The following is a 43,791-nucleotide window of genomic DNA, read 5'->3' on the forward strand; positions in this document are numbered from 1 at the left end:
CCGGGCCCCTGCCCGTGCCGTCCTGCGGCACCCTCAGTGCGCCCCCACTGCCCGGGCGTGCCGGGCCGCGGCCTCGGCACCCTGCGTCCAGCGGTCCCCGTGGCCGGGGAGCACCGTGCGCGCCCCGGTGGCCGCCACGGCGTCGAGGGACGCGAGGGCCACGGCCGAGTCGTTGGTGGCCGCGGCGGCGACGATCTGCGGGCCGCGCCGGCCGGTGTACGGGTCGAGCGTCACGAGCGCGTCCCCGCTGAGCACCGTCCCCCGGTCGGGGAGGTCCAGGACGCAGTGCCCGTCCGTGTGGCCGGGGGTGTGCACCACCACGGGCCGGCCCGGGACCGGCAGCGCGGCACCGGCCTCGAACGGGCGGACGTCCCGGACCCCCTTGACCGCGAGGGCTCCGGCCACCGCCATGCGGCCGAGCAGCGGCAGGGACCGCGGGTGCGTGAAGGGGTAGAGGAACCGGTTGCGCTCGGGCCGGTAGCGGTACGGGTGGGCCGCCAGCCGCGCGTCGTCCGGGTGGCCGAGCACGGGCAGCCCCCACTCCTCCTGAGCGCGGCGGGCGAAGCCCACGTGGTCGAAGTGCGCGTGCGTGAGCACGAGCGCCCGCACCTCGTCCGGGCGCCGCCCCCGCTCCTCCAGGGCCGCCAGCAGCATGGGCCACATGCTCGGCAGGCCGGCGTCCACGAGCGTGACGCCGTCGTCGTCCTCGACCAGGTAGCAGTTGACGTGGGCGTGGGTGATGCGGTGGATGCCGTCGGCCACTTCGGGGGTGAACATGGGTCTCCTCACTCGATCAGTGTGCTGATCATACCCGCCGGCCCGCGACACCGGCGGGGAGCCGCCCGCCGGGACGTCGTCCCGGTATCATGGGCCGCACCCCGACCCGCGGACCCCCCGGTCCGTCCGGCACCGGCCTCCGCTCCCCCGCGCCGGCCCTCGCCGCTCCCCCCGCACCCGTCCCCCCGAGAGGTCCCGCTGTGATCGACCAGCGTCCTGACGTCCTGCCCTCCGTCGAGATCGTCGCCGTGCCCTTCCACCGGCTCCGCCGGAACAAGTGGGCCCTGACCTTCGTCCCGGCGGACGGCGGCCGCCCCGTGCACCGGACGTTCCCGGTCTTCCGGGAGGCCGTGGCCGCCGCTCGCGCCCTGGCCCTGCAGCAGCGGGCGGCCGTCCGCGCCTGAGCCGGCCCGGCCCCGCCCGGCGGCGCCGGACCGGTGCGGCGGCGCCACGTGGTGCGCGGTCAGCCCCGCGCACGGGGTTCACTCGGCGAGCGCCTGCACCAGGACGTCGGCGACGGCCTGGCTCGACCGGGGGTTCTGTCCGGTGATGAGGTTGGCGTCGCGGACGACGTGGCTGGACCACGCGGGTCCGGTCTCCACGACGGCCCCCTTCTCCCGCAGGACGGTCTCCAGGAACCAGGGGGTGTTCGCCCCGGTCCCGCCGCCGAGCTCCTCCTCGTTGGTGAACGCGGTCAGCCTCCGGCCCGCGAACAGGAACGTGCCGTCGTCCTGGGCGCTGAGCAGGGCGGCCGGGCCGTGGCAGAACGGGGCGATGAACCGTCCGGCCCGGTCCGAGGACGCCAGGATCCGGCCGAGCGAGCGATCGTGGACGAGATCCGCCATCGGGCCGTGGCCGCCGGGCAGGACGACGGCGTCGTAGTCGTCGTGGTCGATCTCGGCGAGGGTGCGGGGCGCGGAGAGCTCGGCGGTGATCTCCTCCAGGTACCGGCGGAGCTCGTCGGCCCGTTCGCTGCCCCCGGCCGCGTCCGGGGCGAGGCTGGCCGGGTCGACGGTGGGCGGGCGCCCGCCCGGGGTGGCGACGTCGACCGTGTGCCCGGCCCGGCGCAGGGTCCGGTGGGCGACGACGAGCTCCTCCGCCCAGAAGCCGGTGGGGTGGTCGGTGCCGTCCCGCATGGTGAGGGAGTCGGCGGCCGAGACGATCAGCAGGACACGGGCCATGGCGGTTGCTCCTCGACGGTGGTGTCGTTCCGGGTGGTGTCGGTCCGGGCGGTGGCCCGGAGATGGTCTGGAGGTGGTCCGTCTTGCGTGCCGCAACGAGTCCGTGCGCGTGCTTATTCCGTCCCCGGCGCAGGGCGGGTCGACGGGCGGCACCGATAGGCTGACCGGGATTCCGGCACATCCGAGGAGGTCTTCGTGGAACAGCACATCGACGGGCACGACGAGCAGCACGACGAGCAGGGGCCCGGCCGGCGCACGGTGGTGATCACCGGCGCCAGCGACGGCATCGGCGCGGCGGCCGCCCGCGAGCTGTCGGCACGGGGCCACGAGGTGGTCGTCGTCGGCCGCTCGGCCGGCAAGACCGAGGCCGTGGCCGGGCCCCTCGGGGCGCGGCACTTCACCGCGGACTTCGCACGCCTCGACGACGTGCGCCGGCTCGCCGCGGACCTGCGGGGGGCCGTCCCGCGGATCGACGTCCTGGTCAACAACGCGGGCGGGATCTTCGACCGCCGCGAGGTGACGACCGACGGGCACGAGCAGACGTGGCAGGTCAACCACCTGGCGCCCTTCCTGCTCACCCACCTGCTGCTCGAGGGGCCGCTGGCGGGCGGGTCCGCGGTGCTCAACACCTCCAGCGTCGCGGCCCGCATCGGCCGGCTCTCCCAGCAGAGGCTCGTCGACGACCGGCGCTGGTCCCCGCAGCGGGCCTACGGGGACACGAAGCTCGCCAACATCCTCTTCACCCGCGGTCTCGCCCGCCGGTACGGGGAGGACGGTCTGGCCGCGGCGGCCTTCCACCCGGGTGGTGTCGCGACCAACTTCGCCTCGGGCACCAGCACTCCCCTGCGGTTCCTCTACGACACGCGCCTGGGCCGCCGGATCATGAGGACCCCGGAGCAGGGGGCGGAGACCCTCGTGTGGCTGGCCGACGGCACGGCCGGGCGGGACTGGCGCTCCGGGGGCTACTACGAGAAGCAAAAGCCGGCCCGCACCAACCCCCGCGCGGCCGACGACGCGCTCGCTGACGCCCTGTGGGAGCGCAGCGCCGAGCTCGTCGGGCTCGGCCCGGCGGCGGCCCGCTAGCCGGGGCCGCTGCTCGGGGGCTGATGCGTCGACCACCTCACCCGGCAACGGGCCTTCCGCATCGACGTCCCCATCGGCGGCACGGTGGCCGGAGCCCACGACGCGGCGCGCCGCGGGAACCCGCCCGGCGACCGCCCCACCCCGCGCGGTCCGAGCGCTCCCTCGGGCACGGCCCGGACTGACCGAAAGACCATGTGCGAACGAGAACTCCGCGGGTAGGTTGGGAACCGGACCGGCACCCCCGCCCGGCCCGGACACTCACCCCCCTCGGAAGGCACTGCCATGATCAATCTGGTCGGCGAGTTCGACGCGTTCTTCAACCCCAACTTCACCGCCATCCTCGGGATGTTCCTCGACCTGTTCCGCGCGGTCCTGCTCGGCGGCTGAGGCGGGATCCGGCCCGCCCCGATCGACCCCGTCCCCTCGGCGCCGCCGGTCTCCTCCGGCGGCGCCGAGGGCGTCTCCGGCCGCGGGCCCCCGGCCGTGCTCGCCGGGGCACGGGACCGACCGGCGGTGCCGCTAGCCTGGAGCCCATGGGCTGGCACATCGGCACCTCCGGGTGGAGCTACGACCACTGGGAGCACGTCCTGTATCCCCCCGGCACGCCCCCGGCGAGGCGGCTGGAGCTCTACACCCGCGTCTTCTCCACCGTGGAGCTCAACGCCAGCTTCTACCGCTGGCCGAAGGGCTCCACCTTCGCCGGCTGGAACCGGCGCCTGCCCGAGGGCTTCCGGATGACCGTGAAGGCGCCCCGCGGGCTGACGCACGCGAAGAAGCTCTACGCCCCCGAGACCTGGAGCCGACGGATGGCCGAGTCCTGGCACGAGCTGCGGGACCGGCGGGGCGTCCTCCTCGTCCAGCTGCCCCCGGCCCTGGCCCGCGACGACGCGCGTCTCGACTGGTTCCTGGCCGGCCTGCCCGACTGGCTGCCGGTCGCGGTGGAGTTCCGGCACGACAGCTGGACGCACCCGGAGGTCTTCGAGCTGCTCCGGCGCCACGGCGCCGCCTACTGCGTGCTGAGCGGGGCCGGGCTGCCCTGCGTCCTCGAGGCGACGGCGCCCTTCGTCTACGTCCGGTTCCACGGCCCCGACGACCACCACCTCTACGCGGGCTCCTATCCGGACGCCGACATGGCCTGGTGGGCGGACCGGATCCGGGAGTGGCACCACGACGGCCGCGAGGTCTGGGCGTACTTCAACAACGACGGCGAGGGCCACGCCGTGCGCAACGCCCTCACCCTGCGGCGGTTCCTCGAGGGCGGCTGAGAAGACGGCACGGGCCCCGGCTGCTCCGCCCGGGTGGGCGCAGCGGCCGGGGCCCGTGCGGGGTCGTGCCCGGGGGCGGTCAGCGCCGGACGCCGGGCCTGCCCCAGGAGAACGGCCCGAGGTGCTCGCCGGTCGCGCCCAGGTCCTCGACCTCGCCGGCGGACAGCACGGCCCCCGGGCTGTGCCCGTCGGCCTCGCACCGCACCACCACGACCATGTCGAGGTGGGCGGGCTCGTACGGAACGCCCAGGACGGTCTCCCCGGCACGCAGGTCCAGTCCCGGCCGGTCGACCAGCATCCGGTAGCGGGACACCCGGGGCGCGGCCGCCTCGGACGTGGTGGGCGCGGGCGTCAGGCTGTGTGCTGTCATGGTGGAACCTCCTGGTGATGGAGCGCACCGGAGGCTCGAGGGACTCCGGTGCCGGATGGGGGTGCTCGACATCGTTGTCCGTCTTCAGGATAGCGGCACGCGCACCGGGCCGGTGCCGGATCGGCCGGTGATTCGAGTCGCACCGGCGACGCCCCGGCAGGCTCCGACGTGGCCCGACGGAGCCCGGGGGCGTGCTGCGGGGCTCGACGGGGCCTCCACCGCCGCACCCGCTCCGGACCGCCCGGACCTGCCGGGCGGGCGATCCCCGGGCATAGGCTGGGCCCACGATCCCCGAGAAGGACAGGAGCCGGGAATGGACCGCTACGAGGAGCCCGCCGACCGCGACGAGGCCTACGCCGCGACGAGCCAGGACGATCTGGGCGTCCGTGACGAGAACTGGCTGACCGCCTCCACGGACGAGGACAACCGGCGCGAGGACGACCGGCCGGAGAGCACCGCGGACCGCACCGTGCCACCGGAGATCACGGACACCGGGCGCACCGGCGGGGACGGGCAGGACGGCTGACCCGGGGCACGTCCCCGCTGTCCTGCGACCCGAACGGTGCCGGAGAGGACGACCGTGCTGACCGACCCCCGCCAGGTGGCCGACGGTTTCGCCGAGGCCTGGAACGACGCCGACGCCGACGCCCTGGCCTCCCTGTTCGTCCCCGACGCCGACTTCGTCAACGTGGTCGGCCTGTGGTGGACCACCCGTGACCAGATCCGTGCCCACCACGCCTACGGGTTCCGGCACATGTTCGGCGACTCCGTCCTGATCCTCCGGCGGGTCACCGTCCGGCGCCTCGGCGACGACGCCGCGGTCGTGCACGCCGCCTGGCGCATGACCGGCCAGGTGAACCCGGACGGCGGAGGGGCCGGGGAGCGGACCGGGGTGCTCACCTGCACCGTGGCCCGGCAACCCGACGGCGGCTGGCTCGCGGTCAGCGCCCAGAACACCGACGCGGTCCCCGGCGCCCAGACGCACGTGGCGACCGGGGACCGGCTGGTTCCGGAGAACTACTCCCGGCGACGCACGGGACGGCGCTGAGGGCACGGGCCGCGAGGCGGGCCCGGACCGGCCGCCGGCGCCGCCCGGCCGGCGTCGGGCACGCCGGCCCCCGCACCTCGCGCCACGTCGTCGCGGTGCTCACGCCACCGGGACCGCCCGGACGGTGTCAGGCCACGGCCTTCCGCACGAGCTCGCTGATGGCCGCCTCGCCGGCCGCCCCCAGCCCGGTGAGGGCGTAGGACGTCGGCCACATGCCACCGTCGTCGTCGAGATGCGCCTCGGGACCGAAGCCGAACGACGAGTAGCGCTCCTTGTCCTTCTGCCCGCTGCGGAAGAAGCAGACCACCTTCCCGGCCCGGGCGTAGGCCGGTTGGCCGTACCACAGCTTCGGTGCCAGCTCCGGAGCGGCGGCGGTGACGACGGCGTGCACGCGCTCGGCCAGCTCCCGGTCCGGGGACGCCATCTCGGCGATCGTCGACAGCACTGCCGCCTCGTCGGCGGCGGCCTTCCTGCCGCCACGGCCTCCGCGCGCCTCTGCCCTCAGCTCCGCGGCCCGCGCCCTCCTGGCCCCCCGCTCATGCTCGGCGAACCCCTGCGCCGCGGCGTCGTCCGGTGCCTTCTCGCCGGCCCTCGAGGTGTCGCTCATCGTGTGCCTCTCCGCGTCGATCGGTGGTTCCAGTATTCCTCCACGCCAGCCGCCACGGCACGATCGGCGTGCTGTGTTTCCCGGTTCCGTCGACGGCCCGACCGCCCCGCGACGCCCCGGCGCAGCCGGGCGCCGGCTTCCGCACGGAGTCGCGCCCCAGCAGGACCGTGCGTGATGTCGTGCCCGGAGTGTCAACATGTGTTGACGCGCGCTCGACCGTCATCGTAGGTTGACGGCCAGGAGGTGTGCCGGCGATGGAAGAGGGCACGATGAGCGCACTGGCGGCGCAGGCGGAGGACGACGACCCGTTGCGGGCGCTGGCCGCCACGGCGCAGCTGCACCGGCAGGTGTCCCAGCGGGAGGCCGTGGCCGTGCGCCGGGCCCGCGCGCGAGGGGCGTCGTGGTCGCAGATCGCCGCGGCCCTTGGAGTGAGCCGGCAGGCCGTGCACCGCAAGTACGGGGGATCGGGATGCGAGCGTGACTGAGACGACGGCCGACGACGCACCGGCACCCCGGGGGCAGCTGCGGGACCTGACGGGCTATCTCACGGAGCACCGCGGCGTGCTGGGCGTGGTGCTGGTCCTGTCCGTGCTGGGGGCAGGCCTGAGCCTGGCACAGCCGCTGGTCGTCAACCGCGTGATCCGGTCCATCGGCACGGACCAGGCGCCGGCACCGGTGGTGACCGTGCTCGTGCTGCTGGTGCTCGGCGCCGGCCTGGTGGGCGCGGTGCAGCAGTACCTGCTCGAACGCACGGCCGAGGGCGTGGTGCTCACCGCGCGGCGGCGGCTGGTGGGGCAGCTGCTGCACCTGCCGGTGCGCGAGCTCGATGCCCGCCGGGCCGGGGACCTGGTCTCCCGGGTCGGCTCGGACACCACCATGGTGCGGGCCGCCCTGACCGGGGGGCTGGTGGACGCCCTCGGCGGGTCGCTGGTGTTCGCCGGCGCGCTGGTCGGCATGGCGGTGCTGGACCCGCTCCTGCTCGGCATCACGCTGGGCGTCGTCGTGCTGGCCGTGCTGGCCGTGCTGGCCGCCTCGGCGCGGATCCAGACCCTCACCCGGGCCGCGCAGGACGCCGTGGGCCGGCTCGCCGCCGGCGTGGAGCGCGCCGTGTCGGCGGTGCGCACCATCCGGGCCGGCGGAGCCACCGAGCGGGAGGTGGCCCGGCTCGAGACCGAGGCCGTGTCGGCCTGGGAGTACGGGGTGCGCGTGGCCGGCGTCGGCGCGGTGCTCTGGCCGATCAGCGGGCTCGCCGTCCAGGGGTCGTTCCTCGTCGTCCTCGGCGTGGGCGGCTCCCGGGTGGCGGCCGGCACGCTGGCGGTCGCCGACCTGGTGACCTTCATCCTCTTCCTGTTCATGATGGTGATGCCGCTGGGTCAGTTCTTCTCCGCCATCACCACGGTCCGCACCGCCCTGGGCGCCCTGGGCCGCATCCAGGAGATCCTGGACCTGCCCCGCGAGGACGCGGGCGACCAGGTGCCGAGCGGGGCCGGCCCCGGAGCCGTGCCGACCGGAGCCGTGGAGCGAGGACGTCCCGCCACGCTGACCTTCGACCACGTCACGTTCTCGTACCGGCCGGGCCGCCCCGTGCTCGACGCCGTCAGCCTCACGGTCCCGGCCGGGTCGACCACCGCGATCGTCGGGCCGTCGGGCGGCGGGAAGTCGACGCTGCTCGCCCTGGTCGAGCGCTTCCACGACCCCGAGCGCGGGGCGATCCGCCTCGACGGCACAGATCTGCGGGCCCTGTCCCGCTCGGACCTGCGGTCCCGGATCGGCTTCGTCGAGCAGAACGCCCCGGTGCTGGCCGGAACCGTCCGGGAGAACCTCCTGCTCGCCGCTCCCGAGGCCGACGAGGCCTCCTGCCGGGCGGTGCTGGCCTCCGTCAACCTGCTGGAGCGTCTCCAGGAGCACCCCGAGGGCCTGGACGCCACGGTCGGGGACGACGGCGCCGGCCTCTCCGGTGGCGAACGCCAGCGCCTGGCGATCGCCCGCGCCCTGCTCGCGGACACCCCGCTGCTGCTGCTCGACGAACCCACGGCCAGCCTGGACTCCCGCAACGAGCAGGCCCTGCACGCCGCCATCCGCTCCGCCGCGGCCGGGCGGACGGTGCTCATCGTGGCCCACCGCCTGTCCACCGTCGTCCGCGCCGATCAGATCGTGGTGCTCGACCGCGGACGCCTGACCGCGGCCGGGACGCACGAGGAGCTCCTGGACACGTCGGAGCTCTACCGCGAGCTGGCCCGCCACCAGCTGCTCGTCCGGCCGGCGGTCAGTCCTCCGGGATCCACTGCGTGCCGTCGGCCCGGGCGTTGAGCTCGTAGGCGGTCCGCCCGTCGAGGGACTCGCGGAGGATGTCCGCGTGCCCGGCGTGCCGGGCGTTCTCCTCGACCATGTGCAGCGCCACCCACCGGGCGGGCCACGTTCCCAGGTCACGCGGGAACCACGGGGCGTCCGGGACGGGGATGCGTGCCTCCGGGTCGGCGGTGCGCAGTCCGGCCTCGACGCGGTCGGCCAGCGCCAGCAGGGCCGCGCGCAGGGACTCGGCGGTGTCCTCCGGGCGCACGGCCTCCGGCAGGATCGCCCCGGCCGCGTGGCCCTCCTCGTCCGGCAGGTCGGCCGGCGGATCGTCCGAGGCCCGGCCGGGGGCGGTGAGCACGGCGAACGGACCGTGCTCACCGATGTACAGGACGTGCCGGGCCAGCGCGCCCAGGCTCATGGCGCTCGCGGAGGCGGTCGTGCGCAGCTGCTCGGGGTCGAGTCCCTGCAGCGTGCAGGCGACCTGGCGGATCTGCTGGCTCGCGAAGGCGGCCAGGCCGTCGCGCTCGTCGGTGACGGTCCGGGTGAGGAAGGGCATGGTGGGCTCCTGCGGTGTCGTGCGGATGGGTGTCGTGCGGTTCGGCAACGGGCTGATCGGGGACGTGGCCGGGTCCGGCGGGACGGGGCCGGTCGGGCCGGTCGGCGGCGCCGGTGCCGACGTCGAGGACGGCCATCGCGGTTCCTTCCGGTCCGGGGTGCTCCGGGCTGGCTCCCGGGGGGACGAGGCCAGTGTCCGCCCAGGAGCGGACAGATGCTGTCCGCCGGTCCGAGGAGACTGGTCCCATGACCGATCCCACGCGCCGGGTGCTGCGTATGCTCTCCCTGCTGCAGTCCCGCCCGGTGTGGAGCGGACCCGAGCTGGCCGCCGAGCTGGGCGTCACGGTGCGCTCCGTGCGCCGGGACGTCGACCGGCTGCGGGAGCTGGGCTACCCGGTGCCGGCCGGCCGGGGACCCGGCGGCGGCTACCGCCTGGGGCAGGGGCGGCGGCTCCCGCCCCTGCTGCTGCAGCCGGAGGAGGCGGTGGCCGCGGCCGTGGGGCTGCGGCTGGCGGCGGCGTCGGGGATCGACGGGCTGGGAGAGGCCGCGCTGCGGACGCTGACGACCCTGGACCAGGTGATGCCGCCGGGTCTGCGCGAGGAGGTCGCCGCCGTGGCGGGAGCCGTCGACGTCGTGGTCCCGGCCGGGCCGGGTGTGGACGCGGACGTCCTGGTCCTGCTGGCACGGGCCGTCCGGTCCCGGGTGCTGGTGCGCCTGGACTACGAGACGCGGGACGGGCGGCGGGCCGAACGCCGGATCGAGCCGTACCGGGTGCTGTCGCTGGGACGGCGGTGGTACCTGTTCTGCTGGGACCTGGACCGGGAGGACTGGCGCACGTTCCGGCTGGACCGGATCCACGGCGGGCGCGCCACCACCTTCCGGTTCGCCCCGCGCCCGGTGCCCGACGTCGAGGAGCACGTGCGCCGGTCGGTCACCGCGTGGGCCTTCGCGCACACCGTGCGTGTGCGTCTGCTGGCGCCGCTGGCGCAGGCCGCGGACGCCGTCCCGGCGCAGGCCGTGCGGCTCACCGCCGACGGCCCCGCCGCGTGCCTGCTGGAGGCGGGAGGGGAGGACCTGGGCGAGATCGCCCTCCACCTGGTGCGGACCGGCTTCGAGTTCGAGGTCCTCGAACCGCCGGAGCTGGCGGCGGTGCTGCGGGACATGGGGCAGCGGATGCTCAGGGCAGGCACGGCAACCGGGGAGTCCCCGCGCGGTCCCGGTGGCCGGGCCTCGGATCCGCCGGTGCCGAGCGCATAGGATCCACAGAGGCGCTCTCCCGGGCACTCCCCTGCGCCCGGCCCCTGCGGTCTCCGCACGCACCGACGACAGGACACCTCCCATGCGCAGCCCCGCCACCGCCCTGCTCGCTCTCTCCGTCCTGGTCCTGACCGGCTGCGGGCCGACCGCCGACGACATCGCCGCGATGGCGGACGGCGAGACCACCTACGACGACGCCCTGGCCCTGCGCCAGGACGTCGTCGACGCCGGCGTCGAGTGCCCGAGCGTCGAGCAGATGTCCTCCCCGGCCGCCGCGGGGACGACCTTCCTGCAGTGCGACGGCACCATGGCCATGGCAGTGGCCGACTCCGAGGAGCGCCTGGCCGAGCTGCTGGCCGGCATCGGCGGCGAGGAGCACGCACCGTTCCTGCACGAGGCCAACTGGATCGTGATCGCCAGGAGCGAGGCCCCGCTGGAGGTGCTGCAGGCCGAGATCGGGGGGCGGATCACCGCGAGTCCCTGAGCCGTCACGGGTGCCGGCCCCCGTCCGCCCCCGTGGGAGGAGGGGCGGGTCGCGACCGGCGTCGTCCTGCCGGGGACCGGCCATGACCGCCGACGAGCACGAGCGCCGGTCCGACCCCACAGAGAAGGGCGGACCGACGCTCGTCACGTCCTGTCGCCCCTGGCCGGGCGACACCTCCATCGTGACACCGTCCGGGCGACCACCGCACACCGGCCTCCCGGATGACGTCCGGAGGACCGCCGGGATCCGACCGCGGGCCGGGTCGCCCGCCGCGACGACGGCGTCGTTCCGCGGTCGGGAGCCTCACCGGCGTCGCCGGGGACGGAGCGGCGGCGGCGCTCCACCCGACCTGTGCCGGGCACGGCCGGCAGGGGGCGACGCCGATCGTCCCCGGTGCCGGGGACACCGGCCCCCTGCGGCACCGCCCACGGCCCGCGGGGCCGGGAACGGCAGGGCTACTGGATCTGCTGCCGGGTGCGGGAGATGGTCTCCTGCAGACCGGGCGTGCTCCCGCCGTCGTCGACGAAACTGAGAGCCGCCCCGCACCCCATGGCACCGAGACCCAGCGCCAGCAGCGCCGTCAGCGGCCCGGCGAGCTCGCCGCCCTGGGCGACCGCACCGAGACCCGCCGTCATCGCGATGAGGGCCACCGCGGCACCGCACCCCATGAGCACGGCCGTCACCTTTGATTGCTTCTGCAAATGCTCCACGCCCCCCACACTAGACCTTTGTCCACTTTTCATCCACCGACGACAGAAGGTGACGCCCGGACCGACCCGGGAAGGAGCTCGCGGACGGCCCGGCCGATATGCAGAGGACGTGGGACCGGGGCACGCACGACGACTCGCGACGATCGCTGCCGGGCCAGCAGATGCGCGGGCCCCCGGGTCACGCCGGCGCCGCAGCCTCTGCCTCCTGCTCGGGGCCCCCGTCGGCCACCGCCGGCGGCCCGTGCACGGACGCCGCGGACAGGACGAACGCACGGCAACGACGACAGCCCCGTCGACGACAGGCTTCCTGCTCCTGTCGACGACGGGGCTGTCGTCTCCGGCCCGACCGGGCCGCTTCCTGTGCGCGAGGGGGGACTTGAACCCCCACCCTCTAATACGAGGACTAGCACCTCAAGCTAGCGCGTCTGCCTATTCCGCCACCCGCGCGAGTGGATCCAGGTCGATCGGACGGCCGTCTCCGGCTGCCCTCCCTGAACGCAACAGGAAACAAGCTACCACATGCGCGCTCGCCGTTCACGTCGGGGCGCTGCCGACGGCGGCCGCCCCGGCCGCCGGACGACGCCCGGGCCCCACGGGGCTCAGAGCACGGAGCGGTAGACCTCCACGGTGCGCTCGGCGATGGACTCCCACGCGAAGTGCTCCTCCGCACGGCGTCGGCCGGCGGCGCCCATCTCCCGGGCCCGCGCGGGGTCCGAGACCACGTCGGTCAGCGCCGCCGCGAAGTCCGCCACGAACTTCTCGGGATCCACCGGCGTGCCGGTCCCGTCCTGGGCCTGCTCGAGGTCGACCAGGCGGCCGGTCTGTCCGTCGACGACGACCTCGGGGATGCCGCCGGTGGCGGAGGCGACCACGGCGGTGCCGCAGGCCATCGCCTCGAGGTTGACGATCCCGAGGGGCTCGTACACGGACGGGCAGGCGAAGGCCGTGGCGCCGGAGAGGATCTGGACGACCTCGCGGCGCGGCAGCATCTTCTCGATGAGCACCACCCCGGACCGGGTGGCCCTGAGGTCGTCGATGAGCGCGTTGACCTCGGCCCCGAGCTCCGGGGTGTCGGCGGCCCCGGCGCACAGCACCAGTTGGACGTCCTCCGGCAGCCGGGCCGCTGCGCGCAGCAGGAAGGGCACGCCCTTCTGCCGGGTGACGCGGCCGACGAACGCCACGGAGGGCCTGGCCGGGTCGATGCCGTAGGACTCGAGCACGTCGGTGTCCTCGTCGGGCACCCACTGGCTGACGTCGATGCCGTTGTGCACCGTCCGGACCCGGTCGGGGTCCACCTCCGGATAGGACCTCAGGATGTCCTGGCGCATGCCGTCGGACACGGCGATGATCGCGGCGGCCGCCTCGTAGGCGGTCTTCTCGACGAAGGACGAGACCGCGTACCCGCCGCCGAGCTGCTCGGCCTTCCAGGGGCGCAGGGGCTCCAGGGAGTGGGCGGAGAGCACGTGCGGGACGCCGTACATCAGCGACGCGAGGTGTCCGCCCATGTTGGCGTACCAGGTGTGGGAGTGCACCAGGTCGGCGCCGGCGATGTCCCCGATCATGGCCAGGTCCACCCCCAGCGTCTGGATCGCGGCGTTGGCGCCGGCCAGGTCCGACGGCACCGGATAGGCCTGCACCTCCGCGCCGGCGACCCTCGGTTCGCGCGGAGCACCGAAGCACCGCACCCTCAGGTCGACGAGCGGGGCCAGGACCCGCGACAGCTCGGACACGTGGACCCCGGCGCCGCCGTACACCTCGGGCGGGAACTCCTTGGACAAGATATCTACTCGCACGGTTCCGAGCGTACTGCAGGATCGCGGCCCTGCCACGAGAATTCCGGCGGCGGGCGTGCGGCACCGCGCCCACGGTGACACATCATGACTCCTGTGCGGCCCGTCACGCCGGGTCGCGACTGTTAAGACACAATGAAGGCGCCTGTCGAGTGGTTCCGCACCGCGAGGCGGAGATGTTGCGCCCGATCGCCGAAGAAGTCAGAGAGGTTCCCATGGCCCACCGTAAGAAGGTACTCGCGATCGTCCTGGCCGGAGGCGAGGGCAAGCGCCTGATGCCGCTGACCGAGGACCGAGCCAAGCCAGCGGTGCCCTTCGCGGGCGGCTACCGGCTGATCGACTTCGCGCTGTCCAACATCGTGAACTCCGGCTACCTCCAGGTCGTGGTGCTCACCCAGTACAAGTCGCACTCCCTGGACCAGCACGTCACCCAGACCTGGCGCCTGTCCAACCAGCTGGGCAACTACGTGGTGACCGTCCCGGCGCAGCAGCGGCGGGGCAAGGAGTGGTTCCTGGGCTCCGCCAACGCCATCTTCCAGTCGATGAACCTCATCGACGACGAGAAGCCGGACATCGTCGTGGTGGTCGGCGCGGACCACGTGTACCGGATGGACTTCTCGGCCATGGTGGACTTCCACATCGCCTCGGGCGCCCGCGCCACCGTCGCGGGGGTCCGCCAGCCCATGGAGATGGTGACGTCCTTCGGCGTGATCGAGACGGACCCCGAGGACGTCACGAAGATCACCCGGTTCGTGGAGAAGCCCGAGAGCACGGCTCCCCTGCCGGACGACCCCAACGCCTTCTTCGCCTCCATGGGCAACTACGTCTTCGACACCGACGCGCTCGTCGAGGCCCTGCGGGCGGACGAGACGAAGGACGGCACCAGTCACGACATGGGCGGGGACATCATGCCGTGGTTCGCGGACCGCGGCGAGGCCGCCGTCTACGACTTCACGGACAACGACGTCCCGGGCTCCACGGACCGTGACCGGCAGTACTGGCGCGACGTCGGCACCCTGGACTCGTACTACGACTCGCACATGGACCTGATCCGCCCGCTGCCCGTGTTCAACCTGTACAACTACGCGTGGCCCCTCTACACCCACGAGATGCAGGCCCCGCCGGCCAAGCTCGTGCGCGGCCCCCACGGCGAGGGCGGCATCGCCACGGACTCGATCCTCTCGCGCGGGGTCCTGGTCACGGGCGGGCGCGTGACCGAGTCGGTGCTCTCCCCCAAGGTGCTGGTCCACAACGACGCCACCGTCAACCAGTCCATCCTGCTGCCCAACGTGCAGGTCGGCGCGGGTGCCGTGGTGGAGAAGTGCATCCTCGACAAGAACGTCGTGGTGCCGCCGGGCGTGCAGGTCGGCGTGGACCGGGCGCAGGACGAGGCCCGCGGCCTGACGGTGACCGCGTCCGGGATCACCGTCGCCCCGAAGAACTACCGCTTCGAGAAGTAGGGACGGAGCACCCGCCACGGCGGGGCCGTGCACCCGCCGGGGTGCGCGGCCCCGCCGCCGTCACGCCGTCTGCGTGACCTCGACCTTGACCTCCAGGCCCGAGGTCCCGCCCCCGCCCGTGACCATGCCCTTGAGCGGGGTCACGTCGGTGTAGTCGCGGCCCCGGGCCACGGTGACGTGGAAGTCGGTGAGCTGCGTGTGGTTGGTGGGGTCGTAGGCGTACCAGCGGTCGTTCCACCACTCCACCCACGCGTGGGACTCCCCCGGCACGGTCGTGCCGATGCCCGCCTCGTAGTCGGGGTGCAGGTACCCGGAGACGTAGCGGGCGGGGACCCCGATGTGGTGCATCATGCCGATGGCCACGTGCGCGAGGTCCTGGCACACGCCCTTGGCCTCCCGCCAGGCGGCCTCGGCGTCCGTGTGCACGCCGGTGACCCCCGGCACGTACTGCATGTGCGAGGCGATGCCCCGGAAGATCGAGGCGGCCGCCGCGGCCGGGTCCGCCGACTCCTTGCGGATCTCCTCGGCGACCTTCTCCAGCTCGGGTCCGATCCGGGTGAGCGGGGTCTGCGGGACGAAGTCGGAGACCGCGTCCAGGACCTCGGCCGTTGCCAGCTCCTCCCAGCTCAGCCCGTCGGAGGCCTCGTCGCCGGGCCGCCGGTGCACCTCGACGGTGGCGGAGGAGCGGATCTCGAGGTGCCGGTGCCGGCCCTGGATGTCGAAGGCCGCGACCCGCGTCCCCCAGTAGTCCCGGTAGTTGCTGACCGTGGCGGTCCCGGGACTCAGGGTCAGCTCCGCCTCGAGGACGATCTGCTCGTCGTCGGAGACGGGGGTCATCCGGGCCTCGTTGTAGGACTTCGAGACGGTGTCGTTGTAGTCGTAGCGGGTGGTGTGGTCGATCTTGAGCCGGGTCACAGCATGCCTCCGAACCAGGACGCCTCGACGGCGTGCGAGAAGTACTTGGCGCCCACGGACTCGGACGCCTTCGCGCACGCGGCCTGGACGTTGTTGAGGTGCTCGGGCAGCACCGCGATCAGGTCCTCCGCGTGGTGGAACTCCAGGGCGGTCCGGGCCTCGCCGATGATCCGGCGGGCGTCGTCCTTGAAGCCGACCCGCTGGATGCCGGGCTCCAGGTCGACCATGATGCCCTCCGCCGTGGTGAGCGCGTGCAGGATCGAGCGCGGGAAGAGCCGGTCGAGGAGCAGGAACTCGGTCGCGGACTCGTCGCTGAAGGTCCCGTACCGGGTGCGCAGGAACGCCTCGTAGGCACCGGCGCAGTGCAGGATCGACACCCACGACATGCCCGACGTGGACGTGGACCGCGTCCACAGCAGCCGGGACGTCATGTCCGCCCGCTCGATCGCGGCGCCCAGGGACAGGAACATCCAGGACTCGTCGTGGGACATGGTCATCTGCACCTGCCCGCGCACGGTCGCCATCCGCTCGATGGTCCAGTGGCACACCCGGAAGGTGCCGACGACGTCGCGGCGGTGCTGCCCGAGGCCGTAGTAGGTGGAGTTCAGGGACTCCCACATGGCCGAGGACACGGTCTCCCGGGCGCGGCGGGCGTTCTCGCGGGCGGCGTGCAGGGACCCGGAGATCGAGGTCAGGCAGTTCTTGTTCCAGGCGAGCTCGTGGATCATCGACCGGACGCTGTAGTCGCCGTCGGCCGGCGCCACGCCCATGACGTCCATGATCCGGCGCACCTCCCCCTCCTGCTCGCTCACGGGCAGCTGCGTGATGCGCTCGAGGTGGACGTCCAGGATCCGCGCGACGCCGTCGGCGCGCTCGACGTAGCGGCCGATCCAGAACAGGGACTCGGCGATGCGGCTCAGCATGAGGGCCCCTCTCCTGTGCGGGTCGACGCAGTGCGGGATGCAGTGCGGGTGGCGGCGCCGGAGGCAGTGGTGGGCGCCGTGCGGGTCTCCGGACCCGGGTGCGACGACGCCTGTTGCTGCTGCTGCTGCTGGCCGCCGCCGCCCTCGTCCTGCCAGGAGGCGGAGACCGGCCACGTGTGCACCGAGGAGTCGACGTCCTTGGGCGGGGCCTGGCCGGGGTCGAGGTCCTGGGTCTGCGGCTGGCCGAGCACCCAGGTGTCCTTCGAGCCGCCGCCCTGCGAGGAGTTCACGATCAGCGAGCCTTTCTGCATGGCCACGCGGGTCAGCCCGCCGGGCAGCACGTAGACCTCGTCGCCGCTGTTCACCGCGAAGGGCCGCAGGTCCACGTGCCGGGGGCTGAACTCCCCCTCCGCGAACGTCGGCACCGTGGACAGCTGCAGCACCGGCTGCGCGATCCACCCGCGCGGGTCGGCGAGCACCTTCGCCCGCAGCTCCTCCAGCTCGGCCTCGGTGGCCTGCGGCCCGATCACCAGGCCCTTGCCGCCGGAGCCGTCCACGGGCTTGACCACCAGCTCGTCCAGGTGCTCCAGCACGTAGGCGCGGGACTCGTCCTCCTCCAGCCGGTAGGTGTCCACGTTGGGCAGCACCGGCTCCTCGTCGAGGTAGTACCGGATGAGGTCGGGGACGTAGGAGTAGGTGAGCTTGTCGTCGGCCACGCCGTTGCCGATCGCGTTGGCGATGGTGACGTTGCCGGCCCGGGCGGCGTTGACCAGTCCCGAGCAGCCGAGCACGGAGTCGGAGCGGAAGTGCAGCGGGTCGACGAACTCGTCGTCGATCCGCTTGTAGATCACGTCCACGCGCTGCTCGCCGTCGGTGGTCCGCATGTACACCTTGTCGCCGCGGACCACGAGGTCGCGGCCCTCCACGAGCTCCACCCCCATGAGCCCCGCCAGCAGGGTGTGCTCGAAGTAGGCGGAGTTGAACACGCCCGGGGTGAGGACGACCACCGTGGGATCCTCGGCCGCCTCCGGGGCCGTGGCCCGCAGGGCCTTGTACAGGTGACGGGGATAGGCCTCGACGGCGCGGATCGGCTGGGACATGAAGGCCTCGGGGAGGCCCTTGGTCATGGCCCGCCGGTTCTCGATGACGTAGGAGACGCCGGAGGGCACGCGCACGTTGTCCTCGAGGACCCGGAACACGCCCTGCTGGTCCCGGACCACGTCGATGCCCGCCACGTGGATCCGGACGCCGCCCGCGGGCCGGAAGCCCCACACCGCCCGGTGGAAGTGGGCGGAGGACGTGATCAGCGCCTTCGGCACGATCCCGTCCGCCACGACCCGCTGCTCGCCGTAGACGTCGTCGAGGAAGCACTCCAGGGCCCGGACCCGCTGCTTGACCCCGCGCTCGATCACGTCCCACTCCCCGGCGGTGATCACCCGGGGCACGATGTCGAGCGGGAAGGGGCGCTCCTCCCCCGCGAAGTCGAAGGTCACGCCCCGGTCCAGGAACGACCGGGCCATGGAGTCGGCGCGGGTGTTGACGTCGCTGAGGGTGAGGTCGTCGAGGACCCCGCCGATGCGGTCGTAGCCGGGGCGGACCTGCTGGTCGGCCGTGTACATCTCGTCGTAGGCCGCCGCCACGGCCATGTCGGTGGCGTAGTTCTCGAACAGGTCGGACATGTCGGGCGATCACATGCCTTTCGGGGTCGGGGCGGTCGGCACGGGGAGGCCGTACGGGAAGTATGGACCGGCCGTATTTCGCAGCGGTAACCGTCGTCCGGAGCGTTTCCCCGATTGTGCCACGCGCCACGCCAAGGGATGCCGGAGACCGTGCCCCTACGATGGGAGGGCGTGTCCGCCGGGAGGCGGGCACGCCGCCGCGCCCGCTGCCGGGGTGCGGCGGCCACGACGGAAGGACGCGATGCACGCCCCGGACCCCCCGCTCCGTGTCACGGTGGTCGTGGCCACCCGCAACCGCCGCGACGAGCTCGTCGCGCACCTGGGCCGGCACGAGGGCCCGGTCGTCGTCGTCGACAACGCGTCCACGGACGGCTCCGTGGACGCGGTGCGCGCCGCGCACCCCCACGTGCGGGTCGTGGAGCTGCCCCGTAACCTGGGCGCCGTGGCCCGAACGGTCGGCGTCCGGCTCGCCCGCACGCCCTACGTGGCCTTCGCCGACGACGACTCGTGGTGGGCCCCCGGCGCGCTGGCCCGCGCGGCGGCCGTCTTCGACGCCCACCCCCGGCTCGGCCTGCTCGCCGGGTCCATCGCCGTGGGACCCGAGGAGCGCCCCGATCCGCTCAACGCCGTGCTGGCCGCGTCCCCGCTGGGCATCCCGACGGGGTGTCCCGGCCCCGCGCTGCTCGGCTTCGTGGGCTGCGGGGCCGTCGTGCGCCGGTCCGCGTTCCTGGCGGCCGGCGGCTTCGACGACGTCGTGCGCTTCCCCGGAGAGGAGGAGCGCCTCGCCCTGGACCTGTTCGACGCCGGGTGGCGGCTGTCCTACGTGCCGGAGGTCCGCGCCCACCACCATCCCTCGCCGCGGCGGGAGACGGACGGCCGCCGGCAGGCCGAGCTCGTGCGCAGCCGACTGCTCACCGCGCTCATGCGCCGGCCCTGGCGGGTCGTCGCGCGCGAGCTGCGGGGGGCCCTGCGCGGCGGCGCCGCGGGACGCCGGGGCGTGCGCGGTGCCCTCCCCCGGGTGCCCGCCGCCCTGCGCGCCCGCCACCGGGTGTCCCCGACCACGGAGGCCGCGCTCGCGCTGCTGCAGGCCCCGACCCCCACCGACCCCACCGCACCGGAGGAGAACCCGTGACCGAGACCGCCCCCCGCCCCGAGGACTCCTCCGGCACCGGACCCGACGGGCGCGTCGCGGTCGTGATGATCACGCACAATCGCCGGGACGAGGCCCTGCTCGCGCTCGACCGGCTGGGCGAGCTGCCCGAGCGGCCGCACGTGGTGGTGGTCGACAACGGCTCCGCGGACGGCACGGCGGACGCGATCCGCGGGCGGCACCCCTGGGCGGAGCTCGTCGCGAGCCCCGTCAACCTCGGCGCGGTGGGCCGCAACATCGGGATCGACCGCGTCGGCACGCCGTACGTGGCGTTCTGCGACGACGACACGTGGTGGGAGCCGGGCTCGCTCCGGCGCGCGGCCGACGCGCTCGACGCCCACCCCCGCCTCGGCGTGGTCACGGGCCGGATCCTCGTGGAGCCCGGGTCCCGGGAGGACGCCATCAACGCGGAGCTGCTGCACTCGCCGGTCGAGGGGCCCGCGTGGATGCCCGGTCCCGCGCTGGGCAGCTTCCTCGCGGGGGCGTCCGTGGTCCGCCGGTCCGCGTTCCGCGCGGTGGGCGGGTTCAGCGAGCGGCTGTGGCTGGGCGGCGAGGAGGAGCTGCTCGCGGCGGACCTCGCCACGGCGGGCTGGGAGCTGGTGCACCTGCCCGGCGTGGTGGTCCACCACCAGGCCTCGACGGTCCGGGACCCGCACCTGCGGCGGCGGCACGGCCTGCGCAACACCCTGTGGTTCATCTGGCTGCGCCGGCCGCTGCGCGCGGCCCTGCGCCGCACCCGGGACGTGGTCGGCTCCGCCCCGCGGGACCGGGTCACGGCCCTGGCCCTGCTCGACGCCGTGCGCGGGGCGCCGTGGGTGCTGCGCGAGCGGCGCCCCCTGCCCGAGCACGTCGAGCGCCGGTTCGTGGCGCTTGAGGAGTCCCAGCGCAGCAGCCCCGCCCGGCGCTACGTCAGCTGAGGGACCCGCCGCCACCCCGGCGGAGCGGGCCGCTGCGCCGGCCGGACCGCCGGGCCGGGGCCGTCAGCGGGACCGCGCCGCGTCGCCCGTCCGGGGCAGGCCGGCGCCCTCCCGGAACCACGCGACCGTGCGCTCCAGCCCGTCCGCCCACGGGACCTCCGGGGCCCAGCCGAGGACCTCGGTGGCCAGCGTGGTGTCGGGCCGGCGCACCATGGGGTCGTCGACGGGCCGGTCGACGAACACGAGCTCCGAGGACGAGCCCGTCGCGGCGACGACGTCGCGGGCGATCTGCAGCACGGACAGCTCGTGCGGGTTGCCGATGTTCATGGGTCCACTGTGCCCGCTGCCGGCCAGGGCCAGGATGCCGCGCACGAGGTCGGAGACGTAGCACACGGAGCGGGTCTGGCCGCCGTCGCCGGCCACGGTGAGCGGCTCCCCCGCCAGGGCCTGGCGGATGAACGTGGGGATCGCACGGCCGTCGAAGGGCCGCATCCTCGGTCCGAAGGTGTTGAAGATCCGCACGATCGCCGTGTCCACCCCGTGCTCGGCGCGGTAGGCCACCGTCAGGGCCTCCGCGAAGCGCTTGGCCTCGTCGTAGACCCCGCGCGGGCCCACCGGGTTCACGTGGCCCCAGTAGCTCTCCGGCTGCGGGTGGACCTGCGGATCGCCGTAGACCTCCGAGGTCGAGGCGAGCACGAAGCGGGCGCCCTTGTCCTTGGCCAGGCCCAGGGCGTGGTGGGTCCCGATCGAGCCCACCTTCAGCGTGTGGATGGGCAGCTTCAGGTAGTCGATCGGGGAGGCCGGGGAGGCGAAGTGCAGGACCAGGTCCACGTCGCCGGGCACGTGCACGTAGTCGGTGACGTCGCACTGGACGAGCCGGAAGCCGGGGTCGCCCACGAGGTGCTCGATGTTGGCGGCCGAACCGGTGAGGAAGTTGTCCAGGCACACGACCTCCACCTCGCGGCGGCGCAGCTCGGTGCACAGGTGGCTGCCCAGGAAGCCGGTCCCGCCGGTCACGACGGCCCGGCGGATCGGTCGGGCGGCGCCCGCTGTGCTGGTCGCGTTCGTCGTGGCGTTCACGGTGCTCCTCTGGATCGGATCCGGTGCGGATCCGGATCGACGGTCGGGGTGGTGGTCGGGGTGGTGGTCGAGGTGCGGGACGGGCGGGAGGGCCGGGCCGGCGGGGTCAGGTGCGGTGCGCGCCCAGCTGGGCCCGGGCCGCGGCGAGCACCTCGGCGGGCGTGACCGCCGCGAGCCGCTCGTCCAGCCGGTCCGCGTGGGGGTCGCCCCATGCCTGCGCGGCCGGGTCGCCGTGCCACAGCACGGTGTGCAGGTCGGCGTCCACGGCGGGGCCCCACCAGGCGGGTGGGGTCGGGCCGAAGAGCACCACGGAGCGCACGGCCAGCGCGGTGGCCACGTGGGCCACGCCGGTGTCGGCGCTGAGCACCACGGCGGCGGCGCCGACGGTGTCGGCCAGTCCGTCCAGGTCGGAGCGGCCGCACCGGTTCTCCGCGGCGTCGACCCCGGCCACGACCGCGGCGGCGAGCTCCTCCTCGGCCGGGGAGCCGGTCACCACGATGCGGTGCCCGTCCGCCGCCAGGGCGGCGGCGACCTCGTGCCACCGCTCGGCCGGCCAGCGGCGGGACGCGGAGGCCGCGCCCGGGTGGATCAGCACGGGGGCGCCGGCGGGCGGAGGCCGGTGGGTGCGCAGGCGCAGGTCCTCGGGCCCGCACGGGCCGCCGGCCGCGCCCACCAGCCGGCACCACCGCTGCACCTCGTGCTCGTCCGCGCGCCAGTCCGGGCCGTCGTGGCCGGTCCCGGGTGCTGCGAAGGCGACGAGCCGCCCGGGCCGGGAGCCGAGGAGCAGCTCGTGGCTGAGCGGTCCGCGCCCGTGCAGGTTCACGGCGACGTGTCCCCCGGCCACGGGCGGCAGGGGCACGAGCCCCGGGAGGGGCAGCACGCCGTCGACGACGCCGAGCTCGGCGAGCCACGTGCCCACTCCCTCGGGGGCCGCGAGCACGAGCCGGTGCCCGGGCAGCATCCGGCGCACGCCGCGCAGGGGGGCCACGGCCGTCAGGGTGTCCCCGAGCCCGAGGGCGCGCAGCACGAGGACGTCCCCGGGGCCGATCGTCGCGGGTTCCACCGTCCACCGTCCGGGACCGGCGGTCCCGGAGCCGGCGGCGGCAGCGGTGGCGGTGCCGGACTCAGCGGTCACGGCCGGCCTTCTGCAGGATCGCGGTGGTCGAGCGCCCGGAGAGGTAGGGCAGCACGGTGACGGTGCCGCCCCAGCCGCGCACGTCGGCGGCCTCGGGGAGCTGCTCGGGCGTGTAGTCCCCGCCCTTCACCCACACGTCCGGGCGGAGCGCGTTGAGTGCCGCGCGCGGGTCGTCCTCGTCGAAGACGACGACCGCGTCGACGCTGCGCAGGGCGCCCAGGACGCGGGCGCGGTCGGAGTCGCCGACCACCGGGCGTCCCGGGCCCTTGAGCCGGCGGACCGAGTCGTCGGAGTTCAGCAGCACCACGAGGGCGTCGCCGAGCCGGCGCGCGGCGTCGAGGGAGGCGATGTGCCCGGCGTGCAGGACGTCGAAGCAGCCGCCGGTGGCCACGACGGTCCCGCCCCGGCCGCGGACCTCGCCCAGCAGCTCCTGCACCTCGCGGGGCAGCCGCTCGGCGCCCGGGTGCAGGGCCGCGCCGCCCTGCGCGCCGGCGGTGCGGCGGCTGCGGTAGGTGGCGGCCCCGCCCGCGGCGACCCACTGGCCCGCGGCCTCGACCGCGCTCTCCACGGCGGCCGTCACGTGCCTGCCGCCGGCCAGGGCGAGGGCGGCCGCGGAGGCGAACCGGTCGCCCGCCCCGCAGGGGTCGGTGTGGTGCACGGGCGCCGCGGGCACGAGCTCGGTGCCGGTGGACGTGGCCAGGTACGCCCCGTCCGCGCCCGCGGTGACGGCCACGGCGTGGGCCTCCCAGCGCCGGCGCAGGGCGCCCGCGAGGTCCCGGGGCGTCCCGGGAGCGGAGTCCCCGAGGGCGGCCGCGGCCTCGGCGGCGTTCGGGGTGACGAGCGTGCACCCCGGCACGGGGTCCCCGCCGCGCGGGTGGGGGTCCCACACCACCACGCCGCCGCGGGCGTGCTCCTGGAGCGCGGCGCGCACGGCGGGGTCGCGCGTGACGCCTCCCCCGTAGTCGGAGACCAGGACGGCGTCCGCCCCGGCCAGGACACCGGCCACGTGCTCGGCCGAGACGCCGACCGGGGTGCCCGGCCCGCCCTCGTCCACGCGCACGAGCGTCTGACCCGCGCTGCGGACGCGGGTCTTGGTGCGCGTCCCGCCCTCGTGCCCGAGGCGTTCCAGGGCGACCTCGCCGAGCGCCCCGGCCAGCTCCTGCCCGGCGGCGTCGTCCGCGGCGGGGGCCAGGAGGGTCACGGTGACCGCCGCGACGGAGCCGGCGGCGGGAGGCTCCGTGCACAGCAGCGCCGCCAGGCCCGCCCCGCCGGGGCTGGCGAAGACGGCGTCGACGTCGACCACGGGGACCGGCGCGTCGGGACTGAGGCGGGTCGAGGTGCCGGACACGTCCCGGTCCAGCAGGGCGTCGCCCACCACGACGATGTGCGAGGTGCTCACAGGACCCCCGCCCGGACGGCCGTCCGCGCCGGGGCCTCGGTCCCGGCCGGCGCGGCGCGCCCCGCGACCGGTGCCAGCCGCGCGTCGACGGCGGCGCAGACCGCGTGCAGCAGCATGAGGTGGACCTCCTGGATCACCGAGGTGCTGGGCGCGGCGACGGTCAGGGCCTCGTCCGCGAGCTCGGTCAGCGGGTTGGGGCCGGGGCCGGTGAGCGCCCAGACGTGCAGGCCGTGCGCCCGCGCCCGTTCGGCCGCGGCCAGGACGTTGGGGCTGCGCCCGCTGGTGGAGAGCACGACGAGCACGTCGCCCGCCCGGCCGTGGGCCTGGACCTGGCGGGCGAAGACCTCCTCCACGCCGTAGTCGTTGGCGATGGCGGTGAGGCTCGAGGTCTCCGCGGACAGGCACACGGCGGACAGCGGCCGGCGGTCGTCGACGAAGCGCCCCACGAGCTCCGCGGTGAAGTGCTGGGCCTCCGCGGCGCTGCCGCCGTTGCCCACGGCGAGCACCCGCCCGCCGTCCGTCAGCAGACCGGCGAGGCGGGCGCCCCACCGGTCCACGACGTCGGCGTGCTGGGCGGCGTCGCGGGCGGCGACCGTCAGCTCGTCCAGGTGCGTGCCGAGCCAGCGCTCGGTCAGCCCCAGCAGGGACGGGCTCTCCCGGCGGTGCCGTTCGACGACCCGGGCGTAGGAGCGCTCCGTCTCCCGGGCCACGTGCTCCCAGCCGAAGAGACGCTGCACGCGGTCCCGCCCGGCGCGCCCCATGCGGGCGGCCAGCTCGGGGTCCTCCAGGAGGGTGCGGAGGGCGGCCGCGGTCCCGGGGACGTCCCGCGGAGGCACGTGCAGACCGGTCACCCCGTCCTCGATGCTGTCGAGCAGCCCGCCCACCGCGGTGCCCACCACGGGGCGGGCGCAGGCCATCGCCTCGAGCGGCACCATGCCGAAGGGCTCGTACCAGGGGGTGCAGGCGACGACGTGCGCGGTGGCCAGCAGCGCCGCGGCGTCGTCGTGGCCCACCCGGCCGAGGAGCTGCACGCGGTCCGCCACACCGAGCTCCCGGGCCAGCGCCCGCAGGCGCACGGCCTCGGGGTCGCGGCCCAGCTCGGAGCGGTCGGGGCCGCCCGCCACGACGAGCTCCGTCCCGGGCAGCTCGGCCAGGGCGCGCACGACGACGTCCACGCCCTTGCGCTCCACGAGCCGGCCGAGCGCCACGATCCGGGGCGGGCGGTCGACGGCCGGCAGCGGGGCGGGCACGAAGGCGTCGAGGTCCACGCCGCACGGGACCACGTCGATCCGTCCGGGGTCCCCGCCGAGCGCGAGCAGCTCGGCGCGCTCGTCCCGGCACGTGGCCAGGACCAGGTCGGCGGCGGCGACGAGCTCGTTCTCGGCGGCGAGCCGGCCGGTGGGGCTGGTGTCGGCCGCGCCCTGGTGCCGGCGCTTGACGGCCCCGAGGGCGTGGAAGGTCTGCACCACCGGGATCTGCAGGGTCTCCGCGGCGCGGCGGGCCGCGAGCCCGGACATCCAGAAGTGGGCGTGCACGAGGTCGGGGGCCCCGTCCCGGGCCCAGTCGCGGGCGAGCCAGCGGCCGAACTCGTCCATGTACGGGGCGAGGTCGTCCTTGGGCAGCAGGCTGGGGGGCCCCGCCGGGACGTGGACCACGCGGGCCCGGGGCGCGAGCTCGACCTCCGCGGGGAGCCGCGGGTCGTCGCGCCGGGTGTAGACGACGACGTCGTGGCCCAGACGGGCGAGGCCCTCGGCCAGGGCGGCCACGTAGACGTTCTGCCCCCCGGCGTCGACGCCGCCGAGCGCGGCCAGCGGGCTGGCGTGCTCGGAGACCATTGCGATTCTCATGCTGTCACCTTCTCCAGGATGCGGTCCCAGTCCGCGAGGAAGCGGTCCGAACCGTAGTGTCTCAGGGCGTGCTCGCGGGCGGCGGTGCCCGCGGCGGCCGCCGCGTCCGGGTCCTCCAGCCACTGCCGGGCCTGCGCCGCGAGGGCCTCCGGGTCGTTGGAGAGCAGCCCCGCGGCGGGCGGCACGGCCCGCGGCGCCTCGGTGGTCGAGAGCCCGAGCACGGGCATCCCGAGGGTCATGGCCTCCAGCAGCGCCAGACCCAGGCTCGTCCACCGGTAGGGGTGGAAGTAGGCCCGGTGCTCGCCGAGGGCCGCGTGCAGCTTCTCCTGAGGATAGTTCTCGTGCAGCCGCCCGGCCATGTGGGGCGCGTGCTCGGCCAGGCGGTCCATCCCCATCCCGTAGACGTCCACGGGCAGCTCCTCGGCCAGGGCGGTCAGCAGGTCGGTGCCGGCGATCCGCCCGCGCCGGACGGGCTCGTTGACCACGGCGGCCAGACTGGCCGTGCGCCCGGTGTAGAGCGGGCCCGGGTCCAGGACACCGTGCTCCACCACCTCGGTGGGCGCGTCGCCGTTGTCCCACATCATCCGGTTGAAGTGCGTCACGTGCACCACGGGGACGTCCGAGCGCCCGGCCAGGGGGTGGCGGGTGGCCACCGCGGGTCCCCGGGGCGTGTCGTGCTCGACGTAGACGGCCGGGACGTCGGTGCCCGCCCGGCGCCCGGTCCAGCGCTCGAGCAGCTCCAGCTCGTGGGGGCGCTGCAGGACCACCACGTCGAACGCGGCGTCGGCCAGCTCGTCCGGGGTGAGCTCCACCGCGGCGGCGGGCCAGTCCCAGGTCTCGGCGCGGCCCCGGCCGTCGGGGCCGCGGTCCGCGACGACGGGCAGCAGGTAGGTGTGGGGTCCGTGCACGAACGACGTCGTCCACGAGCCGTGGACGTGCCAGGTCAGGATGCGCACCCGCGCCCTCCTTCCGGTTCGGTGACTGTGGCGGCCGGGGTGCCGTCCGTCAGCTCCGCGACGGCGGCGAGCACCGTCGCGGGGGACACGGAGGACAGGCACGGGTGCCCCGGGACGGGGCAGTCCCGGGCACGGGAGCCCCGGCAGTCCGCGCCCTGGTCCCCCAGCAGCACGACCGGCACGCCGTAGGGCGCCCACCGCTCGGGCGGGACGACCGGGGAGAAGAGGGACACCACGGGGGTCCCGACGGCCGCCGCGAGGTGCGCCGGGCCCGTGTTGCCCACCACGACGCACGCCGCGGCGTCCAGCACGGCGGCGAGGCCGGGCAGGTCGGTCCGGCCGCCGAGGTCGAGCACGGCGCCGCGGGGCGGGGCGACTCCGAGCGGGGCGGACCGCGCGGCGTCGAGGGTCGCGGCGGTGAGCCCGCGCTCCCCCGGCCCGCCGGTGAGCACCACGGCGTGCCCGGCGTCCGCGAGCCCCGCCGCGAGGGCGCCGGCGTGCTCGGGCGTCAGCCCGCGCGAGGGCACGGAGGCGCCCGGGTGCAGGACCACGTACGGCCCCGGCAGGGCCGCGACCGCCGCGGGCAGGGACGGGAGGGGACGGCGCACCGCGAGGCGCAGCTCCTCGGGGGCGGGCCGCGGGGCGCCGGCGGCGACCGCGACCTCCACCGCCGCCTCGACCTCGTGGCCCCCACCGGGCGGGTCCGCGCGGCGGTGCCGGACGTCCAGCAGCGACCCCGGATAGTCCTCGCTCGTGCCGACCACGCGGTCGATCCCGGCGAGCCGGGCCAGCAGGGCCATGGGCAGGGGGCTCTGGTGGAAGGACGTGAAGACCACCGCGAGGTCGTAGCCGCGGGCGGCGAGGTCGTCGACGAGGGCCGTCGTCGCGTCCCGGTCCACGGGCGGGGGCCGGAAGCCCGACCACGGCGCGGGGTACTCGAGCACCTCGGCCACGTCCGGCAGCAGCCGGCCGGCGGCGGCGCCGGACGGGGAGGCCAGCAGGTCCACGGGGTGCCCCAGCCGGGCCAGGGCGCGGACGGCGGGCCCGGTCAGCAGGACGTCCCCGTCCGAGTCGAGGCGGACGGCGAGGGTGCGGCCCATGCTCAGCCCCGGGACCCGGCCGCCACGGCCGGGACCTCGGTCGGGCGCGCGTCCTGGCGGGCGGCCGGGCCGCCGTGCGCAGCGGGGGCGACGACGGCCGCGACGGCGTCGCGCAGGGTCCGGGCGACGACGGGCGCGGCGGCGACCTCCTCCTCGCGGGTCACCGGGGTGGGGACCAGGACGCTGCGCGCGCCGGCGGCCTGGGCGGCCTCGACGTCCGCGCCGATGTCCCCAATCAGCACGCACTGGGACGGGTCCACGCCGAGCGCGGCGGCGGCGGCGCGGACCATGCCCGGCCGGGGCTTGCGGCACGGGCAGTCCTGCTCCGGGGCGTGCGGGCACACCTGCCAGGTGTCGAAGGGCCCGAGCAGCTCGCTCACGCGCGCGTTGACGGCGTCGACCTCCTCGCGGGTCAGCAGCCCGCGGCTGATCCCCGACTGGTTGGACACCACGCCGATCCTCCACCCGGCCGCGCGCACGGCGTCCACCGCCTCGCGGGCCCCGGGGACGAGCTCGACGGCGTCGGGATCCCCGTTGTACGGAACGTCGTGGACCAGGGTGCCGTCCCGGTCGAAGAGCACGGCGCGCACCGGCACGGGCCAGGGACCGGTCTCCCGGTGCCGCCACCAGCCCCGGGCCTTGTGCCGCACGGCGGCCACGGGGATCGCGGCGCTGGTGCGGAGCATCCGGTGGAGTTCCGGCAGGAACTCCGGGTCCCCCGGGCGCGGTCCCGGGACCGTGCGCAGCAGCACGAACCGCCCGGTCAGCCAGGTCCAGGCCACCGCGCCGGCGCCGGCCGCGGCCAGGGCCGCGCGGCGGGCGGAGCGCCGGCCGAGGACGGTGGCCGTGAGCGCGGAACCGGCCCCCGCACCGGCCGTGGCCAGGGCGGCGACCGTCGCGACGTGCCACGGGAAGCCGCCGGGAGGAGCCTCGGCCGCGCGGCGCCAGTCGGGTCCGTGCAGCCGGCGCATGAGGGCGTCGTCGGCGTTGCCGGCCTGCACGCGCAGGCTCACGAGGTCGTCGGCCGGACGCACGGGGTGGGTGATCCGCCGCCGGCCGCGCGCCAGCTGCCACCCCGCCCGGCGCACGCGCAGGGCGAGGTCGGCGTCCTCGCGGTAGGCGCGCGGGAAGCGCTCGTCGAAGCCGGAGACGGCCTCGAGGGCGGCCACCCGGTAGGCCATGTCCGCGGTCGCCCAGTCGGCGTCCTGCAGGGACGCGGTGTTGCGCTCCCAGTCGGTGGGCCGCCGGGAGTCCGGCAGCGGGACGTCGATGCGCCCCTGCGTCGCGCCGGTCCCGGGTCCGCAGGCGGCGAGGTCCTCGGCCAGCTGCCGGGCCCAGCCGGCGGGCAGCTCCACGTCGTCGTCGAGGAAGGCGATCCACTCGGCCCCCGAGCGGCGGGCGGCACGCCACCCCCGGTTGCGCGCCGCGGCCGGGCCCCGGCCGTGGCCGCGCACCGTACGCACGGTCCAGGCGACGGTGTCCGGCACGGTCGGGCGGAGCGGTTCGACGTCGCCGGGGCGGTCGTCGACCACCACGACCTCGAGCGGTCCGGGGTGCTGGGCGTCGACGTCCTGGGCGCTGAGCGTGTCCAGCAGCCACTGGAGCGTGGGCCGGCCCACCGAGGGGACGACCACGGCGTAGCTCGCGGGGGCCGGCGTCATCGGGGCCCCTGGAAGAACGCGGCGCGGCTGACCATGTGCGGGCCGAGCACGAGCGCGGCCACCGGGGCGGAGCCGAACAGCTCGAGAGCGTCGCGCGGGTCGTCCACCATGGGACGGCCGGCGGTGTTGAGCGAGGTGTTGACGACGACGGGCACGCCCGTGCGCTCGTCGAAGGCACGCAGCAGCGCCGCGATCCCGGCGTTATCCTCGTCGGTGACCGTCTGGATGCGGGCGGTGCCGTCCACGTGCGTGACGGTGGGGATGCGCTCGCGCCACTCGGGGGCCACGTCGTGGACAAAGAGCATGAACGGGCTCGGCATCGGTCCTCCCCCGAAGATCTCCGCGGCCCGCTCCTCGAGGACCATGGGCGCCACGGGCCGGAACTGCTCACGGCCCTTGACGTCGTTGAGCCGCTCGAGGTTCTCGGCGCGCATGGGGTTCGCCAGGAGGGAGCGGCGGCCCAGGGCGCGCGGGCCGAACTCGCTGCGGCCGTCGAACCACGCGATCACGCCGTCCTCCGCGAGGATGTCGGCGACCTCCCCGGCGAGGTCCTCGGGGGTGGTGAAGGGCACCTGGGCGGTGGTCAGCCACTGCGCGAGCTCGTCGTCGGACCAGCTGCGCCCGAGGGCCGCGGTCGGCTGGGGGGCGCCGAGCTCCCCGGCCTCCTGGGCCAGGTGCAGGGCCGCGCCCAGCGCGGTCCCGGAGTCGCCGGAGGCGGGCTGGACCCAGACCTCCTCGAAGGGCGTCTCGCGCCAGATCCGGGAGTTCGCCACGCAGTTCAGGGCGGTGCCGCCGGCCATCGTCAGGACCCGGTCCCCGGTCTGCTCGTGCAGCCAGGTGGCGAGGTCCACGAGGACCTCCTCCACCACGGCCTGGACGGAGGCGGCGAGGTCGGCGTGGTCGCCGCCCCAGGTGCCGTCGTCGATCCGGCGGGGCGCGAAGCGGGTCCAGTCGGGCGCCTGCGCGCAGAAGCCGCCGTCGCCCTTGGCGCGGACGAGCTCGCGCAGCTCGGGCAGGAACCGCGGCTCGCCGTAGGAGGCCAGGGCCATGACCTTGAACTCGTCGCTCGAGCGCAGGAAGCCCAGGTGGTCGGTGAGGGACTCGTAGAGCAGCCCGAGGGACTCGGGCAGGGCCTGGCGGTGCAGGATCTCCAGCTCCCCGTCCCGGTAGCGGCCGGCCAGGTGCGAGTGGGCCTCGCCGCGGCCGTCGACCACCAGGACGCTGCTCGTGCGGGAGGGGGCCGCCAGGCCGGCGGAGGCGGCGTGGGCCACGTGGTGCTCCACGAAGCGGACCTTGCCGCGGTCCAGACCGGGCAGGGCCTCGGCGAGGAAGCCGGGCGCCCGGCGGGCGTAGTCCACCCGGACCGGGTCGTAGGGGTCGTCCGGCATCTCGGCGGCGATCGCCGGGTCGAACGAGTAGCCGACGGCGTCCAGGTCCGCGGGCGTCAGGCCCGCCTCGGCGAGACACCAGCGCATCGCCTGCTCGGGCAGCTCCCACGCCGAGAACGGGACGGGACGCTTGCCGTGCTTGCGCCGGGAGAAGCGCTCCTCCTCCGCGGCCGCCACCACTCGGCCGTCCACGACGAGAGCCGCCGCGGGGTCATGAAAAATCGCGTTGATGCCCAGGTAGTTCATGGATCGGAGTATTGCACAAACTGATCAGGCGGCTGATATTGGGGCCGGTCAGCGGCGGTTCCGGCCGGCCTCCGCCGCCTCGAGCGGTCCGGGGGCGAGGTCGATGCCGAGGTCGCCGCCGAGGCGGCCCGCGAGCTCGCGGTCGAACGCGCGGTCGGGATCGTGGACCGGCGCCCCGGCCGGGTCCACCAGGAGCTCCCGGACGAGCTCGTCGAGCTGCTCGAACCCGCTCGGGGCCTTCGCGGCCCTCGCCCCGGCCGCCGACCGTCCGTCCGGCGACAGGCACCAGCGCAGCTGCTCGTCGAGCCGGCCGCCGTCGAGCTCGTCCGCTCCGACCACGGCCGGCCAGTCCCAGGCGCGGGCCTGCGCCGTGACCTTGCCGCCGCCGGCCACCGGGTCGACGGCGAGCACGGGCACTCCGGCCCGCAGGGCCAGGACGAGACCGTGCATCCGCATGGTCACCACGGTGTCGAGCCGGGCGATGACCGAGCCCGCCTGCGCCGCGGTGGCCGGCAGCCGCCAGTCCCGCGGGTCCAGCCGGGTGTCCAGGGGCAGGCGCGCGGCGTCGAGGCCGCCCAGCCACTCCTCCAGTCCGGACCGCACGGTGTCGTGCCGGCGGCGGGCGCCGTACTCGTGCTGCCCGGAGGTGAGGTAGACCCCCAGCACGGGCACGAGCTGGGGGACGGCTCGCGCCGCCAGGTCCCGGCGGCCGGGCGCACCGGGCCGGTCACGGGCGATCACCCGGTGGAAGCCTGCGGTCACCGGGTCCTCGGGGTCGAGCACGCTGACCCCGACCGCGATCCGGCGGCAGTGGGCGAAGCGCTCGTGCAGCTCGGCGATCGAGCGTCCGGTCGCGGGCCCGCACACGAACAGCAGGTGGGTGTAGCGGGCGGGGTCCGCGGCGTCGAGCCGCAGCCCGCCGGGCGGGCACATGACCGCGCTCCAGGCCACGTCGTGCGGGATCCCCGCGGTGCTGAGGGCGTCGGCGACGGCGTCCATGGCGAGGACGTCGCCGGCCGTCGCCTCGCCGTGCAGGACGCTGGACCAACCGACCACGAGTGTGCGCATGGGCCCGACGCTACCGGCCGCGAGAGGTCCCGCGGGCACCGGGCGGGCCCGCTGTGGGGACTGTCACCTCCGGCGACGACTCCGCGGGGCGACCGGCGGCGCACGCCACGGACGTCCGGGCCCCGCGATCGGGTCGGGCGGCCTGCCGCGACGTCCCGTCCAGCAGGACCGCCGCGCGGAGCTCGGGGCCGAGCCGGGGGCGCGCGCCCGCTCCACCCCCGGACGCTGACCCGGCGGCCTCAGACCGGAGCCGGGGCGGTCCGGGCGCGGGGTCGTCCGGCGGCGTACCACTGGGCGAAGAGCGCCACGACCAGGGCGACGTCCACCACGTCCCCGCCGTAGTACATGACCTGGGCGCCGATCCGCGCGTCGGAGGCCCCGACGCCGTCCGGCGGGTGCCCGTACAGGTGTTTCGCGAGCACCGAGTGGACGGTCAGGAAAGCGACGAGCACCGCCGCGCGCAGCCGGAACGAGCCCCGGTGCGGGTCCGGGTCCACCCCGGCCACGGCCGCGGTGAAGAGGTACCCGGCGAGCAGGACGTGGGCGTGCACCGCCGCGTGCAGGAGCGGCGAGGCGTGCATCAGACCGTAGAGCCCCGTCGTGTAGAGCAGCCACAGGCCGCCCGCGTTGAGCACCCCCGCCACCACCGGGTGGGTCACGACCCGCACGGGCGGCGTGCGCAGGACCCGGGCCAGGAGCCGGGCCCGGGCCACGGGCAGCGCGCGCAGCGCCAGGGTCACGGGGGCGGCGAGCACCAGCAGCAGCGGGGCGGCCATGCCCAGCAGCACGTGCCCGGCCATGTGGGCGGCGAACCCGGTCCGGGACGCCTCGGCGAGCGGGCCGACCAGCGCGGCCCCGGCGCAGGCGAGTCCGGCCGCCCACAGCACCGTGCGGTGCACCGGCCACGGGCTGCGGTGCCGCGCCGCCCACAGCCCGGCGGCGTAGCCGGCGGCGGCCAGGGCCAGCAGGAGGAGGACGGCGGCGTCGAGCAGGACCCAGCCGGCGGAGCCGTGGTGGGGGGTCATCGCCCCGTGCGGACGGAGGGGGCCGGGCGGGCCCGGCGGAGCAGCACGAGGCCCACGGCGAGCGCGAGCACGGCCGTGCCGATCCAGGCGGCGTCGTAGACGAGCAGGTCCACGTCGTAGCGGACCTGGTGGATCCGGAGCACCTTGTGCAGGACCACGCCGTCGAAGAGCTGGAACGCGCCGAGGCCCACGAGCAGTGCGCCGCTCCAGCGGCCCCAGGACACGGGGCCCCGGCGCCGGACGTCGGCGAGCAGGAAGAGGGAGCCGACCGTGACGAACCAGCCGAAGGCGTGGAAGAGCCCGTCCGAGAACAGCGCGACGCCGGTGGTGGACAGGTCGTAGAAGTGGTGCCAGTGCAGGAGCAGGTGGAACACGGCGAGGTCCACCACGGAGGCGGCGACGCCCGCCCCGAGCAGCGCGCCGGCGAGCAGGGTCCGGCGGTCCTGGTCGGCCATGGGTCCTCCTGGTGCGCGCGGGTGGGGTCGCGGTCCAGCCTACGGCGGCCCCACCGGCTGTCCAGGGCCGGGCGGCCGGGGCGGTCCGGGTGGTTCAATGGCACGGTGCGCAACGACAACCTGACCCGCCGCGAGGCCGCCGACCGTTCCGAGCTCCTCGCCGTGGAGGAGTACGACGTGCTGCTGGACCTGTCCACCGCGCCGGACCCGGAGGAGGACTCGTTCCGGTCCGTGACGACCGTGCGCTTCACCGCCGAGGAGGGCGCCCAGACGTTCCTGGACTTCATCGCGCACTCCGTGGAGTCCGTGACCGTCAACGGCCGGGAGCTGGACCCGGACGACGTCGTCGAGGGCGCCCGGATCCGCCTGCCGTCGCTGGAGGCGAGCAACGAGGTGTCGGTGGCCGGGCGCGGGCTGTACTCGCGCTCGGGCGAGGGGATGCACCGTTTCGTGGACCCCGCCGACGGGCTGACCTATCTGTACACGCAGTACGAGCCCGCGGACGCCCGCCGGGTCTTCGCGAACTTCGAGCAGCCGGACCTCAAGGCGTCCTTCCGGTTCACGGTGCTGGCCCCGTCGGCCTGGCAGGTCTCCTCCAACGGGGTGCGCATGGCGGCGTCCCCGGCCCCGGACGCCGAGCGGGACGGCGCGGTGCGGCACGAGTTCTCCCCCACCCAGCGGATCTCCACGTACATCACCACGGTGCTGGCGGGCCCGTACCACCGGGTCGCGGGCGAGTGGCGGCACACCTTCGAGGACGGCAGCCGCATGTCCGTGCCGCTGGCCCTGTACTGCCGCGCCGCGCTGGCGGAGCACCTGGACTCCCGGGAGCTGCTCGACCTGACCCGGCAGGGCCTGACCTTCTTCACCGAGCTCTTCGACCATCCGTACCCGTTCGGCAAGTACGAGCAGGCGTTCGTGCCCGAGTACAACCTGGGCGCCATGGAGAACCCGGGGCTGGTGACCTTCACCGAGGAGTACCTGTTCCCGGACGGGGCCACCCGGGCCCAGTTCCAGGGCCGGGCCAACACCCTCATGCACGAGATGTCCCACATGTGGTTCGGTGACCTCGTGACCATGGCGTGGTGGGACGACCTGTGGCTGAAGGAGTCGTTCGCGGAGTTCATGGGCGCCCACGCGTCCGTGCAGGCCACGGACTTCGAGGAGGCGTGGGTCGCGTTCGCGGACCGCCGGAAGGCCTGGGCGTACCGGCAGGACCAGCTGCCCACCACCCACCCGGTGGTCGCCGACGTCCCCGACCTCGAGGCCGCCCGGCAGAACTTCGACGGCATCACCTACGCCAAGGGCGCCGCGGTGCTCAAGCAGCTCGTGGCGTTCGTGGGCTACGAGGCGTTCGTCGAGGCGTGCCGGGCCTACTTCCGCCGCCACGCCTACGGGTCGACCACCCTGGAGGACTTCCTGGCCGTGCTGGAGGAGGCCTCCGGGCGGGACGTGCGCGGCTGGGCGCAGTGCTGGCTCGGCACCTCCGGCGTCTCGACGCTGTCCCTGGACCTCGCCCGGGACGCCGACGGCACCGTGACCTTCGCGGCGCTGCTCCAGGACCCCGGGGCCGGGGTCCTGCGCCCCCACCGGCTGCTGCTCGGCGGCTACGAGCGCGGCCCCGGGGACGTCCTGGTGCGCACCGGCACGGTGAGCGTGGACCTGCCGGCGGAGGCCTCCGTGGAGGTCCCCGAGCTCGTGGGCTCGACCGCCCCCCTGCTGGTGGTCAACGACGAGGACCTCACCTACGCCAAGACCCGCCCGGACCCGCTCTCCCTCACCACGGCGCTGAGCTCGCTGTCCTCCGTGGAGGACGGCATGGCCCGGGCCCAGCTGTGGTCGGCGCTGTGGAACGCCGCGCGGGACGCCGAGCTGGACCCCGGGGACTGGGTGGGCGCCGTCCTCGACCACGGCTTCGCCGAGCCGCAGGCCGGGATCTTCTCCACCGCCGTGGACCACGCCGTGGAGGCCGTCGAGCGCTTCACCCCGGCGGCCCGGCGGGACCGCCTGCGCGGGCGGCTGCTCGACGCCGCCGTGCGGGAGCTGCGCCGGGCGGACCCCGGCAGCGACCGGCAGCTGGCCCTCGCCCGGCTCACCGCGCGCACGGCCCGGCGCGACGGGAGCCACGCCGGGTGGCTGCGCGACCTGCTCGGCGGGCGGGACGCGCTGCCCGGGCTGCGGGTCGGCCCGGAGCTGCGCTGGGCGCTGTGGACGGCGCTCGCGGCCACCCGCCACGGCGAGGACCCCGGGCTGGACGCCGCCCTGGAGCGGGAGCGCGCCGCGGACCGGACGCGCGGCGGGCAGGTCGGCTGGGCCCGGACGAGCGCCGCCCGCCCGCTCCCGCGCGCCAAGGCGGAGGCGTGGGCGGCGATCACCGGTGACGAGCTGTCCAACGACCTGCTCACGGCGACGATCACCGGGTTCCGGCTCGGTCCCGCGGAGCTGCTCGAGCCGTACCGCGAGCCGTACTTCGCCATGCTGGAGGAGGTGTGGGAGGGGCGCTCCATCGGGATGGCCACCCGCATCGTGCAGGGGCTCTATCCCTCCGACGCCGATCTCGAGCCCGGCCGCGACCCCGAGCACCACCCGGTGCTCGCCCGCACGGAGCTGTGGCTGAGCAACCACGCCGGCGCCCCGGCCGCCCTGCGCCGGATCCTGGTGGAGGAGCGCGACCACCTGCTGCGGGCCCTGCGGGCGCAGGCGGCTGCGCGGGCCTGACCCGGTCGCCGGGTCCCCCGTGCCCGGGCCCACCCGGGGTACGGACCGGGAGGATCTGGGGGATCGCCGGCGGGGAACGGTGGCTCCGGGCGCCCGTGCGGGCGGCCGGGAGTCCGGCTCAGGCGGCGGGGCGGCCCGAGCGGCGCAGGACGCGGTCCACCGCGCGCTGGGCGTCCGCGTTGGACTTGAAGACCCGGCGGTCGAGGCTCTGGCCGAGCGACATCGACGAGTTGCCCAGCTGCAGCAGGTTCACCTTGGAGTCGTTGCGGCGCTCGCGGCGCGGCTGGGGCGCCTGCGGGCCGGTCCGGGCGTCATAGGCCATGGTGGGTCCTTTCCGTGACTCCTCCAGTGTAGGAGGCCGCCGCCCCACTGAACAGAGCGCCGCCGGTCATCCGGGGTACCGCCGTGCCCGGGACGTGTACCAGCCCCGGTCCACGGACCGCCGCACCCACCAGGTGCGGGCCACCAGGACGAGGGACAGCACGTGCAGCAGCACGAGCACCGTCCAGTACGCCGCGGCGGCCCCGGCCGTGAACGGCACCGACGCCGCCCCGGCGAGCATCAGCATGACCAGGGCCTCGAGGTTCAGCGCGTAGCGCAGGGGGCGCATCACGCGCACGGAGATGTCGTGCTCCGGCTGCCGGTTGATCCAGGACAGCAGCACCGCCACCACGGACATCACGATCGACGCCGCCGCGGACGGGACCGCCCAGCCGGGCCCCAGGACGTGCTCCCGCACGGTCGAGACGAGGCCGACGAGCAGCAGGACCGCGGTGATGACGGTGACCGCCACGGAGGCGAACGCCGTGATGCCCTGCCGCGCCGGCAGGATGACCAGCTCGCAGAAGGCGTCGTCGAAGCGGGACGTGGGCCGCAGCGCCAGGTGGCCGCGCACCGCCCCGGGCCACTGCCGCACGGTGCGGTCCTCGGCGAGCACCCGGTCCACCGCCCGGTGCGATCCCCCCGGGGCGCCGCCGCGCCCGCCCTCGTGCGCGAGGACCGTGAACTCGTGCAGCCGGACCTCCGGGGGCACCGTCAGCTCGAGGTGGAAGCTGCGGCAGGACGCGAGGTCGTGCAGGCCCACCCGCCCCACCCACGGCATCCAGCAGTGCCGCAGCCGGTCCCGCGCCCGGGGCCGGCGCCCGGCGGCGTACTGCTCGTCCATGGCGTACTTGAGCACGAGCCGCCGTCCCGCGAACTCCGCGGGCACCGCGAAGGTCAGCAGGAAGCCCCGGGCGAGCTGGTCGGCCACCGTGGTGAACAGCGCGAGGTCGGCGTCCCAGTGCTCGGCGTCCTCGGCCGGGAGCGCCCCCCGGTCCACGAGGTCCCGGACGACCGTGCGCAGGTGCTCGCAGTAGGTCCAGAACCCGTCGAGGGCGTCGTCCACGAGCAGCTCGGGGGCGTGCACGATCGCCGGCACGTGGTCGTCCGCCAGGACGGCCGCCTCCGCGAGCGGCAGCTGCTCCGGGATCAGCCCGCGCAGGAGCTGCTCGGCGAGCGCGCCGTTGTCCTCCGTGCTCAGGACGGGCAGGGGGTCGCCCTGGCAGACGGCGTCGAAGTTGCGCAGCGGCTGCTTGGCCTGGATGGTCACGGGCACCAGCAGCCGGCCGGCGGCGTCGGCCGGCCACGGGGCGCGGGCGGCGAGGTCCACGTCGAGGGAGACCTTGCGCCGGGTGACGCCGTCGGGGCTCATGAGCACGGACTCCACGCGGCGGTGGATCCAGTCCCCGGGGTCGAGGAACAGGGCGCGCAGCACGTCGACGTCCACCGCCGTGCGGTCGGGCTCGGGCGGGGGAACCTGGCCCTGGGGCATCCGCGCGCCTCCTCTCGGGTCCCGGTCCGGCTCTCGTCCCGGGCGGTCACCGGGGCCCGCCCGGTGTCCTGGTCGGCCATCATTGCACCAGTCGGCCCGGACACCGTACGGGTCGGGCGGTGCGCGGGCCGTCCCGGGAATCGTGAGAAGCTATTGACGACTTGATGCCCCAGCTCCATCGAGGGAGACCATGACCGACTACGCGCTCAACGACCGCGGCTCTCTGGAGATCATCACGGAGAACTTCTACGACACCGAGATCATGCGGGTGTTCGGCGGTCTGTCCTTCGGCAAGCTACGCACCTGGACGGGCAACGCGGCGCTGGTCCCGGAGCCGGACAACCCCTTCGACCCGCACACCGTCTCGGTGCGGATCGGGTCCAACAAGATCGGGCACCTCGCCCAGCAGGACGCGCAGCGGTACTGGCCGTACCTCGCGCGGGTCATCGCGTCCGGCTACACGCCGGTGGCGCCGCTGAAGCTGGAGGCCACGGTCCTGCGCCAGGACGGGCAGGCGGAGGTGGACGCCGCGGCGCGGCTGTCGATCGCGGCCCCGGACCTGCTGTTCCCCCTCAACACTCCCCCGACGCACGCCGCGGTGCTGCCGCAGGGCCCGTCCATCAAGGTCCTGGACGAGCAGGAGTTCGCCGACTACCTGCACGGCGTGATCCCCCCGTCCGGGGAGGGACGCGTGATGCTGACCCTGGAGACCAACAAGGTCCGCAACCACCACGGCCAGACGCTGGACATCGTCGACGTGCTCTACGAGCGCCGGCAGGTGGGGCGGCTGTCCACCCAGATGTCCGAGCAGTTCATCCCGATCATCGACCACGCGTTCCAGCGCGACCGGCTCACCGCGGTGTGGGGGACCATCCGGGGGTCGGCCTTCGAGGTCTCGATGACCCTGCAGGCCGCGCGTCCGGAGGACATCCCCGCCGAGTGGTTCGAGCGGCTGCCCAACGACGTCCCCGAGCTCCTGCCCCCGGCCGACAGCCACCCCGTCCCGGACGCCTACGTCCCGGCCGAGGCGGACCGCTCGCGCAACGCCAAGAAGTGGCGCAAGGGCCTGGCCGTCTCCCCCGCGGCGGGCGGTGCCGAGCGCGCCCCGCACGACGACGACGTGTCCGCGCAGCGGTCCTCCGCCGGCCCGGGCACCGGCGCCCTCGGCCGGGTGCACGTGGCCGTGTGGGTGCTGCTCGTCCTGACCGTGGCGCTGGGCGCCGCGGGCGTGGTGTTCCTCGGCATCGAGCCGCTGGTCACCGCCCTGTGCTTCATCGTGGCCGTGGCCACCGGGTTCATGGCCGTCTACCTGTTCCGGATGAGCACCGGAGCGGTCCGCCGATGATCAGCCGCCGCGAACGCTTCCTGCAGATCCTCGAGGTGCTCTCGAAGCACGGCTTCGGCTTCGCCCTCGGCGGGATCAAGGAGGAGTGGCGCGGGCCGCTGGCCCGGGTCCGGCTGATCGACCCGGACAAGCTCTACAGCCAGCCCGTGCACCTGCGGCAGGCCCTCGAGGAGCTCGGCCCCACGTTCGTGAAGCTCGGGCAGGTGGTCTCGACCCGCCCGGACCTGCTGCCGCCGCGCTACGTGCAGGAGCTGACGCGGCTGCAGGACAGCTCGCCGCCGGTGCCGCCGGAGCGGATCCGCGCGATGATCGAGTCGGAGCCCGACTCCGCCGCGGAGGAGATCCTCGCCGAGATCGACCCCGTGCCCCTGGCCACCGGGTCCATCGGCCAGGCACACGCGGCCGTGTACAAGGGGGTGGACGTCATCGTGAAGGTGCGCCGGCCCGGAGTCGTCGAGGAGGTCAACCGGGACCTGGAGATCCTCTCGGAGCTCGCCAAGCTGCTGTCCACCTACTGGCCGGCGGTGGAGCACTTCGACCTCACCGGCCTCGCGGACGAGTTCGCCCAGTCCCTGCGGGACGAGCTGGACTACCTCACGGAGGCCCGCAACGCCCAGCGGATGGCCGAGAACTTCATGGGCGACCCCCGGGTGCACATCCCGGAGATCTTCTGGGAGGCCTCGACGTCCCGGATCCTCACGATGGAGCGGATCCACGGGATCAAGATCAACGACTACCCCGCGCTCGAGAACGCCGGCCTGGACCGGCACCTGCTGGCCGTGGACTCGACCGAGGCCATCTGCCGGATGATCTTCGAGCACGGCTTCTTCCACGCCGACCCGCACCCGGGCAACCTCTTCGTGGAGGGCGGCGGGCGGATCGGCATCATCGACTTCGGGATGATGGGCGCCCTCACGGACGAGTTCCGGGACCACCTGGTGACCCTGATGCTCGGCGTGGTCCAGGAGAACCCCCGCCGGGTGGCCGCGGGGCTGATCGGGCTCACGTCGCAGGAGCAGGACGTCAACAAGAAGGACCTCGACCGGGACGTGGCGGTCATGCTGCGCCGCTACGCCAACAAGCCGCTGCACGAGGTGCGGGTGGGCCACCTCATGGGCGACCTCATCGGGCTGCTGCGCCGCTACCGGATGCACCTGCCGCGCGAGTCCGCCCTGTTCCTGCGGATGCTCGTCACCGCCGAGTCCGTGGGCACCGGCCTGGACCCGGAGTTCGACCTCGTCTCGGTCCTCACCCCGTACGCGCAGCGGTTCGTGCTGCACCGGCTCTCCCCGGAGATCCTCGCCAAGCGGATGCGCGACATCCTGCAGGACGCGGTGCAGATGGGGGTGGAGGCGCCCGAGTACCTCCGCCGCCTCATCCTGGTGCTGGAGCGCGGCGGGTTCGACGTGCACCTGCGCGCCGACGAGTTCGAGCCGCTGCTCAAGCGGGGCGAGAAGATCGGCCACCAGGTGGTGGCCGGCGCGGTGATCGCCGCGTCCATCAACGGCATGGCCCACATCCTCGCCTCCGACCCTGAGCGGTGGGGGAAGTTCCACACCCCCCTCATCGCGGGCGGCGCGACCACCGTGGGCACCCTCACCGGCTACCTCGTGCTCTCCACCAACGTGCCCAAGGTGCGCCGGCTGGCCAGCGCCATCAGGGTCCGCCGCCGCTTCTGAGCCGGGCCGGCGGGCGGACCGGCCCGGGGCCGGCCTCCCCGCCGCCGCGTCCGCGCCGGGTGCTGCGGGCCGTCAGTCGCGGGCCGGCGGCATCTCGAGGTGCACGACCTTGACCTGGGTCATCTCGTCAAGCAGCTCGGGTCCGTAGCCGAAGCCCGCGCCGGACGCCCGGCGCGGCTGCGCGGCACCGCCCGGGGCGCCGCCGAAGACGTTGTTGACCTTCAGCGTGCCCACGGGCAGCTCGGCCACGGCGCGCTGGGCGTGGGCGATCCGCCCGGTGAGCACGGTCGCGGCCAGCCCGTAGCGGTCCTCGGCGGCCCGGCGCAGCCCCTCCGCGAAGCTGTCCACCACCTGGACCGGGGCCACGGGGCCGAAGGTCTCCTCGGTCATCACCGTCATGGCGGGGGTGCACTCGCGCAGCACGGTGGCCGGGTAGAACGCCCCGGGTCCTTCGGGGATCTCCGCGCCCTCGAGCACGACCGCGCCCCGGGCGACGCTCTCGGCGACCTGGCGGTGCACCTCCTCGCGCATCCGCTCGTCGACCAGCGGTGCGAGGGCGCCGTCGGCGTTGCGCCGGCGGGCCTCCTCGGCCAGGGCCGTGAGGAACGGCTCGGCCACCCCGCGGTGCACGTAGATGCGCTCGACCGCCACGCAGATCTGGCCCGAGTTGGCGAAGGAGCCGAGCGCCGCCTGCCCGGCGGCCCAGACCGGGTCCACGTCGTCGTCGATCACGAGGGCGTCGTTGCCGCCGTTCTCCCGGAGCACGTGCGCCCCGGTGCCGACCGCCGCCCGGGCGATGGCCTCGCCGGTGGCGGTGGAGCCGACGTGCGCGACGACGTCGACGTCCGGCAGCGCCGTGAGCAGCTCCCCGACGGCGGCGCCGCCGGTGAGCGTGCTCAGCACCCCGGCCGGCAGCGCCCCGGCGAGGATCTCCCCGAGACGGGCCCCCACGTGCGGGCACCGCTCGCTGGGCTTGTGCACCACCGTGTTGCCGGTGACGACCGCCGCGCCGAGCAGCCCGGCGGCCACGGCCACGGGGTCGTTCCAGGGGGTCAGGGCGACGACGACGCCGCGCGGCTCCGCGACGGTGTAGTCCGCCGCCAGCGCGCTGCCGCGCAGGCTGTGGCCCCGGTGCACGGGGCCGAGCTCCGCGTACTGGTGGAGCGTGCCGACGCCGGCCAGGACACCGCCCAGGGACTCCTCGACGGGCTTGCCCGTCTCGCGGGCGTTGAGCTCGGCGAGCTCCTGGGCGTGCTCGGCCAGGCGGTCCGCGGCGGCGCGCAGGGCCTTGCCGCGCTCCTCGGGGGCGGTCCGGGCCCAGTCCCGGGCGGCGGCACGGGCGGTCGCGACCGCGGCCCGGACCTCGTCCCCCGTGGCCGCGGGCAGCGTGCCCACGGTGGAGCCGTCGCGCGGGTCCAGCACGGTGAGCTCGGTGGTCGGGGCGGTGGCGGGTGCTGCGGTGGTCATGGAACTCCTTCTCCGTGGGGCGGGCGTCCAGCGGCCGCGCGGGTCCGGACACCCCGGGGGCCGTCACGATGAGCATACTTACCGACGACCCGGAACCGGCTACGGTAGCAGTGACCAGGCCGCCGCACCCGCGGGGCCTGTCCCCTTGTTCCGACCAGGAGCAGCACGTCCCGCCCGCGGCACCGGCCGCGGGCGGGACCGTGTCCAGCAGAGAGGAAGTTGCATGAGTTACCAGCCCACCAACCCCGGCCGGGTCCTGATCACCGGCGGTGCCTCCGGGCTCGGCGCCGCCGTGGTGGAGGCGGTCCGCGAGCGCGGCGGCACCCCCGTCGTCCTGGACCGGGACATCAGCTCGCTGACCGGCGTGACCGCCTACGAGGTCGACGTCGCGGACACCGCCGCGGTGACCGAGGCCGTGCGGCAGGCCGTCGAGACCGCCGGCGGCCTGGACGCGGTGGTCACGGCGGCCGGGATCGACCGCTGCGGCCGGCTGGAGGACGTGGCGAGCACCGAGTGGGAGAAGGTGGTGCAGGTCAACCTGTTCGGCACCGTGTCCACGGTGCGTGCGGCGCTGCCCGCGCTGCGGGCCTCGCAGGGACGGGTGATCACCGTGGCGTCCACCCTGGCGCTGAAGGGCGTCTCGGACGCGACGGCCTACTGCGCCTCCAAGTTCGGGGTGCTGGGCTTCGGCCAGGCCCTGGCCGCGGAGCTCAAGGGCGAGGTCGGGGTCACGCAGCTCATCCCCGGCGGCATGAAGACCCGCTTCTTCGACGACCGGGACGAGCAGTACAAGCCCCAGGACGACTCCCAGCTCAACGACCCGGAGAACGTGGCCGACGCCGTGCTGTTCGCCCTCGCCCAGCCCCGGGGCTGCGAGATCCGCGAGCTGTTCATCGCCCACGCCGAGGAGGGCTCCTGGCCCTGATCGGCCGTCGGGCGCGGC

General features: G+C 75.1%; 40 protein-coding genes and 1 tRNA gene. 16 read left to right on the plus strand and 25 right to left on the minus strand.

Features of this window, described 5'->3' with window-relative positions:
• Positions 1-33 precede the first annotated feature (33 nt).
• The gene (locus ACH9D3_RS15540; protein ID WP_396411622.1) at positions 34-777 is read right to left on the minus strand and encodes an MBL fold metallo-hydrolase; all 744 of its coding nucleotides are present in this window, start codon (positions 775-777) and stop codon (positions 34-36) included.
• Positions 778-977: 200 nt separating this feature from the next.
• Here ACH9D3_RS15540 and ACH9D3_RS15545 point away from each other — a divergent pair, with 200 nt between their 5' ends.
• Positions 978-1,181: a hypothetical protein gene (locus tag ACH9D3_RS15545; RefSeq protein ID WP_396411623.1), complete on the plus strand. Its 204-nt coding sequence runs from the start codon at positions 978-980 to the stop codon at positions 1,179-1,181.
• 78 nt (positions 1,182-1,259) lie between these two features.
• On the opposite strand, the gene ACH9D3_RS15550 is transcribed toward ACH9D3_RS15545, so the two are convergent.
• A complete protein-coding gene (locus ACH9D3_RS15550; protein WP_396411624.1) occupies positions 1,260-1,958 on the minus strand; it encodes a DJ-1/PfpI family protein in 699 nt (232 codons plus the stop codon).
• Between the two features lie 195 nt (positions 1,959-2,153).
• Between ACH9D3_RS15550 and ACH9D3_RS15555 the strand changes: the two genes are divergently transcribed.
• Both ACH9D3_RS15555 and ACH9D3_RS15560 read left to right on the plus strand, forming a co-directional pair.
• Positions 2,154-3,041 (plus strand): SDR family NAD(P)-dependent oxidoreductase, encoded by an 888-nt coding sequence (locus tag ACH9D3_RS15555; RefSeq protein ID WP_396411625.1) that lies wholly within the window; start codon positions 2,154-2,156, stop codon positions 3,039-3,041.
• A gap of 533 nt (positions 3,042-3,574) precedes the next feature.
• Positions 3,575-4,306, plus strand: coding sequence for a DUF72 domain-containing protein (locus ACH9D3_RS15560; RefSeq protein ID WP_396398211.1), 732 nt, complete (start codon positions 3,575-3,577; stop codon positions 4,304-4,306).
• 79 nt (positions 4,307-4,385) lie between these two features.
• On the opposite strand, the gene ACH9D3_RS15565 is transcribed toward ACH9D3_RS15560, so the two are convergent.
• Positions 4,386-4,676: a hypothetical protein gene (locus ACH9D3_RS15565; protein WP_396398212.1), complete on the minus strand. Its 291-nt coding sequence runs from the start codon at positions 4,674-4,676 to the stop codon at positions 4,386-4,388.
• Positions 4,677-4,989: 313 nt separating this feature from the next.
• Here ACH9D3_RS15565 and ACH9D3_RS15570 point away from each other — a divergent pair, with 313 nt between their 5' ends.
• Positions 4,990-5,202: a hypothetical protein gene (locus tag ACH9D3_RS15570; RefSeq protein ID WP_396411626.1), complete on the plus strand. Its 213-nt coding sequence runs from the start codon at positions 4,990-4,992 to the stop codon at positions 5,200-5,202.
• 54 nt (positions 5,203-5,256) lie between these two features.
• On the plus strand, positions 5,257-5,724 hold the full coding sequence (locus ACH9D3_RS15575; RefSeq protein WP_396398214.1) for an SgcJ/EcaC family oxidoreductase: 468 nt from the start codon (positions 5,257-5,259) through the stop codon (positions 5,722-5,724).
• A 127-nt stretch (positions 5,725-5,851) separates the two neighbouring features.
• On the opposite strand, the gene ACH9D3_RS15580 is transcribed toward ACH9D3_RS15575, so the two are convergent.
• Positions 5,852-6,331, minus strand: coding sequence for a DUF1801 domain-containing protein (locus ACH9D3_RS15580; RefSeq protein ID WP_396411627.1), 480 nt, complete (start codon positions 6,329-6,331; stop codon positions 5,852-5,854).
• Positions 6,332-6,585: 254 nt separating this feature from the next.
• Here ACH9D3_RS15580 and ACH9D3_RS15585 point away from each other — a divergent pair, with 254 nt between their 5' ends.
• Entirely contained in the window at positions 6,586-6,816 is a 231-nt protein-coding gene (locus ACH9D3_RS15585; protein WP_396411628.1) for a helix-turn-helix domain-containing protein, read from the plus strand.
• Entirely contained in the window at positions 6,809-8,641 is a 1,833-nt protein-coding gene (locus ACH9D3_RS15590) for an ABC transporter transmembrane domain-containing protein (RefSeq protein ID WP_396411629.1), read from the plus strand. Before ACH9D3_RS15585 ends, ACH9D3_RS15590 begins: the two co-directional genes overlap by 8 nt.
• Here ACH9D3_RS15590 and ACH9D3_RS15595 read toward each other — a convergent pair.
• The gene (locus ACH9D3_RS15595; RefSeq protein ID WP_396411630.1) at positions 8,598-9,182 is read right to left on the minus strand and encodes a mycothiol transferase; all 585 of its coding nucleotides are present in this window, start codon (positions 9,180-9,182) and stop codon (positions 8,598-8,600) included. The two genes, ACH9D3_RS15590 and ACH9D3_RS15595, sit on opposite strands and share 44 nt — an antisense overlap.
• A 245-nt stretch (positions 9,183-9,427) precedes the next feature.
• On the opposite strand from ACH9D3_RS15595, the gene ACH9D3_RS15600 reads away from it, so the two are divergent.
• Together ACH9D3_RS15600 and ACH9D3_RS15605 are read left to right on the plus strand one after the other, a co-directional pair.
• A complete protein-coding gene (locus ACH9D3_RS15600; RefSeq protein WP_396411631.1) occupies positions 9,428-10,438 on the plus strand; it encodes a WYL domain-containing protein in 1,011 nt (336 codons plus the stop codon).
• Positions 10,439-10,520: 82 nt separating this feature from the next.
• Entirely contained in the window at positions 10,521-10,922 is a 402-nt protein-coding gene (locus ACH9D3_RS15605; protein ID WP_396411632.1) for a hypothetical protein, read from the plus strand.
• Positions 10,923-11,377: 455 nt separating this feature from the next.
• On the opposite strand, the gene ACH9D3_RS15610 is transcribed toward ACH9D3_RS15605, so the two are convergent.
• From ACH9D3_RS15610 to glgA, 3 genes are all read right to left on the minus strand, one after another.
• Positions 11,378-11,632 (minus strand): hypothetical protein, encoded by a 255-nt coding sequence (locus ACH9D3_RS15610; RefSeq protein WP_396411633.1) that lies wholly within the window; start codon positions 11,630-11,632, stop codon positions 11,378-11,380.
• Between the two features lie 361 nt (positions 11,633-11,993).
• Positions 11,994-12,079, minus strand: a tRNA-Leu gene (locus ACH9D3_RS15615).
• 152 nt (positions 12,080-12,231) lie between these two features.
• Positions 12,232-13,425 (minus strand): glycogen synthase, encoded by a 1,194-nt coding sequence (glgA, locus tag ACH9D3_RS15620; protein WP_396411634.1) that lies wholly within the window; start codon positions 13,423-13,425, stop codon positions 12,232-12,234.
• Between the two features lie 212 nt (positions 13,426-13,637).
• Between glgA and glgC the strand changes: the two genes are divergently transcribed.
• Positions 13,638-14,882 (plus strand): glucose-1-phosphate adenylyltransferase, encoded by a 1,245-nt coding sequence (gene glgC, locus ACH9D3_RS15625; protein ID WP_396398223.1) that lies wholly within the window; start codon positions 13,638-13,640, stop codon positions 14,880-14,882.
• A 60-nt stretch (positions 14,883-14,942) separates the two neighbouring features.
• Here the strand turns inward: glgC and ACH9D3_RS15630 are convergent, their stop codons facing one another.
• Genes ACH9D3_RS15630 through ACH9D3_RS15640 form a run of 3 tightly spaced genes read right to left on the minus strand, consistent with a single transcriptional unit; the run spans position 14,943 to position 18,399 of the window.
• Entirely contained in the window at positions 14,943-15,797 is an 855-nt protein-coding gene (locus ACH9D3_RS15630; protein ID WP_396398224.1) for a transglutaminase family protein, read from the minus strand.
• Complete coding sequence (locus ACH9D3_RS15635; protein ID WP_396398225.1) at positions 15,794-16,720, minus strand: alpha-E domain-containing protein; 927 nt, start codon at positions 16,718-16,720, stop codon at positions 15,794-15,796. The genes ACH9D3_RS15630 and ACH9D3_RS15635 overlap by 4 nt, the downstream gene beginning before the upstream one ends.
• Positions 16,714-18,399 carry a circularly permuted type 2 ATP-grasp protein gene (locus tag ACH9D3_RS15640; protein ID WP_396411635.1) on the minus strand — a complete coding sequence of 562 codons (1,686 nt, stop codon included), beginning with the start codon at positions 18,397-18,399 and terminating at the stop codon, positions 16,714-16,716. The genes ACH9D3_RS15635 and ACH9D3_RS15640 overlap by 7 nt, the downstream gene beginning before the upstream one ends.
• Positions 18,400-18,640: 241 nt before the next feature.
• Here ACH9D3_RS15640 and ACH9D3_RS15645 point away from each other — a divergent pair, with 241 nt between their 5' ends.
• On the plus strand, positions 18,641-19,531 hold the full coding sequence (locus ACH9D3_RS15645) for a glycosyltransferase family 2 protein (RefSeq protein WP_396398228.1): 891 nt from the start codon (positions 18,641-18,643) through the stop codon (positions 19,529-19,531).
• Positions 19,528-20,466: a glycosyltransferase gene (locus tag ACH9D3_RS15650; RefSeq protein ID WP_396411636.1), complete on the plus strand. Its 939-nt coding sequence runs from the start codon at positions 19,528-19,530 to the stop codon at positions 20,464-20,466. Before ACH9D3_RS15645 ends, ACH9D3_RS15650 begins: the two co-directional genes overlap by 4 nt.
• A gap of 63 nt (positions 20,467-20,529) precedes the next feature.
• On the opposite strand, the gene ACH9D3_RS15655 is transcribed toward ACH9D3_RS15650, so the two are convergent.
• The 11 genes from ACH9D3_RS15655 to ACH9D3_RS15705 form a co-directional block, all read right to left on the minus strand.
• The gene (locus ACH9D3_RS15655; protein WP_396411637.1) at positions 20,530-21,546 is read right to left on the minus strand and encodes an NAD-dependent epimerase/dehydratase family protein; all 1,017 of its coding nucleotides are present in this window, start codon (positions 21,544-21,546) and stop codon (positions 20,530-20,532) included.
• A gap of 106 nt (positions 21,547-21,652) precedes the next feature.
• Positions 21,653-22,681 (minus strand): glycosyltransferase family 9 protein, encoded by a 1,029-nt coding sequence (locus tag ACH9D3_RS15660; RefSeq protein WP_396411638.1) that lies wholly within the window; start codon positions 22,679-22,681, stop codon positions 21,653-21,655.
• Positions 22,671-24,080 (minus strand): PfkB family carbohydrate kinase, encoded by a 1,410-nt coding sequence (locus ACH9D3_RS15665; RefSeq protein WP_396411639.1) that lies wholly within the window; start codon positions 24,078-24,080, stop codon positions 22,671-22,673. Before ACH9D3_RS15665 ends, ACH9D3_RS15660 begins: the two co-directional genes overlap by 11 nt.
• On the minus strand, positions 24,077-25,927 hold the full coding sequence (locus tag ACH9D3_RS15670; RefSeq protein WP_396411640.1) for a glycosyltransferase: 1,851 nt from the start codon (positions 25,925-25,927) through the stop codon (positions 24,077-24,079). Before ACH9D3_RS15670 ends, ACH9D3_RS15665 begins: the two co-directional genes overlap by 4 nt.
• On the minus strand, positions 25,924-26,883 hold the full coding sequence (locus ACH9D3_RS15675) for a glycosyltransferase (protein WP_396398234.1): 960 nt from the start codon (positions 26,881-26,883) through the stop codon (positions 25,924-25,926). Before ACH9D3_RS15675 ends, ACH9D3_RS15670 begins: the two co-directional genes overlap by 4 nt.
• Positions 26,871-27,983: a glycosyltransferase family 9 protein gene (locus tag ACH9D3_RS15680; RefSeq protein WP_396411641.1), complete on the minus strand. Its 1,113-nt coding sequence runs from the start codon at positions 27,981-27,983 to the stop codon at positions 26,871-26,873. Before ACH9D3_RS15680 ends, ACH9D3_RS15675 begins: the two co-directional genes overlap by 13 nt.
• A gap of 2 nt (positions 27,984-27,985) precedes the next feature.
• Positions 27,986-29,644: an HAD-IIIA family hydrolase gene (locus ACH9D3_RS15685; RefSeq protein ID WP_396411642.1), complete on the minus strand. Its 1,659-nt coding sequence runs from the start codon at positions 29,642-29,644 to the stop codon at positions 27,986-27,988.
• Positions 29,641-31,278 (minus strand): carbamoyltransferase C-terminal domain-containing protein, encoded by a 1,638-nt coding sequence (locus ACH9D3_RS15690; protein ID WP_396411643.1) that lies wholly within the window; start codon positions 31,276-31,278, stop codon positions 29,641-29,643. Before ACH9D3_RS15690 ends, ACH9D3_RS15685 begins: the two co-directional genes overlap by 4 nt.
• 48 nt (positions 31,279-31,326) lie before the next feature.
• Positions 31,327-32,346: a polysaccharide pyruvyl transferase family protein gene (locus ACH9D3_RS15695; protein ID WP_396411644.1), complete on the minus strand. Its 1,020-nt coding sequence runs from the start codon at positions 32,344-32,346 to the stop codon at positions 31,327-31,329.
• 239 nt (positions 32,347-32,585) lie between these two features.
• The gene (locus ACH9D3_RS15700) at positions 32,586-33,371 is read right to left on the minus strand and encodes a cytochrome c oxidase assembly protein (protein ID WP_396411645.1); all 786 of its coding nucleotides are present in this window, start codon (positions 33,369-33,371) and stop codon (positions 32,586-32,588) included.
• A complete protein-coding gene (locus tag ACH9D3_RS15705; RefSeq protein WP_396411646.1) occupies positions 33,368-33,826 on the minus strand; it encodes a DUF2243 domain-containing protein in 459 nt (152 codons plus the stop codon). Before ACH9D3_RS15705 ends, ACH9D3_RS15700 begins: the two co-directional genes overlap by 4 nt.
• Before the next feature lie 105 nt (positions 33,827-33,931).
• Here ACH9D3_RS15705 and pepN point away from each other — a divergent pair, with 105 nt between their 5' ends.
• On the plus strand, positions 33,932-36,544 hold the full coding sequence (gene pepN, locus ACH9D3_RS15710; RefSeq protein WP_396411647.1) for an aminopeptidase N: 2,613 nt from the start codon (positions 33,932-33,934) through the stop codon (positions 36,542-36,544).
• A gap of 118 nt (positions 36,545-36,662) precedes the next feature.
• Here pepN and ACH9D3_RS15715 read toward each other — a convergent pair whose 3' ends face one another.
• Complete coding sequence (locus tag ACH9D3_RS15715; protein ID WP_396398242.1) at positions 36,663-36,866, minus strand: hypothetical protein; 204 nt, start codon at positions 36,864-36,866, stop codon at positions 36,663-36,665.
• Between the two features lie 66 nt (positions 36,867-36,932).
• Complete coding sequence (locus tag ACH9D3_RS15720) at positions 36,933-38,357, minus strand: hypothetical protein (protein ID WP_396411648.1); 1,425 nt, start codon at positions 38,355-38,357, stop codon at positions 36,933-36,935.
• A 190-nt stretch (positions 38,358-38,547) separates the two neighbouring features.
• Here ACH9D3_RS15720 and ACH9D3_RS15725 point away from each other — a divergent pair, with 190 nt between their 5' ends.
• Both ACH9D3_RS15725 and ACH9D3_RS15730 read left to right on the plus strand, forming a co-directional pair.
• Positions 38,548-39,702: a hypothetical protein gene (locus tag ACH9D3_RS15725; protein WP_396398244.1), complete on the plus strand. Its 1,155-nt coding sequence runs from the start codon at positions 38,548-38,550 to the stop codon at positions 39,700-39,702.
• A complete protein-coding gene (locus tag ACH9D3_RS15730) occupies positions 39,699-41,381 on the plus strand; it encodes an AarF/UbiB family protein (protein WP_396411649.1) in 1,683 nt (560 codons plus the stop codon). The genes ACH9D3_RS15725 and ACH9D3_RS15730 overlap by 4 nt, the downstream gene beginning before the upstream one ends.
• 72 nt (positions 41,382-41,453) lie before the next feature.
• On the opposite strand, the gene ACH9D3_RS15735 is transcribed toward ACH9D3_RS15730, so the two are convergent.
• Positions 41,454-42,848: an aldehyde dehydrogenase family protein gene (locus ACH9D3_RS15735; protein WP_396411650.1), complete on the minus strand. Its 1,395-nt coding sequence runs from the start codon at positions 42,846-42,848 to the stop codon at positions 41,454-41,456.
• Between the two features lie 223 nt (positions 42,849-43,071).
• Here ACH9D3_RS15735 and ACH9D3_RS15740 point away from each other — a divergent pair, with 223 nt between their 5' ends.
• Positions 43,072-43,773, plus strand: coding sequence for an SDR family NAD(P)-dependent oxidoreductase (locus ACH9D3_RS15740; protein WP_396411651.1), 702 nt, complete (start codon positions 43,072-43,074; stop codon positions 43,771-43,773).
• Positions 43,774-43,791: the final 18 nt, after the last annotated feature.

The sequence above is a fragment of the Kocuria kalidii genome, assembly GCF_044462225.1.
GTDB lineage: Bacteria > Actinomycetota > Actinomycetes > Actinomycetales > Micrococcaceae > Kocuria > Kocuria kalidii.

What these genes read in the sequence shown, in the direction of transcription:
- glgC (WP_396398223.1), top strand. Translation starts at nt 13,638, where the DNA reads ATGGCCCACCGTAAGAAGGTACTCGCGATCGTCCTGGCCGGAGGCGAG.
- ACH9D3_RS15670 (WP_396411640.1), bottom strand. Translation starts at nt 25,927, where the DNA reads ATGAGAATCGCAATGGTCTCCGAGCACGCCAGCCCGCTGGCCGCGCTC.
- ACH9D3_RS15690 (WP_396411643.1), bottom strand. Translation starts at nt 31,278, where the DNA reads ATGAACTACCTGGGCATCAACGCGATTTTTCATGACCCCGCGGCGGCT.
- ACH9D3_RS15705 (WP_396411646.1), bottom strand. Translation starts at nt 33,826, where the DNA reads ATGGCCGACCAGGACCGCCGGACCCTGCTCGCCGGCGCGCTGCTCGGG.
- ACH9D3_RS15730 (WP_396411649.1), top strand. Translation starts at nt 39,699, where the DNA reads ATGATCAGCCGCCGCGAACGCTTCCTGCAGATCCTCGAGGTGCTCTCG.
- ACH9D3_RS15740 (WP_396411651.1), top strand. Translation starts at nt 43,072, where the DNA reads ATGAGTTACCAGCCCACCAACCCCGGCCGGGTCCTGATCACCGGCGGT.
- ACH9D3_RS15645 (WP_396398228.1), top strand. Translation starts at nt 18,641, where the DNA reads ATGCACGCCCCGGACCCCCCGCTCCGTGTCACGGTGGTCGTGGCCACC.
- ACH9D3_RS15720 (WP_396411648.1), bottom strand. Translation starts at nt 38,357, where the DNA reads ATGCCCCAGGGCCAGGTTCCCCCGCCCGAGCCCGACCGCACGGCGGTG.
- ACH9D3_RS15560 (WP_396398211.1), top strand. Translation starts at nt 3,575, where the DNA reads ATGGGCTGGCACATCGGCACCTCCGGGTGGAGCTACGACCACTGGGAG.
- ACH9D3_RS15695 (WP_396411644.1), bottom strand. Translation starts at nt 32,346, where the DNA reads ATGCGCACACTCGTGGTCGGTTGGTCCAGCGTCCTGCACGGCGAGGCG.
- ACH9D3_RS15580 (WP_396411627.1), bottom strand. Translation starts at nt 6,331, where the DNA reads ATGAGCGACACCTCGAGGGCCGGCGAGAAGGCACCGGACGACGCCGCG.
- ACH9D3_RS15570 (WP_396411626.1), top strand. Translation starts at nt 4,990, where the DNA reads ATGGACCGCTACGAGGAGCCCGCCGACCGCGACGAGGCCTACGCCGCG.
- ACH9D3_RS15640 (WP_396411635.1), bottom strand. Translation starts at nt 18,399, where the DNA reads ATGTCCGACCTGTTCGAGAACTACGCCACCGACATGGCCGTGGCGGCG.
- ACH9D3_RS15680 (WP_396411641.1), bottom strand. Translation starts at nt 27,983, where the DNA reads ATGGGCCGCACCCTCGCCGTCCGCCTCGACTCGGACGGGGACGTCCTG.
- ACH9D3_RS15700 (WP_396411645.1), bottom strand. Translation starts at nt 33,371, where the DNA reads ATGACCCCCCACCACGGCTCCGCCGGCTGGGTCCTGCTCGACGCCGCC.
- ACH9D3_RS15565 (WP_396398212.1), bottom strand. Translation starts at nt 4,676, where the DNA reads ATGACAGCACACAGCCTGACGCCCGCGCCCACCACGTCCGAGGCGGCC.
- ACH9D3_RS15605 (WP_396411632.1), top strand. Translation starts at nt 10,521, where the DNA reads ATGCGCAGCCCCGCCACCGCCCTGCTCGCTCTCTCCGTCCTGGTCCTG.
- ACH9D3_RS15725 (WP_396398244.1), top strand. Translation starts at nt 38,548, where the DNA reads ATGACCGACTACGCGCTCAACGACCGCGGCTCTCTGGAGATCATCACG.
- ACH9D3_RS15585 (WP_396411628.1), top strand. Translation starts at nt 6,586, where the DNA reads ATGGAAGAGGGCACGATGAGCGCACTGGCGGCGCAGGCGGAGGACGAC.
- ACH9D3_RS15685 (WP_396411642.1), bottom strand. Translation starts at nt 29,644, where the DNA reads ATGACGCCGGCCCCCGCGAGCTACGCCGTGGTCGTCCCCTCGGTGGGC.
- ACH9D3_RS15600 (WP_396411631.1), top strand. Translation starts at nt 9,428, where the DNA reads ATGACCGATCCCACGCGCCGGGTGCTGCGTATGCTCTCCCTGCTGCAG.
- ACH9D3_RS15595 (WP_396411630.1), bottom strand. Translation starts at nt 9,182, where the DNA reads ATGCCCTTCCTCACCCGGACCGTCACCGACGAGCGCGACGGCCTGGCC.
- ACH9D3_RS15635 (WP_396398225.1), bottom strand. Translation starts at nt 16,720, where the DNA reads ATGCTGAGCCGCATCGCCGAGTCCCTGTTCTGGATCGGCCGCTACGTC.
- ACH9D3_RS15735 (WP_396411650.1), bottom strand. Translation starts at nt 42,848, where the DNA reads ATGACCACCGCAGCACCCGCCACCGCCCCGACCACCGAGCTCACCGTG.
- ACH9D3_RS15550 (WP_396411624.1), bottom strand. Translation starts at nt 1,958, where the DNA reads ATGGCCCGTGTCCTGCTGATCGTCTCGGCCGCCGACTCCCTCACCATG.
- ACH9D3_RS15540 (WP_396411622.1), bottom strand. Translation starts at nt 777, where the DNA reads ATGTTCACCCCCGAAGTGGCCGACGGCATCCACCGCATCACCCACGCC.
- ACH9D3_RS15715 (WP_396398242.1), bottom strand. Translation starts at nt 36,866, where the DNA reads ATGGCCTATGACGCCCGGACCGGCCCGCAGGCGCCCCAGCCGCGCCGC.